The 41820-nt window shown below is 61.9% G+C and carries 28 protein-coding genes (1 of these 28 cut by a window edge); 16 read left to right on the top strand and 12 right to left on the bottom strand.

Annotation, left to right across the window (positions count from 1 at the left end):
- The 6 genes in view from ACW9HX_RS00615 to ACW9HX_RS00640 are tightly spaced (at most 15 nt apart) and all read left to right on the top strand, a layout consistent with a single transcriptional unit that may run on beyond the window.
- Positions 1 to 3860 carry the 3' portion of an amino acid adenylation domain-containing protein gene (locus ACW9HX_RS00615; RefSeq protein ID WP_457379053.1) on the top strand. 5149 nt of this gene lie to the left of the window's left edge, so 3860 of the gene's 9009 nt are visible here — the last part of the coding sequence; its start codon lies off the left edge, out of view; it ends in the stop codon at positions 3858 to 3860.
- Positions 3857 to 7969 (top strand): amino acid adenylation domain-containing protein, encoded by a 4113-nt coding sequence (locus ACW9HX_RS00620; RefSeq protein ID WP_457379054.1) that lies wholly within the window; start codon positions 3857 to 3859, stop codon positions 7967 to 7969. The genes ACW9HX_RS00615 and ACW9HX_RS00620 overlap by 4 nt, the downstream gene beginning before the upstream one ends.
- Positions 7966 to 17070, top strand: a complete 9105-nt coding sequence (locus ACW9HX_RS00625) for an amino acid adenylation domain-containing protein (RefSeq protein ID WP_457379055.1) — start codon at positions 7966 to 7968, stop codon at positions 17068 to 17070. The genes ACW9HX_RS00620 and ACW9HX_RS00625 overlap by 4 nt, the downstream gene beginning before the upstream one ends.
- Before the next feature lie 14 nt (positions 17071 to 17084).
- Positions 17085 to 17750: a hypothetical protein gene (locus tag ACW9HX_RS00630; RefSeq protein ID WP_457379056.1), complete on the top strand. Its 666-nt coding sequence runs from the start codon at positions 17085 to 17087 to the stop codon at positions 17748 to 17750.
- On the top strand, positions 17747 to 17953 hold the full coding sequence (locus tag ACW9HX_RS00635) for an MbtH family protein (RefSeq protein WP_457379057.1): 207 nt from the start codon (positions 17747 to 17749) through the stop codon (positions 17951 to 17953). Before ACW9HX_RS00630 ends, ACW9HX_RS00635 begins: the two co-directional genes overlap by 4 nt.
- Positions 17954 to 17968: 15 nt before the next feature.
- On the top strand, positions 17969 to 18838 hold the full coding sequence (locus tag ACW9HX_RS00640) for a TauD/TfdA dioxygenase family protein (protein WP_457379058.1): 870 nt from the start codon (positions 17969 to 17971) through the stop codon (positions 18836 to 18838).
- A 34-nt stretch (positions 18839 to 18872) separates the two neighbouring features.
- Here the strand turns inward: ACW9HX_RS00640 and ACW9HX_RS00645 are convergent, their stop codons facing one another.
- From ACW9HX_RS00645 to ACW9HX_RS00670, 6 genes are all read right to left on the bottom strand, one after another.
- Positions 18873 to 19562 carry a hypothetical protein gene (locus ACW9HX_RS00645; protein ID WP_457379059.1) on the bottom strand — a complete coding sequence of 230 codons (690 nt, stop codon included), beginning with the start codon at positions 19560 to 19562 and terminating at the stop codon, positions 18873 to 18875.
- On the bottom strand, positions 19531 to 20517 hold the full coding sequence (locus tag ACW9HX_RS00650; protein ID WP_457379060.1) for a GSCFA domain-containing protein: 987 nt from the start codon (positions 20515 to 20517) through the stop codon (positions 19531 to 19533). Before ACW9HX_RS00650 ends, ACW9HX_RS00645 begins: the two co-directional genes overlap by 32 nt.
- Positions 20518 to 20603: 86 nt before the next feature.
- Complete coding sequence (locus tag ACW9HX_RS00655; protein WP_457379061.1) at positions 20604 to 21119, bottom strand: GNAT family N-acetyltransferase; 516 nt, start codon at positions 21117 to 21119, stop codon at positions 20604 to 20606.
- Positions 21120 to 21216: 97 nt separating this feature from the next.
- The gene (locus tag ACW9HX_RS00660) at positions 21217 to 21624 is read right to left on the bottom strand and encodes a hypothetical protein (protein WP_134827188.1); all 408 of its coding nucleotides are present in this window, start codon (positions 21622 to 21624) and stop codon (positions 21217 to 21219) included.
- Between the two features lie 118 nt (positions 21625 to 21742).
- On the bottom strand, positions 21743 to 22792 hold the full coding sequence (locus ACW9HX_RS00665; protein ID WP_085708518.1) for an NAD(P)-dependent alcohol dehydrogenase: 1050 nt from the start codon (positions 22790 to 22792) through the stop codon (positions 21743 to 21745).
- Positions 22793 to 22890: 98 nt separating this feature from the next.
- Complete coding sequence (locus ACW9HX_RS00670) at positions 22891 to 23808, bottom strand: LysR family transcriptional regulator (RefSeq protein ID WP_085708517.1); 918 nt, start codon at positions 23806 to 23808, stop codon at positions 22891 to 22893.
- A gap of 126 nt (positions 23809 to 23934) precedes the next feature.
- Between ACW9HX_RS00670 and ACW9HX_RS00675 the strand changes: the two genes are divergently transcribed.
- The 8 genes from ACW9HX_RS00675 to ACW9HX_RS00710 all read left to right on the top strand — a co-directional run bounded on the left by ACW9HX_RS00675 (position 23935) and on the right by ACW9HX_RS00710 (position 32043).
- Positions 23935 to 24693, top strand: a complete 759-nt coding sequence (locus tag ACW9HX_RS00675) for a 5-oxoprolinase subunit PxpA (protein ID WP_457379062.1) — start codon at positions 23935 to 23937, stop codon at positions 24691 to 24693.
- Positions 24694 to 24778: 85 nt separating this feature from the next.
- Complete coding sequence (locus ACW9HX_RS00680) at positions 24779 to 25024, top strand: acetyl-CoA carboxylase (protein ID WP_085708515.1); 246 nt, start codon at positions 24779 to 24781, stop codon at positions 25022 to 25024.
- 10 nt (positions 25025 to 25034) lie between these two features.
- Positions 25035 to 26408: an acetyl-CoA carboxylase biotin carboxylase subunit gene (locus tag ACW9HX_RS00685; RefSeq protein ID WP_457379063.1), complete on the top strand. Its 1374-nt coding sequence runs from the start codon at positions 25035 to 25037 to the stop codon at positions 26406 to 26408.
- Entirely contained in the window at positions 26405 to 27277 is an 873-nt protein-coding gene (locus tag ACW9HX_RS00690) for a 5-oxoprolinase subunit B family protein (RefSeq protein ID WP_134827184.1), read from the top strand. Before ACW9HX_RS00685 ends, ACW9HX_RS00690 begins: the two co-directional genes overlap by 4 nt.
- On the top strand, positions 27274 to 28248 hold the full coding sequence (locus tag ACW9HX_RS00695; RefSeq protein WP_457379064.1) for a 5-oxoprolinase subunit C family protein: 975 nt from the start codon (positions 27274 to 27276) through the stop codon (positions 28246 to 28248). The genes ACW9HX_RS00690 and ACW9HX_RS00695 overlap by 4 nt, the downstream gene beginning before the upstream one ends.
- 111 nt (positions 28249 to 28359) lie before the next feature.
- Positions 28360 to 29682 carry a purine-cytosine permease family protein gene (locus ACW9HX_RS00700; protein WP_457379065.1) on the top strand — a complete coding sequence of 441 codons (1323 nt, stop codon included), beginning with the start codon at positions 28360 to 28362 and terminating at the stop codon, positions 29680 to 29682.
- Positions 29683 to 29896: 214 nt separating this feature from the next.
- On the top strand, positions 29897 to 30070 hold the full coding sequence (locus tag ACW9HX_RS00705) for a hypothetical protein (RefSeq protein WP_457379066.1): 174 nt from the start codon (positions 29897 to 29899) through the stop codon (positions 30068 to 30070).
- Positions 30071 to 30201: 131 nt separating this feature from the next.
- Positions 30202 to 32043, top strand: a complete 1842-nt coding sequence (locus tag ACW9HX_RS00710) for a potassium transporter Kup (protein ID WP_457379067.1) — start codon at positions 30202 to 30204, stop codon at positions 32041 to 32043.
- 14 nt (positions 32044 to 32057) lie between these two features.
- Here the strand turns inward: ACW9HX_RS00710 and ACW9HX_RS00715 are convergent, their stop codons facing one another.
- The 6 genes from ACW9HX_RS00715 to ACW9HX_RS00740 all read right to left on the bottom strand — a co-directional run bounded on the left by ACW9HX_RS00715 (position 32058) and on the right by ACW9HX_RS00740 (position 38415).
- Positions 32058 to 33407: an ATP-binding protein gene (locus ACW9HX_RS00715; RefSeq protein WP_457379068.1), complete on the bottom strand. Its 1350-nt coding sequence runs from the start codon at positions 33405 to 33407 to the stop codon at positions 32058 to 32060.
- Positions 33383 to 34048, bottom strand: coding sequence for a response regulator (locus tag ACW9HX_RS00720; RefSeq protein WP_457379069.1), 666 nt, complete (start codon positions 34046 to 34048; stop codon positions 33383 to 33385). Before ACW9HX_RS00720 ends, ACW9HX_RS00715 begins: the two co-directional genes overlap by 25 nt.
- A gap of 86 nt (positions 34049 to 34134) precedes the next feature.
- Positions 34135 to 34572 carry a hypothetical protein gene (locus tag ACW9HX_RS00725; protein ID WP_457379070.1) on the bottom strand — a complete coding sequence of 146 codons (438 nt, stop codon included), beginning with the start codon at positions 34570 to 34572 and terminating at the stop codon, positions 34135 to 34137.
- Positions 34573 to 34600: 28 nt separating this feature from the next.
- Entirely contained in the window at positions 34601 to 35365 is a 765-nt protein-coding gene (locus ACW9HX_RS00730) for a COG4705 family protein (RefSeq protein WP_457379071.1), read from the bottom strand.
- 90 nt (positions 35366 to 35455) lie between these two features.
- A complete protein-coding gene (locus ACW9HX_RS00735; RefSeq protein WP_457379072.1) occupies positions 35456 to 36325 on the bottom strand; it encodes an AraC family transcriptional regulator in 870 nt (289 codons plus the stop codon).
- Between the two features lie 122 nt (positions 36326 to 36447).
- Positions 36448 to 38415: an alkyl/aryl-sulfatase gene (locus ACW9HX_RS00740; protein WP_457379073.1), complete on the bottom strand. Its 1968-nt coding sequence runs from the start codon at positions 38413 to 38415 to the stop codon at positions 36448 to 36450.
- 103 nt (positions 38416 to 38518) lie between these two features.
- Here ACW9HX_RS00740 and ACW9HX_RS00745 point away from each other — a divergent pair, with 103 nt between their 5' ends.
- Both ACW9HX_RS00745 and ACW9HX_RS00750 read left to right on the top strand, forming a co-directional pair.
- Entirely contained in the window at positions 38519 to 39430 is a 912-nt protein-coding gene (locus ACW9HX_RS00745; RefSeq protein ID WP_457379074.1) for a LysR family transcriptional regulator, read from the top strand.
- A 104-nt stretch (positions 39431 to 39534) separates the two neighbouring features.
- Positions 39535 to 41733 carry an OsmC domain/YcaO domain-containing protein gene (locus ACW9HX_RS00750; RefSeq protein ID WP_457379075.1) on the top strand — a complete coding sequence of 733 codons (2199 nt, stop codon included), beginning with the start codon at positions 39535 to 39537 and terminating at the stop codon, positions 41731 to 41733.
- The last annotated feature ends 87 nt before the right edge of the window (positions 41734 to 41820 follow it).

Consider the following 41820-nt stretch of genomic DNA (forward strand, 5'->3'; position numbering starts at 1 on the left):
GCGGCGTCAGCGCCCACGGCTATGAAGAGCTGCGCATTCCCGAGTTCGATGCCGAACGTTTCGAGCAGGCGTTGAATCGCATGATCCAGCGTCACGACATGCTGCGCGTGGTGTTCCTCAGCGACGGCACGCAGCAGGTTCTGGCGCAGGTGCCGACCTATCACATGCCGCGCAGCGATCTGCGCGGTTTGCCCGCCGACGTGGCGCAACGCACCCTTGAAGCAACCCGCGAACGTCAGTCCCATCAGGTGCTGGATGCCAGTCGCTGGCCGCTGTTCGAGTTCAGCCTGTCGTTGCTTGATGACGGCATCACTCATTTGCATATCAGCCTTGATGCGTTGATTGTCGACGCCGCGAGCACGCAGATTCTCGCTCGCGAACTGATGGCGTTCTACGTTGATCCGAACCTGGAGCTGGCAGAGCCGGGCCTGACTTTCCGCGACTATGTGCTGGCCGAACAGCAGCTGCGCAACGGCCGCCGCTACGAGCAGGCGCTGGGCTACTGGCGCGAGCGGGTGACCACTCTGGCCCCGGCGCCGGACCTGCCGCTGGTGCGTCAACCCGAAAGCATTGCCAACCCGCACTTCACCCGCCGTGATCGCGACATGTCGGCGGCGCAGTGGGCGCAGCTCAAGGCCGTGGCCAAACAGTTTGCGGTGACGCCGTCGGTGATGCTGCTGACCGCGTTCAGCGAAGTGCTGGCGCTGTGGAGCCGCACGCCGCGTTTCACCCTGAGCCTGCCGCTCTTCAACCGCATGCCGCTGCATTCGGACGTTGATGAAATCATCGGCGACTTCACCTCGCTGGTGCTGCTGGAAGTCGGCATCGACGGAACACAAACCTTTACCGACAAGGCCCGTGCCGTGCAGGCGCGGCTCTGGCAAGACATTGATCACTCAGTGGTCAGCGGTGTCCGGGTGCTGCGCGAACTGTCCCAGGCTCGCGGCGTGCAGCAGACGGCGATGCCGATCGTGTTCAACAGCACGCTGTCGGAAGCGGCGCCGGAACTGGCCGAATTTAACCTGGCCGACGCGTTGAACGCCAAGCACATGCACAGCATCACTCAGACCCCACAGGTATGGCTCGACCACACGTTGCTGGAGCTGGAAGGGCGGCTGTTGTTCAACTGGGACAGCATCGACGAACTGTTCCCGCAAGGCATGATCGAGCAGATGTTTGTCGCCTATAACACGCTGCTGGATCGCCTGTGCGAGCCGCAAGCATGGGCCGCGAACACGCCACAACTGCTGCCGCAGGCACGGTTGCCGGCACCGGTCGATATTCAGCAAACGCTGCCATTGATGCACGAACTGTTCGAACGTCAGGCCCTGGCCACACCGGATGCACTGGCAGTGATCGGCACGCGACAGCTGACGTACGCCCAGTTGCGCAGCGAGGCCCGACAACTCGGCGCCCGGCTGCAAGCGCAGGGCGTGGTGCCAAACCGGTTGGTGGCGGTGGTGATGGAGCGCGGCTGGGAACAAGTGGTCGCAACGCTGGCGATTCTGTACGCTGGCGGCGCTTACCTGCCCATCGAACCGACTCAGCCAGCGGAGCGGTTGCGGCATATTCTGGAGCGGGCCGAGGCGAGTCTGGCCCTGACCCAACCGGCGCTACTCGACAAGATCGAATGGCCGACGCAGGTCACGGCCATTGCCGTGACCGATGAAGTCTCAAACGATGGACTGCCACTGCAACCGGTGCAGGTGAACGAAAGCGATCTCGCTTACGTGATCTACACCTCCGGCTCCACCGGCCAGCCCAAAGGCGTGGTGATCAACCATCGCGGTGCGGTCAACACCTTGCTCGACATCAACCGCCGTTTTGCCGTTGGCCCGACCGACCGCGTATTGGCGATCTCGTCGCTGAGTTTCGACCTGTCGGTCTATGACTTCTTCGGCTCGCTGGCCGTGGGCGCGGCAGTGGTCATCCTCGACCCGCAACTGACCCTCGATCCGGCGCACTGGCTCGCATTGATCCAGCGTCATCAGGTCAGCCTGTGGAACTCGGTGCCGGCGCTGCTCGGCATGCTGGTCGAGTACGTGGAGGGCGAGGGCGGCGTGTTGCCCGCCAGCCTGCGGGTGGCGATGCTGTCCGGCGACTGGATTCCCCTGACCTTGCCCGAGCGGGCGTGGGCCTTGCAGCCTGAGTTACAACTGATCAGCCTCGGTGGCGCCACCGAAGCGTCGATCTGGTCGATCTACTATTCCGTGCAACAGGTCGACCCGGCCTGGCGCAGCATTCCCTACGGCAAGGCCCTCGATCACCAGCGTTTCTACGTGCTGGACGAAGCGTTGCAGGTTCGCCCGACCTGGGTCGCGGGGCAGCTGTACATCGGTGGTATCGGTCTGGCGAAAGGTTACTGGCGCGATGAAAAACTCAGCGCGGGCAGTTTCTTCAATCATCCACTGACCGGCGAACGGCTGTATCGCACTGGTGACCTTGGCCGCTTGCTGCCGGACGGCAACATCGAGTTCCTCGGTCGCGAAGACAATCAGGTCAAGGTCCAGGGCTATCGCATCGAACTGGGCGAGATCGAAGCCGCGCTCAATCGCCATCCCGGCGTGCAGAGCGCGGTGGTGCGGATTCTTGGCAGCACGCTGGGCGAGAAACGTCTGGCGGGTTATGTGCTCAAGGCCGATCCGGCGTTGCAGGCCAGTGATTTCACCGACTACCTGACGGACAAACTGCCGGCGTACATGATTCCGACGTCGTTCACCTTCGTCGAAGCGTGGCCGTTGTCGTCCAACGGCAAGGTCGACAAGAAGCGCCTGCCGGAACCGGTGCAAGCCGAAGAGCAAGGGCCGGAACTTGAAGTCGATGGCCCGCAGGAGCAACGGCTGGTGGACATCGTGCAGGGCGTGCTCAAGCGCGAATCGATTGCCGCCAACGCCAACCTGCTGAACCTCGGTGCGACCTCGATCGATATCGTCCGGATCAGCAACGCCTTGTCCGGCGCTTTGCAGTTCCGCCCGCACGTGGCGCAACTGCTGGCGCAGCCGACATTGCTGCATCTGCTTGGCATGTACCGCCAGAACCGCGCGCGGCAGGATCTGCTCGGCAACGTGCAGCAGGCCCCGGAGCCCGTGCAGGACATCATCGAAGATCCACAGCAGCGGGCGCAGTTCAAAGCCGAGCAACGTGGGCGTCGTGACTTCGCTCAAGCCTTGCCAGCAGTGGCATTGGACTTGCCGCAAGACCCGGCCTTCGCCCGGCGGTTAAGTGATTACCGCTCGGTGCGCCAGTTCGGCGAGCAGTCGATTGCCACTCAAGCCTTCGCGCACTTGTTGGCGGCACTGGCTCAGGGGCAACTCGACGGTGAGGTGAAATACCAGTTCCCGTCGGCGGGCGGGTTGTACCCGATTCAGGCGTACCTCTACGTCAAGCCGGATCGCGTGCTCGGCGTGCCTGGTGGCGCGTATTACTACGATCCCCGCCAGCATCGTTTGCTGGCACTCCAGAGTGGATTGCTCGACCCGGACACCTACGACTATTTCGTCAATCGCCCGGTGTACGAGAACGCCGCGTTCTCGCTGTTCTTCATCGCCGACATGGCCGCGATCCGCCCGCTGTATGGCGAGCGCAGCCGTGATTTCTGCCACATCGAAAGCGGCGCCATGGCCCAGTTGCTGAGCATGACTGCTGTTCAGCAGGGCCTGGGTCTCTGCGGAATAGGCTCGGTCGAGGAGCAGCAATTGACGGCGCTGTTCGATCTCGGGCCAAGCCATGAATTGATCTACTCGATGATCGGCGGGCTGCGCACGGCCGATGAACAATACCGCGCGCCGGTCGAGGCATTTGCCATCGAGCCCGTGACCGCAAGCCTGGACGACGAAGACATGGAGGAGTTCGAAGTATGAATGCCGATCAATTGCTGGCGTTGTTCGCTCACCATGGCGTGGTACTTGAGGTGGACGGTGACAGGCTGCGCTGCAAGGCGCCTCGCGGGTTTCTCAACGAAGAGCTGACCCAGGCGCTGAAGCTCCACAAGCAGGAACTGATTGTGTTGCTCGGCGGGCATGATGACGCGGCGATTCCCCGCCGTGCCGGCGCGCACGCGTCCTGGCCGTTGTCGTTCTCGCAACGGCAACTGTGGTTTCTCGATCAACTGGAACCCGGCAACCCGTTCTACAACGTGCCCACGGCCGTGACGCTCAAGGGGCAGTTGGACGTTGCACAACTGGAGCGGGCGCTGAACGAACTGGTCGCCCGCCACGAAATCCTGCGCACGACGTTTTGCAGTGTGGACAGCGAGCCGCGTCAGGTGGTGCAGCCGTCGATGCCGCTGTCGTTGTCGGTGACGGATCTGCGCCAGTTGCCTGCCGGAGAGCGTGAGCAGCAAGTCCGAATCGCCGTCGAGCAGGACGCCCGGGCGCCGTTCGATCTGGCCACCGGCCCATTGCTGCGTGCGTCGTTACTGCGCCTGGCCGACGACGAACATCTGTGGCTCTACAGCGTGCACCACATCATCGCCGACGGCTGGTCGATGGGCGTGATCCTGCATGAAGTCGCCACGCTGTATGGCGATTATCTGCGTGGCGAAACGTCGAGTCTTGTGCCGTTGCCGGTGCAATACGCCGACTATGCCTGCTGGCAGCAACAGCGCGTGGGCGGTGCGGCGCTGGATGCTCAAATTGATTACTGGCGTCGCACCCTGGACGACGCGCCGCTGTTGTCGACCATGCCCGCCGACCGGCCGCGACCGTTGGTGCAGCGCTATGTGGGCGCCACTTTCAGTTCCTCCGTCGATGGCGGCACCTTGCGCGAACTCACGGCGCTGGCCCGCCAGACTCAGGGCACGCTGTTCAACGTGCTGCTGGGCGCATTGTCAGTGTTGTTGTGGCGCCACAGCGGCCAACAGGACTTGTGCATCGGCACGCCGTTCGCCAACCGCAACCGCCCGGAAATCGAGCCGCTGATCGGTCACTTCGTCAACACGCTGGTACTGCGCCAGCGCCTGAATCCGCAGCAGACCTTCGCCGAACTGTTGCGTGAAGTCCGTGGCCAGATGCTCGACGTCCACGCCCATCAGGATGTGCCGTTCGACCGTGTGGTCGAAGCCGTCAACCCGCGCCGTGATCCCGGCCATTCGCCGTTGTTTCAGGTGATGCTGGTGTTGCAGAACACACCCGGCAGCGGCGTGCAGATGTCCGGCCTGGAGCTGGCGCCATACAGCACCAGCAGCGCGACGGCCAAGTTCGACCTGGCGTTCGAATGGGTCGAACGGGAAGGGCGGCTGGACCTGTTGGTGGAATACAACACCGACCTCTACGACGTCTCGACTATCGAACGTCTGAGCGGGCACTACCGTCATCTGCTGGAACAGATCGCCGTTGATGCCAAGCAACCGATCAATGCGCTGCCGCTGATGACCGAGGCCGAGCGTCAGCAGGTGCTGATCGACTTCAACCGCACCGCGCCGCTGTCACAACCGGCGCAATGCGTGCACCAATTGGTCGAAGCACAGGCCGCGAGCAACCCTCAGGCTTGCGCAGTGGTGTTCGAGGGCGAATCGCTGAGCTACGCCGAACTCAATGCCCGGGCCAACCGACTGGCCCGGTACTTGCGCACATTGGGTGTCGGCCCGGATGTACTCGTGGCGGTGTGCATCGAGCGTTCGCTGGAATTGCCGGTGGCGCTGCTGGCGGTGCTCAAGGCTGGCGGCGCCTATGTGCCGCTGGATCCGGATTATCCGCTGGGACGCCTGAGCCATATGCTCGGTGACAGCAGGCCAGCGGTGTTGCTGACCCTCGGCTCATCGCACGGGATTTTGCGTCAGGCCATGCAAGACTCGACCTGGGAAGCGCCGATTCTTGATCTCGAAAAGGATGCCGCGAGCTGGGCGTCGTTGCCTGCCGACAATCTCGACCCACGCAATGTCGGCGTCACCCCTGACCATCTCGCCTACGTGATCTACACCTCCGGCACCACCGGTTTGCCCAAGGGCGCGATGGTTGCCCACCGTGGCCTGAGCAATCTGCTGCTGTGGTGTTTGCAGGTCTGCGGCGAAGCGGGGGCGATGCTGCACAAGATCCCGTTCGGTTTCGATGCCTCGGCGTGGGAGACGTTCTGGCCGTTGGCAACCGGCGGAAGGCTGGTGATTGCGCGGCCCGGCGGGCATTACGAACCGGCGTATCTGGCGCGCGAGGTGCGAGAGCAGCAGGTCACGGCGTTGGTGTTCGTGCCGGCGATGTTGCAGTTGTTTCTGGACGTCGAGGAAGTCAGCCTGTGCGCGTCGCTGACCGATGTGTTCAGCGGCGGCGGTGAACTGCCGCCCGCCCTGGCCCGGCGTTTTCAGGAGCGCTTGCCCCACGCGCGCCTGCACAACGTCTACGGTCCGACCGAAACCACGGTGATCAACAGCGTCTGGACCCTGGAGCCCGGCGCCGAAGTACCGGCCCGGCAACTGCCGATCGGCCGGCCGATTTCCAACAACCGTTTTTACGTACTCGATGACCGCGACAAGCCGGTGCCGGTGGGTGTCACCGGGCAGTTGCACATCGGTGGCGTCGGCGTTGCCCGAGGGTATCTGGGGCTGGCGCAGCTCAGTGCCGAGCGCTTTATCGACAATCCGTTTGTGACAGGCGATCGCCTCTATCGCAGCGGCGATCTGGCGCGCTATCGCCCGGACGGTCAGCTGGAATTTCTCGGTCGCAACGACTTCCAGGTCAAGTTGCGCGGCGTGCGCCTGGAACTGGGCGAGATCGAAACCCGGCTCGAAGCGTTTCCCGGCATTCGCAGCGCCGTGGTGCTGATGGTCGGCGAAGCGGCGCAAGACCAGCGTTTGGTGGCCTGTTGCATGGTCGCCGAGTCGATGGATGAAGCGGCGGTGCAGGCCCATCTGGCGACGACGCTGCCACGTGCGGTGGTCCCCGCCAGTTATCTGTGGCTCGACGCGCTACCGCTGACCGCCAATGGCAAGGTCGACCGTGCTGCGCTGACGGCGTTGGCGGACGAGGAAATGGTCAATCGTCAGGTCAACCTGAGCAGCCCGCGCGATCACATCGAACTGACGCTGTACCAGATATGGAAACGCCTGTTGCTGGTGCCGCAGATCGGCATTCGCGACAACTTCTTCAGCGTCGGCGGCACCTCCATCGCCGCGATCAAGATGGCCCATGAAATCAGCCAGGTGTTCGCGGTTGAGATGCCGGTGCGCGTGGTGCTCAGCTATCCGACCATCGAGGCTCTGGGCGGCTGGTTGCGGGTCGGGGCCAACCCGGCGGTTGCGCAGGGCAACCTGATCGAGTTCCGGCGCGGCAGCGGCCAGCACAACGTGGTGTGCATTCATCCGGCGGGCGGAACGGCGTTCTGTTACCTGTCGCTGGCCAAGGTGCTGCCGGATGAAACCGGCGTCTATGGGGTGCAATCGCCGGGATTGAATCCGGGGGAGAGCACCGAGCCGACGGTCGAAGCGATGGCCGAGGCTTATTTGCGCCAGATCGAACCGCTGACGCAGCAGCCGCTGATCCTCACCGGGCTGTCGTTCGGCGGTCTGGTGGCTTATGAAATGGCGCGGCGGTTGACGGCGGCCGGGCATCGGCAGGTGACGGTGGTGCTGCTCGATACCCAGGGCAGCGACGATCCGGGTTTCCGCGAGCAGATCGGCACCGTGGACATGGCTGAATTCCGCGACAAACTGGTGCGCTTCAATGGCATGTACCCCGGCATCGAAGACGCCCAGGTCGAACGCTACTTCAACATCTACAACCACAACCGTCTGGCGATGGCCGCCTATGAGTGCGCGCCGCGTACCGGTCGCGTGGTGCTGATTCAGGCCCGGGAAGATTTCAGCCGTCATCAGTTGCATGAACTGCGCGGCTTCTGGCGTCGCCGCGCGGGCAGCGGCTATCTGGCGAAACTGGTCAGCGGCGGGCACTGGGACATTCTCGAAAGCGCGGAAATCCATCGGGTTTCGCAAATCATCCGTCGGGAGCTGCATCGCTTCGACGCGCAGGAGGCGAAATGATGAGCGCGTCCAATCACATGACACTGCTCGCACGCTTTGCCGAACAGGTGCGGCGCAATCCGCAAGCTCCGGCCGTCATCGACGGGTCGGTAACCCTGACTTACGCGGAACTGGCCAGCGCCAGCGAGCGCATCGCGAGGGGGTTGCTGGCGCGTGGCGTCAGTCCGGGCCAGTCGCTGGCGCTGTGCATGCCGCGTTGCTGGCAATGGCTGGCGGTGATTATCGGTGCGTTGAAAGTCGGCGCGGTGGTGGTGCCGCTGGATCGAGTCAGCCCACGTACACGCCGCGAATTGATGTTGGCAGATGCGGCGTGTGTCGGCCTGATTACCCTGGATGAAGAACCGCTGTGGTCGGCTTCGCTATGGCAAACCAGCGTCGAGGCCTTGCTCGATCAACCGGATGCTCCGCCGCAAGCGCTGGCCGAAGATTTTGCCGAGGTGATGTTCCTGTTCTACACCTCGGGCACCACCGGTACGCCGAAAGCGGTCGAGGTTGGCGAACGCGGCTTGCTACGGCTGGCGCACACTGACGGCTATATCGAGATTCGCCCAACGGATAGATTCGCCTGCCTGTCCAACCCGGCGTTCGATGCGTGCAGTTTCGAGCTGTGGGCGCCGCTGCTCAACGGCGGTTGCTGCGTGATGATCGCCGACGAGGACGTGCTGGATGCCCGGCGTCTGGCCGAGGTGCTGGAGCGCACGCAGGTCGACAACCTGTTCATGACGGTGTCGCTGTTCAACACCTTGATCGCCGAGTGGCCGTCATGCTTTTCCAGCGTGCGGCAGGTGCTGATCGGCGGTGAGCAGATCAGCGCCGCCGCTGTGCGTGCCTGGTATCGGGCCAATCCTGAGAGCCAGTGCCGGATTTACAACGTCTATGGCCCCACCGAATGCACCACGTTTGCCCTGTGCTGGCCGATCAGCCGCGACTTTGCCGGCGACTCGGTGCCCATTGGCCGATCGTTGCCGGATACCGGTGTGCAGGTGCTGGATGAGCAGCAACGACCGGTACCGGCGGGTGAGGTGGGCGAGCTGTATTTGAGCGGCAGCGGTGTCGCCCGTGGCTACCGCAACCGGCCCGAAGAAACGGCCCGCCAGTTTGTCCGTTTGCCCGACCTCGACGGTGGCGCACACGTCCATTACCGCACCGGCGATCTGGTGCGGCGCAATGCCGAAGGCTTGATCGAATACCTGGGGCGGGTCGACCGGCAGGTGAAGATCCGTGGTTTCCGGATCGAGCCGGGGGAGGTGGAGCAACGGATACTGGAGCATCCGGGCGTGGCGCAGGTGTATGTCTGCACCCGGCGTCAGGCGGCTGAAGATCATCAGCTGTTGGCGTTCATCGTGCCGCGCGGGGAACTGGGTTATCACGAATTCGAAACCCACCTGCGGGTGCAACTGGCGCCTTACATGCGGCCGCATCATTTGTTCCTGCTCGAGCGCCTGCCGTTGACGGCCAATGGCAAGATCGATCGCGACAGCTTGTTGGGTCAGGCGCTGAGCCCATGGCATGCAGCGTTGGCGGTTACGGAGGACGATAACGCTTCACCGGCGCTGGACTGGTTGCTGAGTCAGGCGCGTTCGCTGCTCGGTCAACCGAGCCTGAGTGCACAGGATGACTGGCTGGGCAGTGGCGGCGATTCGCTCAAGGCCATGCGTTTGCGTTCGGCGATTCGAACGCATTGGCAGCGCGAGATCACACTCGACCGGTTGCTCAACGAGCCTTTCACGGCACTGGCCGAGCAACTGACCGATGAACTGAATCGCGATTCGATCTATCCACCCGCACCGCCCATCAGCGGAGTCCGACGCTTGCCGGCCACCGCTGAACAGCGGCGCCTGTGGCTGTTGCAGCAACGTACGCCGACCTCGACCGCATACAGCGTGCCACTGATTCTGCATCTGGCGGCAGGTGTCGATCCATTGGCGCTGGCCGAGGCGGTGGGGCGTCTGGTGATGCGTCATCCCGGATTGCGCACGGCTTTCGTACCCGGCGCCGATGGCCTCGATCAGGTGATCGCGGAACAAGGGCCGGCCTGCCGCACCTTCGCCGTCGGGCATTTTACCGAGGACAACTGGCAGGCTTTTGCAGAACTGGTGTTCGGCACGCCGTTCGATCTGACCGCGCCGAACCTGTTTCAGGCCTGGCTGCTGCCGTTCGCAGATGGCAGCTGTCGGCTGTTGTTGAACCTGCATCACATCATCGTTGATGGCTGGTCGGTGAATGTACTGTTCGACGATTTGGCGCAGCTCTACACCGACGCCGTTCAGGGTTGCGAAAGCCCTGAGCCGTCAGCGCGGCTGACAACGCTGGAATTTGGCCAGTGGCAGCGGCAGTGGAGCGTCGACCCGCATTATCGCGACCAGCGTCGCGCCCTGGCCGAATTGCATCGTTGGCAGGAAGAACCGTCCCCCGCGCTGATGCCGATGCGCGACGTCACCCCGGACGCCAGACTGCACCGGGAAGCCCTGGGCACCGTGCGCAGCGCCGCGCTCGAACGGTTCTGCACGCAACATCGGCTGACCCGTTTCGAAGTGCTGTTCAGTGTCTTCGCCTGGAGTCTTTACGCCCTGACCGGGTGCGAGCGGCCACGGATCGCCAGCCCGGTGTCCAACCGGCCATTGGCGGAGTTCGAGGACAGCGTCGGCATGTTTGCCAACACGGTGCTGATTCCGACTGCCGTAGACCACGCTCTGACGTTGAGCGAGCAACTGCATCAACAGACCACCACCGTGCGTGAGGTGCTGAGCCTGCAAGACGTGGCGCTGGCGGATCTGGTGGAAGACCTGCGGCTGTCGTCGAGTACCGCGCTGTTCGACTTCATGTTCGTGCTGGAAAACACCGACTACGCCGCACTGGCCGATTCAAACCTGCGCGCCACGCTGGAATTCAACAAGCACCTGCAAGCCAAGTGTCCGCTGACCTTGTTGATGGTGGGCAGCGGTTCGCAGCTGGAATGCTGGTGGGAATATCAGTGCAGTTACTTCGATGACGAACAGATGCGCGCGGTGAACGCGCTGTTCCGCCGGGGTCTGGATCTGCTGCTGGAAACTCCGGCGGCCATGCTGGACAGTCTGATCGGTCCTTATCGCCATGGCCTGGCACCGGCCAGCGAATGTCCGAAGGGCGAGCCGCCGTTCAACTCGCTGGCGGACTGGTTCGAGCATCAGGTGTATTGCACGCCGGATGCCACGGCGCTGGTTCAAGGTCAGCGTCGTTTCACTTATAGCGAGCTGAATGCACTGGCCGACGCTCTGGCCGCTGACTTGATCGAGCGTCATCCATTGCCGGCCGGGAACGCACCGCTGCATGTCGTGCTGTTTCTCGACGCGTCGGTGGAGCACATCGTTGCGTTGCTGGCGCTGGCGAAACTCAATCTGACCGCCGTGCCGCTGGATCCTGCTTATCCGGCGGCGATCCAGCGTCAGGTCCTGGAGCAGGCGCAGCCACATTGTGTGCTGGTCAGCGACATGATGGTGGCCGCACTCGATGACTTGACCGCCGGACGATTCGCAACGCATCGGGTTGATCTGCGCGCCGATGCCGGATCGTTCGAGCGCCCACGTCATGCCGGTGAACGACCGCTTTATACGCTGTTCACCTCCGGCTCGACCGGCACGCCCAAAGGTGTGCAAGTGTCCGAGCGCACTTTGTGTAACCTGCTGCAATGGCAACGCACCGAAGGACAGTTGCCACCCAAAGCGGTGACTTTGCAGTTCTCCATGCTGTCGTTCGACGTGTCGTTCCAGGAGATTTTCAGCACCCTGTGCGGCGGCGGTTGTTATCACCTGATCACGCCGCGCTGGCGTCAGGATGCCGAGGCGTTGCTGGGTTACATGGTCGAGGCGCGGATCGAGCGGTTGTTCCTTCCGTACGTGGCTTTGCAGCATCTGGCACAAACCGCCGTGGCCCGGGGCATTTATCCGTCGGCGTTGCGTGAAGTGATCACGGCTGGCGAGCAACTGCTCTGCACGGAGGCGCTGCGCAACTGGTTCGGCGGCATGCCGCAAGCCTCGTTGTTCAATCACTACGGCCCCACTGAAACCCATGTGGTCAGCGCCTTGCGCTTGCCTGCCGAAGCCCGGAACTGGCCGTTGCGCGCACCGATCGGCCGTGCTGTCGGCAATGCCCGACTGCTATTGGTCGATGAGCACGACCGCCCGGTGCCCAACGGTTGTCGTGGCTACCTGTTGGTGGCGGGACCGATGGTTGAACGTTGTTACCTGGCTGATCCTGCTCTGAACGCCGCGCGGTTTGTCGAGCTGGCAGACGGCTGTTTGTACTACCGCACCGGCGATCTGGCGTGGGTCGATGTCCAGGGGTGTCTGCATTACCTGGGGCGTGACGACCAACAGGTCAAACTCAGCGGTCATCGTCTGGAACTGGGGCAGATCGAGGCCGCGCTGATGCAAGCGCCCGAGGTAGTCAACGCGGTGGTAGCTGTTCAGACCGATCCCCCACGGCTGACCGCGTGGCTGCAACTCGATGGCGAGCCCGCGACGTCGCAACAACTGGACCGTCAGGTGGCACAACGACTCCCCGCCCATGTGCGGATCGATGAGTATCGACGGATCGACGTCTGGCCACGCACCCCGAGCGGCAAGATCGACCGCAAGGCATTGCCGGGTCTGGGCGAGGCGCTGGAGCGGCGCAGCACGCCACAAACGGGCGTGCCGTTGAATGGACTGGAACGGCAACTCAGCGAGCTGTTCCGTGATGTGATTGGCCGTGAAATCGAACTGGAACAAACCTTCTTCGAAGCCGGCGCCACCAGCCTTGGCCTGATGCGTCTGCACGCGCGTTACACCCAGGAGTTGTCGCACAAGGTGACGATGGCCGACCTGTTCGATCACGTCACCATACGGCGTCTGGCGGCGTATCTGTCGACCGCGCCAGTAGCGGCGGTAGAGCGTGTGCGGCAAGCCGATGCGGGCCATCAACCGATGGCGATCATCGGCATGTCGGTCAATGTGGCCGGGGCGCAGAACCTGGCCGAGTTCTGGGCGATGGTGCAAGGCAACGGGTTGGGCATCGAACGCTTTACCGCTGATGAAGGCCTGATCGGTGCCCGCAGCCAACTGGCCGGCATGCTCGATTTCGATCCCGAGTACTTCGGCATCAGCCGTCAGGAAGCGCGACTGATGGACCCGCAACAGCGGCATCTGCTAATGGGGTGCGTGCAGGCCCTGCAACACGCGGCCATCGTTCCCTCCGCTGACGGGCCGCGCATCGGCCTGATCGCCAGTTGCGGCGAGACTACGTACTTCCAGCAGATGCTGCGCGAGACCGCTGAAGGTGATCTGCCGGACGGTTTCCAGATGGCGCTGCATCACGACAAGGACTTTCTGGCGACCAAAGCTGCGTATCACCTGGACCTCAACGGCCCGGCCATGAGCGTGCAGGCGGCTTGTGGCAGTTCATTGATCGCGGTGCACCTGGCCAGTTCGATGCTGCGCCAGGGCGACAGTGACGTGATGCTGGCGGCCGGTGTGCTGATCGACCCGACGTTGACCGATGGCTACCGTCATCGCTCGCAGCACATCTTTTCCGCCGATGGCCTATGCCGTCCGTTCAGCGACGACGCCAGTGGGACTATCGGCGCCAGCGGTTATGGGGTGGTGGTGCTCAAGCCGCTGGCCAGGGCGCGGGCGGATGGCGACCGGATCTATGCGTTGCTCGAAGGCTCGGCGTTGAACAACGATGGCCGAGGCAAGATGAGTTACACCGCGCCATCGGTGGCCGGGCAGAGCGCGGTCATCAGTGATGCCTTGAGTCGTGCCGGATTGACTGGTGCCGACATCGGCTACATCGAAGCCCACGGCACCGGCACCTTGTTGGGGGATCCGATCGAAGTCGCGGCGCTGACCAAGGCCTTCGGCGAAGCACCGGCCGGCAGTTGCGCGCTGGCCTCGGTGAAAAGCCAGATCGGCCATTTGGGCGCGGCGGCGGGGGTGGTCGGGCTGATTCGCGCCAGCCTCGCAGTGTTCCATGGCGTGCTGCCGCCGAACCTCGGATTTGGCCGGATCAATCCGCAGATCGATCTGGAACACTCGCCGTTCTACGTGCCGACCACATCGCGGCCGTGGCCGGAAGGACGGCGGCGACTGGCGGGTGTCAGCAGTTTCGGGATCGGCGGGACCAACGCCCATGTGATTGTCGGCGCCGCACCCAAGGCGCAGGACTTGGCCGAGGAAACGCTGCCACTGCTGATGATCTCGGCTCACAGCCGACCGGAATTGCTGCGCGATATCGCGGCGATCCGGGCGAATCTGCAAACGCATCCAGAGCAGCACACCGCGTTGCTGCGGCACTTGCAGTCGGGTCGCAGGCAATTGCGCTGGCGTTTCGCGATGGTCTGCCAACCGGGAGACGACATTCCATTGCAGCCGACATCGATCAAGGAAGTGACTGCCTCCGGGACGCAACTGATCGCTCGGAATCAATCACCACAGGAACTGCTGGAGGCCTGGTACGACGGCGCAAACATCCAGTGGCCGCAACGCTCGGCACCGCCGCCCTGGGATCTGCCGCCATCGTCGTTCGACCTTCAGACTTATCGCTTTCAACCGGCGGTGGCGGCAGAAATCGCTGCGCCCGTTTCGGCAGGCATCGAGCGGCAACCGCTGGCGCAGTGGTTCCATCAGCGGCAGTGGGTGCGCAGCCGTCGTCTGAACGCGAAGACACTGGGCACCTCACGAGAGACGGTGATCCTTTGCAGCCATGACGCGCCCGGGGCGACGTTGCTGGAGCACTTGCGCACGGTTTATCGACGTGTGATTCAAGTACGCACCGGCAATGGCTTCAAGTGCCTTGGCACTGATCGTTTCGAGCTGGATCCGCTGGACACCGAAGCCCTGAGCCGATTGCTCGGTGAAGTGACCGAAGCTTCCCTCGGCGAGCTCGACTGGCTGCACACCTTGCCTTTGGCCGTATCTGGTGCGGTGAACGAACAATCCCTGGATCTGGCGCAGTGGGCCTGTCTGGACACGGTCAGCGCGCTGATGCAGGCCTGGGGGCAAACCCAACGGACGACAAGTCTGCGGTTGTGGTTGATGTCATGGCAGGCGTGCCCGGTGGACGGTGCAGTTCAGCGTCCTGAGCTGGCGGCATTGGCCGGGATCACCGAGGTGGTGCCTCAGGAATACCCGGTGCGTTGCCACTGGCTGGACTGGCCGTTGCCGCACCTCGATACGCAGGCCGGGGCGCTGACGGTGTTGCTAGGCGACCCGACGGCATTGCCTCGGCGAATGGCGGTGCGTGACGGCTACCTGTGGCAGCCACGGCTGATATCCCAGCCATTGCCGGACCCGGGGACGACTTCCAGCCTGTTGCCGGAGGAGGGCACGTTTCTGGTGCTGGGCGGCAGCGGCGGTATCGGTAGGACCTTGTGCGAACACCTGCTGCAAGCGCCCGCGCGGCGTGTGGTGTTGCTCTCGCGTCAGGGCCTGCTGCCTGCAAATCTGTCGGCTTATGCGTCGCGGATCGACTGCATTCAGGCCGACATCGCTGACCTGTCGCGCTGGCCGCAGGTACTCGATCAACTGGCCCGACGCTACGGTCAACTGACCGGGGTGATTCATGCGGCAGGTGTCGGTGCGGGCAGTCTGATTCGCCATCGCGATGCCCGGCAGATGGCCGACGCAATGGCGGCGAAGACGCGTGGCATGCTGGCCGTCGAAAGCCTGATCGATCAGCTTTCACCGGGTTTCGTTCTGTATTGCTCGTCGATGTCGGCACTGTTCGGCGGCGCAGGGCATCTGGACTATTCGGCAGCCAGCGGTGTGCTCGACGGCTTCGCGCATTACCGTCCGGACACGGCTAATGCTTGCCTGCGCCTGGGGATCAACTGGGATATCTGGCGCGACATCGGCATGGCCACGACCAGCAATGGCGGGGACGCTGCGCATCAGGAGCATCTGACGGTCGGCTTGTCGGCCGAAGAGGGGTGTCGGGTGTTTGATCTTGCGATGGCAGCGCAGTTGCCGCAGCTGCTGGTCTCCACCACAGGCATCGACACGGCGCGGCGTTTCTATCCGGTTCGCCATAGTGTCGTGGGTTCGCATGTGAAAGAGCCGAAGGGCGTGGATCTTTCCGTACGCCTGCGTGAATGCCTGTGCAAATGGCTCGGCGTGAGTGAGCTGGAGGACGACGATTCGCTGTACGACCTGGGCGCGGATTCGCTGACATTGCTGGACCTGATCGACGAGTTGCAAGCGGCCACCGGTGAGGTGTTCCAGCTGTCGCAGTTCAGTCACAAGGTCAGCCTGAGCGAGGTGTTGGGGCTGGTGGCGGCATGCTCGGTCGAGTCGCCAACCGCCATTCAGGGCAGTTGGAACGGCGCGGTGCGGATCGATCAGTGGCATGCCGGTTCCGGTCGCGAGCGGCTGTACCTGATCCATCCGGTGGGCGGCGATGTTCAGGCTTATCGGGAACTGGTGTCGGCGTTGCCTGTGGATCTTGGGGTGTGCGTGATTGCCGACCCTGCGTTGCGTCTGCCGACGCTGCCGAACATCAGCATTGTCGAGCGAGCCCGTTTTTATCTGGAGGCGATCAAGGCCCATATACCGGACGATTGTGCGTGGCGCCTGGCGGGTTGGTCGTTCGGTGCCTGGGTGGCGCAGGCGCTGTGTCAGCAAGCCCTGGCTGATGGCTTCAGGCAACCGCTGCTGTACCTGATCGACCCACCCGCGCCCGATGCCGGTGCGGAACTGGCCGGTATCGACGAGCAGACCATCGAGCAGGTGTTCCAGCGTGAATTCGCCCAGCGTTGGCCCGACGTCGAAGGGCAGGCGCTGTCCGAGGAACGTCAGGCTTACCTGCAACGGCTGACGGTGTGCTGCCGCAATAACATGGTCAGCATGGTCGACTTCCAGCCCCCCGCGTTGGTCGCTACACCGGTATGGATGTTCATCGCCGGGCACGCCAACCCTTATGGGCTGGGCAACGCCTGGAGCATGGATGACCTGCAACGCAACTGGCAGGCCTTGCTGCCGCAGTTGCAGAGCTGGCAGCGGCTGGACACCGATCACTACGGCATCGTCGCGGGGCACTGGGCGCGGATGCTGGCCGAGGTCATTGGCACGGAGGGACCGTCGATATGAATGAGCCGATCTCAATGCCTCGGTGGTTTTCGACCTTGGCGCAGGTGTTGTGCGAAGACCCGTCCAACGTCTTGCGTCAGTGGGTGCACAGCATCGACGAAACACAGTCGCTTCGGCTGGTTCATCGTTGGCAAGCCGATGTCGTAGCGCCGATCTTGTGTGAGGCATTGCCGAAACATCGGCCAGCGCTGCTCGCATTGCAACGCTTGCATCAACGGGCGTCGCTCGGCCTGTCCGCACGTCAGGGTGAATGGCGGGCCACGCTCAAGCCGGTGTTACTGGCGCTGTATCGACGGGCTTATGCCTACGATGCGGCGTATGCCCAGGCCCATGCCAGTGCGATGACTTACGGTCTCGCGCCGAGCAACACCGCGATGATTGCCGAGCACTTCGGCGATGCCGAGGCGTTTGCGGTGTATTACGCGCAACTGAATACCGAAGCCAGCGCCACTGCGTTCGCTCAGGCCCATGCCACCGCCAATGTTGAAATCTCGTCCCGGGCTTTCGCGACTGACGACGCGCAGGCGTATGCGCAGGTTTGCGCAGCGTCGGCGCGGGTTTACGTCTGGGCCTGTGCCCAGACTGATGAACAACGGCGTGTGCTGTTCAACCATCTTGCAGAAGGGTTGGTCCGGCACCAGGCACCCCTGCAATCCCGTTCGACAGGAGAAACGACATGAATGACGCACAGCAGCAATTCGATGTGGTGATCAACACTCAGGGTCAGTATTCCCTGTGGCCGGCGGGCAAGCCGATGGCCAGCGGCTGGAATACGGCCGGGATGCGTGGCGAACGTCAGGTCTGTCTGGATTACATCAATGAGCACTGGATCGACATGCGCCCGCGTTCTCTGCGCGAGCAGTCATCGGCGTCGTTCCAATAAAAAAGGTGAGGGAACATGGATCAGTTGGCACTCAAGGCAATCGAGCGCATCGCCGCAGAAAAACGTGCGCCGTATCACTGCATCACGGTCGACCGGATCACGCCGATCATCGGTGCCGAAATCGGCGGCGTCGATCTTTCGCAACCGCTGGAGGACGATCAACTCGCGGAAATCCGCCGGGCCTTTCTGGAGAACCACGTGCTGGTGTTTCGCGATCAGCATCTGACGGTGGAGGAGCACAAGGCGTTTGGCCGGCTGTTCGGCGAACTGCGGGCGTTGCCGGTGGAGGACATCGACGGCGATGACCCGGAACTGGTGGTGATCCGCGCCAATGCGCAATCACGCTACGTTGCCGGGGAGACCTGGCACACCGACGGCACGGCCGATCTGGCGCCGTCCATGGGTTCGATGTTGTACGTCAAGGAAACCCCGGCCATCGGCACGGGCGGCGATACGCTGTTCGCCAACATGCACCTGGCAATCGAAATGCTTTCGCCGGCGATGCAACAGTTTCTCGGCGAGCTGACGGCAATTCACGACGGTGCGATTCCGTGGAAGGGTTATGAGGCGCCGGCCAACCTGCCAAGAACCGAACACCCGGTGGTGATTCGTCACCCGGAAACCGGGCGCAAGTCGCTGTTCGTCAATTCCGGGTTCACTTCGCACATCGTGCAGTTGTCCGGGGGCGAAAGTCAGGTGCTTTTGAACATGCTGTTCGACCTGGTGGCCCGTGAGCCGTCCCTCAGTTGCCGGGTACGCTGGGCACCGAATACGCTGGTGTTCTGGGACAACCGCTGCACCCAGCACCACGCGATCTGGGATTACTTCCCGCATTCACGTTATGGCGAGCGGGTGACGATCCTCGGGACTCAGCCCAAGGCTTGAAAACATCAGAGGGAGCAATGCGCTCCCTCTTTTTCTAGACGCCGCGCCGGACCAGCTGCTCGACGATCAACTCACCAAATGCCAGATTGCCGTGCAGCGGGTCATCCACTTCACAGAACGCTTCACGCTGAAAACCTAGCTCATCGTTCGCCGCTTCGCGCACGTCGATCAACTCGACGCCAAGCCCTTGCAGGCGTTCGATCAACAAGGACTGCGCGGCCATGAACACTCTCGGGTCGGACAACTCCGGTACCCGTTGCGGTGGCAACACGGCGAACACCTTGAGGTTCAGCGACAGCGCCTGTTCATAGAAGGCCAGGGCGGGGCGGGACAGGGTGTCGATGACCGCCTCGAACAGCGGCCCGGCGAGAAAACCGTCATCGAACTCACCTTGCGCATTCTGGTAGCAGGTCCAGTTCGGCGCGGTGGCCAGATAGTGCAGGCTCAGGCCGATGGTGCTCACCAACGGCACCTCGACCTTTGCCAGTTGCGGCACCTCGAGCGTGGCGAGGGCCTGACGGTACAGCCGATCCATTTCCGCATCCCGAAAGACCACGTCATGACGGGTCAACCGGAAGAAGTCGACGGCGAAGTCCCGACCGGTTCCCAGCGGGCCACCTCCGAAAGGCAACTCACGGGCCTGCGCCGCCTTGCCGATGACGCCGGCATGGGAGTCACCCAGCAGCAGAAACCTAGGCGTAGTAATCGAGTACGGCGTCTTCACAGACAAGATCCTCGCTGGACACGCGGGTGGAAGGGGGCGGTGCCTGTACCGACTGGACGGCTTCAAGTCCGGCAAAGAACTGCTGCATCACGAACGCCACACCCTCTGGCGTCACTTCCCGCTGGTTGGGCTGGTAGAACGCGCCCTTGAACGGCGTGCCGGTGATGATTTCGTAGGACGGGAAGTAGTCGACGTCCGGCAGGTCTTCACACAATTGCCCGGCGACGGCGCGCAGGACCGATTTGGAATAGGTCGTCGAGCTCAGCACATGTTGCCCGGTGGCGGTTGCTGTGAGCGGGACCGGAGAAACGGTGAGCAGCAGGCGCAACTGCGGGTTGATCGAACGCATCAATTCCAGCGCCCTGACCATGTCGCCATAAGTGTCCATGAAACCGAAATTGCAGAACCGGTGGAGCTGCGGATCGAAGGTGCCGCGCACGGTGCCGGGGCACACGGGATATACCAGTCCGGTCTGCCGATGTTGCCAGGCTTCGGTCAGACCGAGGGTAAACACGAACACCTTGGCCCGGCGCAGCGCTTCGCGAATGGCGTCCAGGGTGGCCTCGCGCGAATCGAACAACGCCTGCTCGCTGGCAAATCCGTCGGGCTCCACGGCAGGGCGGAACGGATCGAAGAAGCGCCCGTCATGCACCCAGGTCTCATCCGGCGGAGCGCTCACGCCCAGCGCCCATTCGAGCCATTGGCACAACATCGCCGGGGTATACAGATTGCCGGTGCGGAACGAAAACACCCCGTAGTTGTGGGCTTTCCAGTCGGCCTCCGGCAACGCGTCCGGGGCGGGTTCCGCGTCCAGCCAGTTCATGCCGCGCGCAACCAGCGCCCGGCCGATATGCTGGGCGAAACAGGAGCCGGCGGTGACGATGGCGTCTTTGTCGCCGATCTCGAATTGCGGTGTCCACAGTTCACCGATGTCCTGCGCTGACGGGTCAGCCACGGCTGTACGCCAGAAGGAACGGGGTGGCAGGCATTGATAGGGATTCACGACGAGAGGCCTCCTTGGCGAGTCGTTGAGCATAAGGCTCAGCGGATTTGATAGTGGTAGATCAGATCGTCGAACCACCGATCACCGATCTGATAGGCCTGCGGCACACGACGTGCGAACACAAAGCCGCATTTCTCCAACACCTTGCAGGACGCAATATTACCGTCGGTCACGGTCGATTCCAGCGAGTCCAGTCCGATGGCGGCGGCGTAGTCGATGATCGCTCGCCGCGACTCGGTACCAAAGCCTTTGCCCTGATGCTCCGGCAACAGCAGGCAACCCACCTCGGCGTGCCCGGGCGAGAGAATGCGAAAACCGGTCACGCCCAGCTCATGCCCGCTGGCCCTGTCGGTCACCACCAGGCACAGCCAGTGCTCCGACTGCGGTTCCCACGCCGGGAGCCGGTGCTCGAAGCCTTGGCGAACCTGATCCTCGGCAATTTCGCCGAACACGTACTGCATGGTCTGCGGTTCGGAGTGAAGCCTGAGGAACAGAGGCCAGTCGGACTCGACCATCGTGCGCAGGTCCAGTCGTTGCGTGGTGAGCTCGAGCATCCACTGCTCCTTGCAAGGATGGAAAAGGGAGAGCGCTTTTTTACTGGGTGTGGGGGGAAAGATCAATGAGCGGAACGGCTCGGTGGTCTCAAGGGTTCTACAGAACCTGGGCGTTCATTTTTTTAGCGATGATCGTGACGCCTTCGGTATAGCTGTAACCGTAGCCATAGCCATACCCCCAACCGCCGCCCTCGGCCAGGTTTCCTGAGTTGTGGGCTTCTTTGTATTTGAATTCGTAGTTGTACGCACCGGAAAGGATCGGGAGGATGGATTGAACTTCGTATCCTTCTTCGTTGAGGCGATTCACCGCTTCATTGATGTCCTCGTTCAAGCGTTGGCCATCGATCTGGGAGTCGGACCAGCCGGTCTGCCGCCATTCGATGACCTTTTCCATCTCCTCTTTTTCGCCAAAAAGCCCTTTCTTCATCCGGCCTGTCGGTACTTTGACCTCCACGTTTTCGCCGATCGGGCAAAAGAAGGCTTTTACGTAAATCGCTTTGTTCATGAAATTCCTTTCCGCAAAAAACTCGGGTCTGCAAGACCTTCGAAGATGATTGATATCCTTTTGATATCAAAAAGGCTACTTCAATCGAGGTGATCTTGGAAAGGAATACCTGTCAGGTTCAGCCTGCCAACGTCGCGTTATCAATCACAAACCGATACTTCACATCGCCCTTGAGCATCCGCTCATAGGACTCGTTGATCTGATCTGCGCGAATCAGTTCGATGTCGGACACGATGCCGTGCTCGGCGCAGAAATCCAGCATCTCCTGGGTCTCTGGAATGCCGCCGATCATCGAGCCGGCAATGGTGCGGCGCTTCATGATCAGGTTGAACACGTTCGGCGATGGATGCGGCGAGGCGGGGGCGCCGACCAGTGTCAGTGCGCCGTCGCGCTTGAGCAGCACGAGAAACGCATCGAGATCGTGAGGGGCGGCGACGGTGTTGAGGATGAAGTCGAAGCTCTTGGTGTGCGCGGCCATTTCTTCGGGATTGCGCGACACCACCACTTCATCGGCGCCCAGTGCTTTTGCGGCTTCACGCTTGGACTCGGACGTGGTGAACGCCACGACGTGCGCGCCCATCGCGTGGGCCAGCTTGATGCCCATGTGGCCTAGGCCGCCGATGCCGACCACGCCGATCTTTTTACCCGGCCCGGCGTTCCACTGACGCAATGGCGAGTACGTGGTGATGCCTGCGCACAGCAGCGGTGCGACAGCGGCCAGTTGCGCTTCGGGATGGCGGATGCGCAGCACGTAACGTTCATGCACCACGATGTTTTGCGAGTAGCCGCCGAGCGTCCAGCCGGGGGCGTCCGGCGTCGGGAAGTTGTAGGTGCCGATCATGCCGTCGCAGTAGTTTTCCAGGCCGGTTTCGCAGTCTTCACAGTGTTTGCAGCTGTCGACGATGCAACCGACGCCGACCAGATCGCCGACCTTGTATTCGGAAACATGGGCACCGACCGCCGAAACCCGGCCGACGATTTCGTGTCCCGGTACGCAAGGGAATTGGGTGCCAGCCCACTCGGAGCGCACCTGGTGCAAGTCGGAATGGCAGATGCCGCAGAAGGCGATGTCGATCTGGACGTCATGGGCCGCAGGGGCGCGGCGATTGATCTGGATAGGCTCAAGAGGTTTGTCGCCCGCGTGGGCACCGTAGGCTTGTACAAGCATGGGAACGTCCTCGATGGATCTGTCGGACTGTCATCTTCCCGCTCTGCGCCAACGCTTTGTTAGTGCATTTCTATCGAATGCTTGCCTGATCCTGTGCGTCAGCGCCGTGCAGAAAGTTGCTGCGGGGCCAGAAACGCATCGTGGAAGTAATTGCGCAAGGCCTGCATCGCCGGGCTGAATTCGCGCTCGCGGTGCCAGGCCAGGCCGACACTCATCGGGGTCACTTTGTCGGTGATGGTCAGGGTCTCGATGCGCTTGCCTTCCAGCGACCAGGGACGGTGCACCAGGTCCGAGAGAATCGCCACGCCGCTACCATTGGCGACCATGCTGCGCACGGCCTCTACAGAACTGGTACGCACCCGCACGTTGGGTTGCTGGCGGGCGTTTTCCCAATAGCGCATGGCACTTTGTTCAGCTTCATCCACGGTCAGCAGGATGTAGGGTTCCAGCGCGACATCCGCGAGGCTGACGGCCGAGCGCTCACAGAGCGGATGGTGGCTGGGCAGCCACAGACGGCGTTCGGAGTTGAACAGGGTTTCTGAAACGATGTCGGGGTGCGTGAGGTTCGCGGTAAGCACCACTGCCATATCGAATTTGCCTTCCAGCAATCCCTGTTCGATGGCCTGTCGTTCCTGCTCGTGGACTTCGATGGCGACGTCCGGGTGCCAGTGTTCGAGCCGTTGCAGATGATGCGGCAGAAAATACCCGATCACCGTGTAGCTCGCGGCCAGGCGAATCAGGCCGCTGGCGCGTATGTCGGGTAGCGGGCTGTTCAGCGCGTCGTCAACGCTGCGCAAAATCACGTAGGCGCGGTTCAGGAAGTGCCGGCCGGCATCCGTCAGGCTCATGCCTTGGGCCGAGCGCTGGAACAGCAGCGTGCCGAGCATGCCTTCCAGTTCCTTGATCGCCGTGGTCACCGCCGACTGGGAAATATTCAAATGAATCGCTGCCTGGGATATCTGCCCGATCTCTGCGGTGGCAACAAAATAGCGAACCTGACGCAAGGTCAACGACATGAGGTATTCCTGAATTTCAGGTATCTGTTTTTCAGAAGATACCCTATCTGTTAATAGATCTTCCCAAGGGGTTGGCGGGAATTTAACGTGGCCTGCATGAAGTCACAAGCGTCGGGAGCAAGCGTTATGCAGGCAGTAGATTTCAACTCGGACATGGGCGAAGGCTTCGGCCCGTGGACCATCGGCGATGGCGTTGACAGCGAACTGATGGCGTTCATCAGTTCCGCCAACATCGCTACCGGTTTCCATGCTGGCGACCCCGGCACCATGCGTCGCACCGTCGAGCAGGCCAAGCGCCTGAAGGTAGGCATCGGTGCTCATCCGGGGTTTCGCGATCTGGTGGGGTTCGGTCGCCGGCACATCAATGCACCGGCTCAGGAGCTGGTCGACGACATCCTTTATCAACTCGGTGCACTGCGCGAACTGGCGCGGGTGCAGGGCGTGGCGCTGCAACACATCAAGCCCCACGGCGCGCTGTACATGCACTTGGCGCGGGACGAAGAGGCCGCGCGTCTGCTGGTGGAAAACCTGCAACGGCTGGAGCCCGATCTGTTGCTGTATTGCATGCCCGATTCGGTCATCTGGCGTGTCGCCAAAGAGCTCGGCCAACCGGTGGTTCGCGAATTCTATGCAGACCGCGAATACGACTTGAGTGGCTCCATCGTCTTCACCCGCAATGTTCGCGCCTACGATCCCGGCTTTGTCGCCGCCCGTGTGCTGCGCGCTTGCCAGGAGGGCGTGGTGCGTACCGTCGAGGGTGAGGATTTGTCGATCGAGTTCGACTCCATCTGTCTGCACAGCGATACGCCGGGCGCTTTGGCGCTGGTCGAGGCCACCCGCAATGCACTCGATGCCGCCGGGATCGAGGTGCGCCGACCTCGCTGAATAAAAACGAAACACCCGGCACACAGACGCCGGGGTTCAAACATTTTTTGCCTGCCTTTCTACAACTATTCCAAGAGGAACAGACATGGCCGAACACTCTGTCATCACCCCGTTACCCGGGACTTTCTACCGAAAGGCCACGCCGGATTCGGCGAATTACGTCGAGGTCGGCGACCCTGTCAGCGCCGACACGGTGATTGGCCTGATCGAAGTCATGAAGCAGTTTTCCGAACTGACCGCCGGGACGGCGGGGCGCCTCAGTGCCTTTCAGGTTGAAGACGGTGATCCGGTGGAGCCGGGTCAGGTCGTCGCTACGCTTGATAGCGAGTGAGGGCGTGAACATGACTCAACCCATTCGTAAATTGCTGGTCGCCAACCGTGGCGAGATCGCCGTGCGGATTATCCGTGCGGCCAAGGCCTTGGGCATTCCCACCGTTGCCGCGTGCAGCGAGGCGGATATCGACTCTCAGGCCGCGCGCCTGGCTGATGAGGTGCATCTACTGGGGTCGGCCCGCGCTGATAAAAGCTACCTGAACATCGAGGCGTTGCTGGGTGCCTTGCAAGCGACGGGCGCCAATGCGGTTCACCCTGGATATGGTTTCCTTTCTGAAAACGCCGGGTTTGCCGAAGCCGTGATTGCCAGCGGCGCGATTTTCGTCGGGCCGGACCCGGACACGATCCGGCGCATGGGTGACAAGGCCGAGGCGCGGCGTACTGCCCAGGCGGCAGGTGTTCCAGTGGTGCCGGGTTCGCCGGGCGAGCTGTTTGATGTCGAGTCGGCGCTTCGGGCGGCGGAATCGGTCGGTTACCCGTTGCTGATCAAAGCCTCGGCCGGTGGCGGCGGGCGGGGTATTCGTCTGGCAGAAAATGCCGCGCAACTGCGTGAAGAGTTTACCCGCTCGCAACGCGAGGCACAGACCGCTTTCGGTAATGCTGCGGTGTATCTGGAGCGCTTTATCGGCAAGGCCCGGCACATCGAAGTACAGGTTCTGGGCGACGGGAAAAACGCCGTGCACCTGTTCGAGCGTGAGTGTTCGCTACAGCGCCGGCGTCAGAAGATTTTTGAAGAAGCACCGTCGCCTGTACTCGACGCGCAGCAACGGGAGGCACTCTGCGCCAGCGCCGTACGCTTGACCGAATCCCTCGGCTACAAGGGGGCCGGCACGCTGGAGTACCTGTATGACGACGTCACCGGCGAGTTCTTCTTTATCGAGATGAACACCCGAATCCAGGTGGAACACCCGGTCACCGAGCTGGTTACCGGTATCGATCTGGTGCAGGCAATGCTGCGAATTGCCGGCGGCGAACCATTGGGCCTGAAGCAGAGTGACATCCGTCTGAATGGCGCGGCCCTGCAAATGCGCTTGAATGCCGAAGACCCGGCCCGGGATTTTTTCCCCAGCCCCGGACTGGTCGAGTCGTTGGTCTGGCCGCAAGGCGAAGGTGTTCGTGTGGACACCCATCTGTATGAAGGCTATCGGGTGCCACCGTACTATGACTCGCTGCTGGCCAAGCTCATTGTGCATGGGCCGGATCGCTCCACAGCCCTGGCGCGTGCCAGGACAGCGGTGGCGCAAACTGTGCTGACCGGCATGGCCAGCACCTTGTCGCTGCACGCTGAACTGCTGCAACAACCGTGGTTGCAAACCGCCGACTTTCATACCGGGACGCTGGAGAACTGGCTGTCCGCACGCCGCAGCGGAGGTGAAGCATGAGTCGTCCGATCCGCTACAGCTTTGGTGCCGATGAACATCTGTTTGCCGAAGTCAGTGAAAGCATGTCCCTCGAGGCGTTTTTCAAGGGCATGGCGGTCACCCGCGCCGTGGAGCGGTTGAAACTCGATGGCGTACTCGATGTGTGTCTGGCCAACGCATCCTTCCAGATCCGCTTCGATCCGGATCGTATTGCGCCGCAGGCCCTGCTCGAAGCGGTGCAGGGCGCTGAGGCAGAAGCCGTTGCCGAACGCACATTGCAGACCCGGATCATTGAGATTCCGGTGCTGTACAACGATCCCTGGACCCACGAAACGCTGATGCGTTTTCGCGACCGGCACCAGGACCCGAGCGCCACGGATCTGGAATACGCCGCGCGCATCAACGGCCTGGCGGATGTCGATGCGTTCATTGCTGCTCATAGCGGGGCGCCATGGTTTGTTTCGATGGTGGGGTTCGTCGCCGGATTGCCCTTCATGTTCCAGATGGTCGAACGCGAACGTCAGTTGCAGGTGCCCAAATATCTGCGTCCACGCACCGACACGCCGAAACTGACACTGGGTCACGGTGGTTGCTTCGGTTGTATCTACTCGGTGCGTGGCGCCGGGGGCTATCAGATGTTTGGTGTCACACCGGCCCCCATCTACGACCCGCAGCAATCGCTGGCGTACCTGAAGGACCACATGGTGTTTTTCCGTCCGGGCGACATTGTGCAGTTCAAGCCAATGGATCGTGCAGCGTATGACCAGGCCGTTGCAGAGGTGGAGGCCGGGCATTTCGATTTACGGATCCGGCCGGTGGAGTTTTCACTGGATGCGTTTCTCGCCGACCCGGTCGGCTATCCCGTGTCGCTGCAGGAGGTGTTGGCATGATCAAGGTACTCAAACCCGGTCTCGCCACGTCGGTTCAGGATCTGGGCCGCGAAGGTTACTACCACCTCGGCATTCCGCCGTCCGGCGCGCTCGATCAATATGCGCTGAGAGCGGCCAATCATCTGGTCGGCAACGCGGCGGATTGCGCCGCGCTGGAATGTACGTTGCTGGGCCCTGAGCTGGCGTTTCAGCAAGACGCACTGGTCGCGGTGTGTGGTGCGAACATGGCGCCTCGACTCGATGGTGTGGAAATGCATCATGCCACCGCGTTCGCAGTGAAGGCCGGCCAGGTTCTGCGCTTCGATTTTCCCAAGGCCGGTGCCCGGGCTTATCTGGCGGTGGCCGGCGGAATCGACGTGCCGCTGGTGCTGGGCAGTCGATCGACTTATGCGCTCGGGGCGTTGGGCGGTTTTGCCGGACGACGGTTGATCGCCGGAGACGAATTGCCGGTGGGCAACGCCAGCGGCAAGGGGCGTGCCGGGGCCAGTCTGCCCATGGCGCTGCGCCAGTCGCTGGGCGGGGAGATCACTCTGCGCGTGGTGCCGGGACTTTATTACGATCGCCTGACCGACGCGGCAGCGAAGCGCTTTTTCGCCGAGCCGTGGACAGTCGGATCGGAAGCGGACCGCATCGGTTATCGCTTCAAGGGCGGCAGCGCGCTGGACTTCCAGCCGCGAGAGCAACCGTTCGGTGCAGGCTCCGATCCGTCGAACATTGTTGACAGCTGCTACCCGATCGGCTCGATTCAGGTGCCCGCCGGCCTCGAACCCATCGTGCTGCATCGCGATGCCGTATCGGGTGGCGGTTACGCCATGATCGGCACCGTCATCAGTGCCGACCTGGATCTGATCGGCCAGATGCAGCCCAACCAGAAGGCGCGCTTTGTCGCGGTCAGCCTCGACCAGGCTCTGGACGCACGACGCTCCTACAAGAAAAAACTCAGTTGCCTGAGTAAGCTTTTCCCTTCCTGACTCTGCCCGCCGCACCGCGCGGGCCCTGCCAAACGCCAGGCCAACGCCGCACTTCGGTGCGGTGAAGGCTGCCCGCGCTTCAACCTTTGACTGGTTCTGGAGTACACGCATATGGCTGCTTTATCGCAATCGAGTCAAACCGGGCAAGATCCGGCCCATCATCCTGTTTCCGCCGATGCCCGTATGGGCCGACTGTCTCTGACCATGGCCTGGTGGGCCGTGTGCAGCGCCATGTTCTACATCGTGGTCGGCGCTTCGTTGGCCTTGTCTTTCGGCGCACGCAATGCGCTGATCGGGATGGTGCTGTCGGTGATCAGCTATGGGGTGGTCAACAGCGTTCTCAGTCGTTTCGCCATGCGCAGCGGGTGGTCGGTCGCGTTGTTTTCAAGCGTACTGTTCGGCCGGACCGGGGCCTGCCTGGCCACGTTGATTTTCTTTTCGACGGCGATTTACTACGCCGTGTTCGAAGGATCGGTGATCGCCGTGGCGCTCAATCACCTTTATCCGGAACTGGTCTATCCACTGGCTGCCCTGCTGGTGGTGCTGTACAGCGTGCCGATGATTCTGGGTAGCGTGCAACACTGGCTGGACAAGCTCAACGGTGTGCTGTTGCCGGTGTATCTGGGCGGTTTGCTGGTAGCGGTCGGGATGTCGATCAGCCGTTATGGTTACCAGCCGCAATGGCTCGATTTCGGCCCGGCAGCACCCGCCACATTCGGCTGGTGGGATTGTTTTGTGGCCTACATGGGCGTCTGGATCCTGATGCTGTTCACCTTCGACTACGCCCGCTTCGGCAAACCGCAGGATGCTCAGTACCATGGTCGCTGGAACTTTGGCATGCCGTTCTATGCCGTGACTTTTCTGCTCAACGGTGCGGCAGGCATCTATCTGGTCAGCAGTATTCCCCATGAAGGCGCGCTGAACGAAGTCTCTGTGGTAATGGCCATTCTGCAGTTGATGGGGCTGTGGGGCCTGCTGTTCGTCTGGGCTACGCAAACCCGGATCAACACCGCCAACTACTACCTGGCGACCCTCAACATGCAGGCATTCTTCGGTCGCTTCGGCATACGCGGTTCGTACCTGCTGTGGGCATTGGTGGTCGGGGTGATCGTCTACGGTTTGATGCTCGCCGACGTGTTTTCCTACTTGCTCAAGGCATTGGCGTATCAGGGCATTTTTGTGGTCGCCTGGGTCGGTGTCGCATTGGCGCAGATTGTCTATGGCAGCAATGACGAAGGTGCACTTGAACGCAGCCCTGCGTTCAATCCGGTCGGCCTGATGGCTTGGTTCGCCGCCACGGCGCTGGGGTTGTTGCTGATGTGGACGGGCGGTGTTCCCGGCAGTTTTTCTGCACCGGCGACGGTAGTGCTCGCGTTCGGCTTGCAGGCCGGGCTTGCCTATCGGCATCGGTGGGTAGGGCAGAGGGCAAGTTAAGACGATCGACGTTGGCCCGCTCGACTGCGGGCCAGTGTCGCGAGTCCACACTTATGTGATTCTGATATCAGTGCTATTCAATTAGTGCCGTTTATCAATCAATCGTCGAAGGGTAGTTAGCGCCCCTGTACCGCATTGGCGGACAGGAGGATGCAAATGATGCGAACCACGCAACGTCGACAAACCGGCCAACCGCGTCGAAGACATTCACGGCATGGCCGACTTCATCGCCAGCTATCCCGGCGTTGACAGTGTTCACCCGGAGGAGCAATCAGCCGATCTTGAAAGCACCCGCGATGGTTCGGGGCGAGTCGATTTTTTACGCATTCTTTACGGTGGCCGATTGTGTTCACATCGATACTGGCCGCGTTTTTTTGACCGCACCTGAGCCTTGTATTCCTGAAGGCCCCGGTCCGCGTATTGCCCAAGGATGGCATGCCACTTCTTCCCGCCGTTCGAGAGCCGTGACCCTTGAGTAAAACCAACGAAAATTCCCCAACCAAAACCTCGGGCGCTGCCATGCTGGTGGCCGCTGTCGGTGTGGTTTACGGGGATATCGGCACCAGCCCCCTCTACACCCTCAAAGAAGTCTTTTCCGGCCACTACGGCGTGCAGCTTAATCACGACGGTGTGCTGGGCATTCTGTCGCTGATTTTCTGGTCGTTGATCTGGGTGGTCTCGATCAAGTACGTGCTGTTTATCCTGCGGGCCAACAATCAGGGTGAGGGGGGCATCATGGCGTTGACGGCATTGGCCCGTCGTGCGTCGGCGCCTTACCCGCACCTGAGCAAGGTGCTGGTGTTGCTCGGCCTGTTCGGTGCGGCGCTGTTCTACGGCGACAGCATGATCACCCCGGCGATCTCGGTGCTTTCGGCGGTAGAAGGGCTGGAACTGGCGTTCGACGGCATCGAGCACTGGGTGGTGCCGCTGTCGGTGGTGGTGCTGGTGGCGCTGTTCCTGATACAGAAACATGGCACGGCGCGGATCGGCATCCTGTTCGGCCCGGTCATGGTGCTGTGGTTCGTGGTGTTGGGCGCGCTCGGGGTCTACGGCATTTTGCAGCGCCCCGAAGTGCTGCAAGCGCTGAACCCGATCTGGGCGGTGCGCTTCTTTACGGCCCATCCGGGCATGGGCGTGGCGATTCTGGGCGCGGTCGTTCTGTCGCTGACCGGTGCGGAAGCCTTGTACGCCGACATGGGCCATTTCGGTCGCAAACCGATTGCCCGTGCCTGGTTCATGCTGGTCCTGCCCGGCCTGGTCCTGAATTACTTTGGTCAGGGCGCGTTGATCCTCGGCAACCCGGAAGCGGTGCGCAACCCGTTCTATCTGCTGGCCCCGGAATGGGCGCTGCTGCCGATGGTCGCGCTTTCCACGCTGGCGACGATCATTGCTTCGCAAGCGGTGATTTCCGGTGCGTTCTCCCTGACGCGCCAGGCCATCCAGCTGGGCTACGTTCCGCGCATGTTCATCCAGCACACCTCAAGCCAGGAGCAGGGCCAGATCTACATCGGTACGGTCAACTGGGCGTTGATGGTCGGTGTGGTGTTGCTGGTGATCGGCTTCGAGTCTTCCAGTGCCCTGGCTGCCGCTTATGGCGTGGCGGTGACCGGAACCATGTTGATTACCACTCTCCTGTCCGCCGCCGTCGTCCTGTTGTTGTGGAAGACGCCGCGCTGGCTGGCGATCCCGATGTTGTTCGGTTTTCTGTTGGTGGACAGCCTTTACTTCGCGGCCAACGCACCGAAAATTCTGCAGGGCGGTGCGTTCCCGGTGATCGCCGGTATCGGTCTGTTCATCCTGATGACCACCTGGAAGCGCGGACGCAAGATCATCGTCGAGCGATTGGATGAAACCGCATTGCCGCTGCCGTTGTTCATCAGCAGCATTCGTGCGCAACCGCCTCATCGCGTACAGGGCACGGCGGTGTTCCTGACGGCGCGGGCCGACGCGGTTCCCCACGCGCTGCTGCATAACCTGCTGCATAACCAGGTGCTGCATGAGCAGGTGGTGCTGTTGACCGTGGTTTCTGAAGACAGCCCGCGAGTCGCGGTGGATCGTCGTTTCGAAGTCGAGTCCTATGGCGACGGCTTCTTCCGGGTCAACCTGCATTTCGGTTTTACCGAGGAACCGGATGTGCCGTTGGCGCTGAGCCTTTGTCACTTGGCCGAACTGGATTTCAGCCCGATGCGCACCACGTATTTCCTGAGTCGTGAAACGGTCATCCCGACCAACCGTATCGGCATGGCCAAGTGGCGCGAGTATCTGTTCGCGTTCCTGCTCAAGAATGCCAACAGCAACCTGAAGTACTTCAAGTTGCCGTTGAACAGAGTGATCGAGTTGGGGACGCAGGTCGAAATGTAAGGACGGGAAGCAGCTCAGGACTGCTCGATGCTGACGGTGACACACAGACCGCTGCTGTCGATGACGTCGGTAAATCCCAGATCAACCTTGAGCCCCGTGCGATCGGCAATCGCCTTGACGATGGACAGACCCAGCCCCGAGCCCGACTCATCGGTGCCCAGGCTGCGATAGAACGGGTCGAAGACGCGCGCCTGTTCTTCCACGGCAATCCCGGGGCCGGTATCGCTGACTTGCAGGATCACCTTCGCTTGCTCCCGTTTGACCGAAAGGTCGATGCGCCCGCCGGGCGGGGTGTAGCGGATGGCGTTGTCCACCAGGTTGCGGATCAGGATCAGCAGGTCGGTTTCGTTGATGCTGACCTGTACGTCTTCGCTGTTCTCGACGCCGATATCGATATTCTTGCGGTCCGCCAGCGGCAGCACGTCTTCCAGAATCCGTCGGTAAAGGTCCAGGACTGAAACGATGGTTGGCGTTGCACTTGAGCTCGACTGTGCGGCGGCCAGGCTCAGCAGTTGATCGATCAAATTCCTGCTGCGTTCTATGCCTCGGGACAATGGCAACAGGCGTTCGCGGGCGGCTGCCGGCATTTCCGTGGCGGCCAGTCGTTCGGCTTGCAGGGACAGGGCGGTCATCGGTGAGCGCAGTTCGTGAGCCGCATCGGCGACGAAACGCCGCTGGTTGTCCACGGACTGTGCGACCCGGCCGAGCAGGCGGTTGATGGCCACCACAAACGGCCGGATCTCGCTCGGTACATGGCTTTCGTCCACCGGGTGCAGGGCCTGTTCATCACGTCGATCGATGTCGGCCGAGAGCGTGGCAATGGGGCGGAACATCTTGCGTACCAGATCACCCACCACCAGCAACAGCACCGGAAACAGGATCAGAAACGGCAGCAGGCTGCGCCAGGCGCTTTCGCGGGCCTCCTTGTCGCGCACGCCGGTTTCCTGGGCGACGACGATGCGCTCGCCACGGGCGGTGGTTCTGACCAGCACCCGGAAGTCTTCACCAGTCACCTTCAAGGTCGACAGGCCATCGGGCAGGGTCGTGGGGAAGGGCAGTGGCAGCAGGACGTCGTCGTTGCCGGTCGCTTTGCTGCCGTCGGCCAGGTATTGCACGACGACCCTGGATTCTTCGTTGTCGTCATCCACGGTCTGGGCAGCGGGGTAGTGCAGGGTCATTTGCTGGCGGTCGTACAGGGCCGCGACCTGGCGCAGGGTTTCATCCTGCATTTCGTGGGCCTCGTCCAGTGCCGAGACGAACGCGAAAACCGCCGTCAGCAGCGCAACGATCAGGATGGCCAGCGACAGCGTGACCGACAGCCGCAGCTGTACCGAATCCCTCAAGCGCCTTTTGAAACCATCCATCCCATTCCCCTGACGTTCTTGATGACGTGACTGCCGAGTTTGCGTCGCAGGGCGTGAATCAGAAATTCCACCGCGTTGCTTTCCACTTCATTGCCCCAGCCATAGAGCCGGTCTTCCAGTTCACTGCGCGAGAGGATCGCACCCGGTCGGATCAACAGGGCCTGCAACAGGGCGAATTCGCGGCTGGACAATTGCACGTCCGGGCTGTCGGCGGTCGTGGCTTGCTTGGAGACCAGATCGAGGGACACCACGCCGTTGTCGAGCAAGGACAACGCAGTCCCGCCCTTGCGCCGCAGCACCGCGCGCATCCGCGCCAGCAACTCGGCCATGTCGAAAGGTTTGAGCAAGTAATCGTCGGCGCCGCCATCGAGGCCGCGCAGGCGATCGTCGAGACCGTCCCGGGCGGTGATGATCAGCAACGGCACCGGGTTGTTGCGAGCGCGAATGCTGTCGAGCACGTCCAGTCCGTCCTTGCCGGGCAGGCCGAGATCCAGCAGCACCAGGTCGTAGTGCTGGGTGTCCAGGGTGGCCAGTGCGGTGAGGCCGTTTTTCACCCAGTCGGTGGCGTAACTGGCGTCGTTCAGCGCGCCCTGGATGGCATCGCCAATCATCGGATCGTCTTCGACCAGCAATATCCGCATGACCCGCTCCCCAAAAAAATAGCGCGACGGGCAGGGCCGTCGCGCTTGTATTGAAGCATCTGTGCAAGGGTTTGTCCGGCCCCGGATCAGGCGTTGCCCTTCAGCGAGTCGAAGGCTTTGAGCAACTCGTCCATCCGCGCCTTGCAGTCTTTTTGTTGCGGGGCGCTGGCACGCAAGGTGTCGAGCGAGCGGTCGATGGCCTTGTCCAGCATGTGCCAGTCGCCGGCGGCACGGGGTTTGATGCCGGCCTCGGCCGAGTCCCAGGCGGTTTCCAGATCCTTGATGCGGGCCTTGGCGCCGGGCAGATCGTTTTTATCGACCAGGGCAGCTACGTCGGCCGCGATGTTGCGGAACTCGGACAGATCACCCAGTTTTGAAGCCGCCTGGCCTTGTGTGCTGACGGCACCTGTCGCGGCGTTTGCAGCAGGCTTGTCTGCCGGTTTCGAGCAGCCGGCAGCGATGCTCAGCAGGCAGATGGACGAGACGATGGCGACGTGACGAATGAGGTTTTGAATCTGGCGCATGACGATTCCTTGATGAACAGTTGAAGGTTTATTCAGTGATTGCTTTGCGATTGCCGGTGCTGATCTGCGCGACCGTGACCAGCAGGACGATGACGCAGAGGAAGATCGCGCTGGTCCAGGTGGCGCCCATGCCGAGGCCGCCGTAGGTTTTGGCCTGGGTCAGCAAGTCGCCGAGGGACGCGCCGAAGGGGCGGGTCAGGATGTAGGCGATCCAGAACGTCAGCACCGTATTGCCGCCCAATCGCCAGGCGATGAAAGTGGCGGCGATCAGTGCGCCGAAGATCACCGCACCAACGGTGAAGCCCAGGCCCAGCGCTTCGGTCGCCAGGTCGCCGGCAGCGGTGCCGAGGGCGAAGGTGCAAAGCACCGTGGCCCAATAGAACAGTTCTCGACGCGGGGTGACGATTTCGCGGATCGACAGGCTGCGTTCGGTCCGGTACCAGACCAGAAAATTCACCACCAGCAAGGCAGAGAACACGGCGGTGCTGGTGTAGAGGCTGACGTCCAGCATGTCGGTCAGGATGTCGGTGATCTGCGTACCGACGATACTCACCAGCACCACGGTCAGCCAGTAGATCCAAGGCGTACAGGCCTTGGTGCGCAATTGACCGAACAGCGCAATGGCCAGCAGCGCGGCCATGCCGAGGCTGGTCGGGCCCGCGCCGAAACCGGCATCGACGGCCAGGAAGTCGGCACCGGTTTCACCTACGGTCGTGGACAGGATCTTGATCACCCAGAAGGACAGCGTCACTTCGGGCACTTTGTTGAGCCAGTCGGCTATGGCGGGTTTCATGGGTGAGATGCCTCTCCTGAGCAGCGCTGAATGTGCGCAGGGGAGAAGGTATCCAGTGAAACTTAGCTGAGCCTGAGGGGCAGGCGATTGTCAGCGCAGCGGCACGTAAATATCCGTTTGCCACTGCTCCTGCGGGGTCTCGGGACTGATGCTCAAGTACTCGAAAAACAGCGGGTGATCGCGCAACTCTTCGCCGCTGGCGGGCAGCCAGTCGCGGTAGACCGGGTAGATGGTTTCACCGATGTGATCGGTTGAACCTGTGTGACGCACCACCGCGCAGCGGCCGGCAGGAATGTTCAGCTCGCGGACGTTGAATTCATTCGGTGCCACCGGTTCACGGATTTCGCCGCAGATCGCGAAATGAAAGTCCTCCGGCGGCGTCGTGTCAGGGTTGCCGTAAGGAATCCCGAAGGTGCGGCTCGATACCACCGGCGACTGCCCGCTCTGTTGGCGCCACTGGATGAAGCGTTGCACGCTTTGATTGACGAGGCCTGGCGGCCCACGGTGATCGAGCGCAGCGACCTGGATTCCCGGGAAGTCGACGATTCGTACCTGCATGGTAATGCTCCTTGAAAAGTGAGGAATGGCGAAGACCGTGTGCCAGACGCTCCAGTCCGGAGCCTTGCGAAATGCCCCCGGCGAAGTGCCGAAGGCTCGCTTGAATGCCCTGGAAAACGCTTCGGGACTTTCGAACCCCGCGTCGAGCGTGGCTTCCATCACCGAATGGTCGGGCAGGGTGCTCAAACGGTGCGCGGCACGGCGCAGGCGCATCAGTTGCACGTAGCGCGAGACAGGCACGCCGACGTATCCCGTGAACTGCCGGTGAAAGTGGAACTCGGAAAAGTTCGCCACCTGGCTCAGCGCTTTCACCGACAGGTCGCCCTCAAGATTGGCGTCGATGTAGGCGAGTACGACGGTGAAGCGCTTCGCGTAGGCAGTTTGCGTCAGGGGTTCGGGCACGGAGTGAAGCTCCTGGAGTGACGGTCGGCCCTAGAATCGTCGAAAGCGGCGTACAGATACCTAGCCGGACTTGCTCAGGGTTTGACCTCTTCAGGCATTACATCCGAACGACCCTGCACGAATCAATCGCGCGCCTGAGCGACGATCGCAAAGTTGCCCGGGGCTTTCTCCAGCAATCCAAGGAATCTCACCAGGTCCACCGTGCTGCCATCGACCTTCAGGTCTTTGGAGGTGAGGGCATCCTTGAATCCCGCCGTGCCGCCCAGCAGTTGCACGAAAAGATCTTTGGTGACGCTCAACGTGGCGTTGGCATTGCTGGCCGGTGCGCCCCTGCGGTAGTGCAACACGGCGTTCTCGATCCACAGCACGAACGATTCCTTCGTATCGGTCAGTTGCAGGTTGAAGGTCCAGTTCTTGCCATCCGCCGCCGGCCCGTCGAGGCTCGCGGCCATGGCTTCGAGGAAGCGTTCGGTGGGCGTCTGCTTCATCAGCTCGATCAGGTCCGAACGTCTGACGCCTTTGGCCGGCGGCCCGTTGCGCAGTTCCTGAGCGGCGGTCAGGTAGCTGTTGCGCCAGGTTGCCGATTCCGACTGATAGCCCAATTGTTCATAGGTTTGCGCCAGCAGTTCCTTGGCAGCCTTGTCGCCTGGCTGGTTGAGGACGGCCTGATCCAGCAGCTCGGCCACCCAGCGGTATTCGCCTTTGTCATAGGCCATGCGGGCGGCCTCGACCACTTTGGCGTTGCCGCCCATCAATTCGACGTAGCGCCTGGCTGACTCTTTGGGCACCAGTGGATTCAAGTGTGCCGGGTTGCCGTCGTAGGCGCCCAGGTACATCTGATAGATCGCTTTGACGTTGTGCCGCACATCGCCGTAATAGCCTCGGGTGCCGAAGTACGACGCCAGTGAGTCGGGCAACTGGATTTTGTCGGCGATCTCGTTGGGCGTGTAGCCCGCGTTCATCAACCGTACGGTCTGATCGTGCATGTACTTGTAGACGTCGCGATGTTTGGTGATGAACTCGCGGATCCGCTCGTTGCCCCAGATCGGCCAGTTGTGTTGGCCGAAATAGACTTCGGTGTCGCCGAGTTCGTCGAGGGCGACCTGGGCATAGTCGGACCAGAGCAATGCGTCACGGACCTTGGCGCCACGGATCGGCAGCAGATTGTGCATGGTCTGCGCCAGCAGCTCGGCGCCGCCGTAGGCCTTGCGTTCAGGGATCGAAAAGGTCAGCTCGGCCGGGGCCTCCGCGCCCGGAATGTTGTGGAACACGAAGGTCACGCCGTCTATCACAAGCTCCTGCGTCGGCTGATCGATGATCTGCGTGGGCGCCAGAATGCCGATGCTGCCGTAGGCAACGTTTTTGCCAAGTCCCGTGTCCACCATGCCGGTTGCACCCGGTGCCAGGTTCTTGCCGAACTGATACATCGAACGGCGCGACATCGCAGGTCCCGCCAACACGTTTTCGCTGGTGGCTTCCTCCATGAAACCGACAGGGGCCACCACGGGAATCTTGCGCTCGGCCACTTCCGCGACCGAGGTAATGCCCAATACGCCGCCGAAGTGGTCAGCGTGGTCATGGGTAAAGATGATGGCGGTCACTGGCTTGTCGCCCAGTTGTGCGCGGGCGAATGCCAAGGCAGCGGCGGCGGTTTCCTTCGAAGTCAGCGGGTCGACCACGATCCACCCGGACTGCCCCTCGATCAGCGTCATGTTGGCGATGTCGAAACCGCGCAATTGGTAGATGCCGTCGGTGACTTTAAATAGGCCGATCTGGGCATTGAGCATTGCGTGGCGCCAAAGGCTCGGATTGACGGTCGCGGGCGCCTTGCCTTCGACGAATCTGAACGCATCGAAATCGATCAGCACAGAGCCGTCGGAGCCGAGGATCTGACCCGTTGGCCGGGCGATGAGACCGCGCTGGGCGTCTTCCATGTCCCGAGTGTCGTTGAGGTCCAGGCCCTTGATTGAGGCTTCTATCACCGCCGCAGTGGCGGGCGTCGCTTCGCCGCTGGCAACGCTGGGCGGTTTGTCGCAGCCGGCGAGGGAAACCAGCGTCAGGGCGATCAGTGTGTGAAAGGTCGGTCTCATTTTTGTTGTTCTCCGATGATCAATCAGCAGAGAGTAGGGAGAGGAAGGTGATGTATCCAATGCATTGTTTACATTCGGACAATGCGTGGCTAGCATCGGTCAAATGGACCTCAAACGACTGACACATCTTCTGGCGCTGGCCGATGAACGCCATTTCGGCCGCGCCGCCGAACGCGTGCACCTGAGCCAGCCGGCCCTGAGCCGCAGCATCCAGGCGCTGGAAAGCGAAACTGGTCAGCGCCTGTTCGACCGGGATAGCGGCGACGTGCGCCCGACGCCGGCCGGGGAGTTTCTGATCGAGCGGGCGCGACGGTTGTTGTTCGATGCCCGCTCGTTGGAGCGGGACCTGGCGCTTTACGGCGATGGCCGGCTCGGCAACCTTGCGTTCGGCGTCGGGCCGTTTCCGGCGGCGATGTTGATGCATCAGGTGGTGCCTCGGTTGCGCCGGGAATATCCGCAAGTCACCCTGCGGGTAGAGATCAACAACTGGCAGATTCTTGAAGCCCGGTTGCGGGACGAAGCGATCGAATTCTTCGTCGCGGACATTCGCAATTTTTCGGCCGACACCGATCTGCTGATCCACTCGCTGGGTCAGGCCTCGGCAGGGTTCTTCGTCCGGCCACAACACCCGCTGGCCGGCCGCGCGGTGACGATGAGAGACCTGGAAAAGTACGGCATCGCCACGACGCGCCTGCCGGCCGTGGTGAAGGAAGAGACTGCGCATACCCTGGGCATTTCCACTCGTCAGGCATTACCTCTGGCGCTGGAATGCGACGATGTGGCGTTGCTCAGGACGGTGGCCTGCTCGACCGATACCATCCTCGGCGTGATCCACGGCGCCGTGGCTGAAGACCTGCGCAGCGGCAACCTGATCGAATTGCAGGTCGTGGACCGGCCCGGATTGCATTCCGAAATCGGTGTCGTCAGCCTGCCCAACAGAAGCCTGTCACCGACCGCCCGCTGCGTGATCGACGCCATCGTCGACGAGATGGTGCAGCGCAACGTCTCGACCTGACCGGCGCTCCGGTCGGCGGCCAAAACGCCAAAGCACAAGACTTCCCGCTCAAAAACCGGATAATGGCGGCCATTCTGTTCAGCTCGCTATTCTGGTAGTCCCCCATGGAAATCAAGGTCAACTTTCTCGACAACCTTCGACTTGAAGCCAAGTTCGACGACTTCACGGTGGTGGCCGACCAACCGATCCGCTACAAGGGCGATGGCTCGGCACCGGGTCCGTTCGACTACTTCCTGGCCTCGTCGGCGTTGTGCGCGGCTTACTTCGTGAAGCTGTATTGCGAAACCCGCAATATCCCGACCGATAACATCCGCCTGTCGCAGAACAACATCGTTGACCCGGAGAACCGCTACAACCAGATCTTCAAGATTCAGGTCGAGCTACCGGCAGACATCTCCGACAAGGACCGCCAGGGCATCCTGCGTTCCATCGACCGTTGCACCGTGAAGAAGGTGGTGCAGGCCGGCCCCGAGTTCGTCATTGAAGAAGTGGAAAATCTCGACGCCGACGCCCAGGCACTGCTGATGCCGGGCGCGAACTCCAGCGCGAGCACCTACATTCCGGGCAAGGATCTGCCGCTGGAGCAGACCATCGCCAACATGTCGGGCATCCTCGCCGACCTCGGGATGAAGATCGAAATCGCCTCGTGGCGCAACATCGTGCCAAACGTCTGGTCGCTGCATATCCGCGATGCGCACTCGCCAATGTGCTTCACCAACGGCAAGGGCTCGACCAAGGAGGGCGCACTGGCGTCGGCCCTGGGCGAGTTCATCGAGCGCCTGAATTGCAACTTCTTCTACAACGATCAGTTCTGGGGCCTGGACCTGGCCAATGCGCCGTTCGTGCACTACCCGGACGAGCGCTGGTTCAAGCCGGGCAGCAATGACGAACTGCCGAGCGAGATCCTCGACCCGTACTGCCTGAAGATCTACAACCGCGATGGCGAACTTCGTGGCTCGCACCTGATCGACACCAACTCCGGCAATGAAGAGCGCGGCATCGTTTCGCTGCCGTTCGTTCGCCAGTCGGACGGCGAGGTGGTGTACTTCCCGTCGAACCTGATCGAAAACCTGTACCTGAGCAACGGCATGAGCGCCGGCAACACCCTGGCCGAAGCACAGGTGCAGTGCCTGTCGGAAATCTTCGAGCGTGCGGTGAAGCGCGAAATCATCGAAGGCGAATTCGCACTGCCGGATGTGCCGCAAGAAGTGCTGGCGAAGTACCCGGCGATCATGGCCGGTATTCAAGGCCTGGAAGCCCAGGGCTTCCCGGTACTGGTGAAGGACGCGTCGCTGGGCGGCGAATTCCCGGTGATGTGCGTCACCCTGATGAACCCGCGTACCGGCGGTGTGTTCGCCTCGTTCGGCGCGCACCCAAGCTTCGAAGTGGCGCTGGAGCGCAGCCTGACCGAACTGCTGCAGGGCCGCAGTTTCGAAGGTCTGAACGATCTGCCGCAGCCGACCTTCGAAGGTCACGCGGTCACCGAACCGAACAACTTCGTCGAGCACTTCATCGACTCCAGCGGTGTGGTGTCGTGGCGCTTCTTCAGCGCTAAGGCGGAATACGAATTTGTCGAGTGGGACTTCACCGGTCAGGGTGAAAACTCCAACGTCGAAGAGGCCGAAACCCTGTTCGGCATTCTCAAGGGCATGGGCAAGGAGTCGTACATGGCGGTGTACGAGCACATCGGCGCAACCGCTTGCCGCATCCTGGTGCCGGACTACTCGGAAATCTACCCGGTGGACGACCTGATCTGGGACAACACCAACAAGGCGCTATTCTTCCGTGAAGACATCCTGAACCTGCATCGCTTGAACGACGAAGAACTCCAGTCGCTGGTCGAGCGTCTGGTCGAGAGCGAGCTGGATGATTACACCGACATCACCACGCTGATCGGCATCGAGTTCGACGACAACACCGTGTGGGGTCAACTGACGATCCTGGAACTGAAACTGCTGATCTGGCTCGCCCTGGGACAAATCGAGGAGGCTAAGGAAGCAGTGGAAATGTTCCTCCAGTACAACGACAACACCGTCGAGCGCGGTCTGTTCTATCAGGCCGTCAACGGGGTGCTGGAGATGCAACTGGACGAAGACCTGGAGCTGGCCGACTACGAAGCCAACTTCCGCCGCATGTTCGGCAACGAGCGAATGGACGCGGCGATCGGCTCGGTGGACGGCAGCGTACGCTTCTACGGCTTGACGCCGACCAGCATGAAGCTCGAAGGCCTCGACCGTCACCTGCGACTGATTGACAGCTACAAGAAGCTGCACGCGGCCCGGGCCAGCGTGAAGACTTCGTAGTACTGGCTGCGGCGACAAAAAAAGCACCTTCGCAGACTGTGTGAAAACGCACTGAAGGCCAGCCCAACAAACGCCCCGACTTGTTCG

The organism is Pseudomonas sp. SDO52101_S400, from assembly GCF_054071635.1.

Excerpts from the sequence above, each read along its gene's own strand:
- ACW9HX_RS00620 (WP_457379054.1), top strand. The coding sequence starts at position 3,857 with ATGAATGCCGATCAATTGCTGGCGTTGTTCGCTCACCATGGCGTGGTA.
- ACW9HX_RS00625 (WP_457379055.1), top strand. The coding sequence starts at position 7,966 with ATGATGAGCGCGTCCAATCACATGACACTGCTCGCACGCTTTGCCGAA.
- ACW9HX_RS00630 (WP_457379056.1), top strand. The coding sequence starts at position 17,085 with ATGCCTCGGTGGTTTTCGACCTTGGCGCAGGTGTTGTGCGAAGACCCG.
- ACW9HX_RS00635 (WP_457379057.1), top strand. The coding sequence starts at position 17,747 with ATGAATGACGCACAGCAGCAATTCGATGTGGTGATCAACACTCAGGGT.
- ACW9HX_RS00640 (WP_457379058.1), top strand. The coding sequence starts at position 17,969 with ATGGATCAGTTGGCACTCAAGGCAATCGAGCGCATCGCCGCAGAAAAA.
- ACW9HX_RS00655 (WP_457379061.1), bottom strand. The coding sequence starts at position 21,119 with ATGCTCGAGCTCACCACGCAACGACTGGACCTGCGCACGATGGTCGAG.
- ACW9HX_RS00660 (WP_134827188.1), bottom strand. The coding sequence starts at position 21,624 with ATGAACAAAGCGATTTACGTAAAAGCCTTCTTTTGCCCGATCGGCGAA.
- ACW9HX_RS00665 (WP_085708518.1), bottom strand. The coding sequence starts at position 22,792 with ATGCTTGTACAAGCCTACGGTGCCCACGCGGGCGACAAACCTCTTGAG.
- ACW9HX_RS00670 (WP_085708517.1), bottom strand. The coding sequence starts at position 23,808 with ATGTCGTTGACCTTGCGTCAGGTTCGCTATTTTGTTGCCACCGCAGAG.
- ACW9HX_RS00675 (WP_457379062.1), top strand. The coding sequence starts at position 23,935 with ATGCAGGCAGTAGATTTCAACTCGGACATGGGCGAAGGCTTCGGCCCG.
- ACW9HX_RS00680 (WP_085708515.1), top strand. The coding sequence starts at position 24,779 with ATGGCCGAACACTCTGTCATCACCCCGTTACCCGGGACTTTCTACCGA.
- ACW9HX_RS00685 (WP_457379063.1), top strand. The coding sequence starts at position 25,035 with ATGACTCAACCCATTCGTAAATTGCTGGTCGCCAACCGTGGCGAGATC.
- ACW9HX_RS00690 (WP_134827184.1), top strand. The coding sequence starts at position 26,405 with ATGAGTCGTCCGATCCGCTACAGCTTTGGTGCCGATGAACATCTGTTT.
- ACW9HX_RS00695 (WP_457379064.1), top strand. The coding sequence starts at position 27,274 with ATGATCAAGGTACTCAAACCCGGTCTCGCCACGTCGGTTCAGGATCTG.
- ACW9HX_RS00700 (WP_457379065.1), top strand. The coding sequence starts at position 28,360 with ATGGCTGCTTTATCGCAATCGAGTCAAACCGGGCAAGATCCGGCCCAT.
- ACW9HX_RS00705 (WP_457379066.1), top strand. The coding sequence starts at position 29,897 with ATGGCCGACTTCATCGCCAGCTATCCCGGCGTTGACAGTGTTCACCCG.
- ACW9HX_RS00710 (WP_457379067.1), top strand. The coding sequence starts at position 30,202 with ATGCTGGTGGCCGCTGTCGGTGTGGTTTACGGGGATATCGGCACCAGC.
- ACW9HX_RS00715 (WP_457379068.1), bottom strand. The coding sequence starts at position 33,407 with ATGGATGGTTTCAAAAGGCGCTTGAGGGATTCGGTACAGCTGCGGCTG.
- ACW9HX_RS00720 (WP_457379069.1), bottom strand. The coding sequence starts at position 34,048 with ATGCGGATATTGCTGGTCGAAGACGATCCGATGATTGGCGATGCCATC.
- ACW9HX_RS00725 (WP_457379070.1), bottom strand. The coding sequence starts at position 34,572 with ATGCGCCAGATTCAAAACCTCATTCGTCACGTCGCCATCGTCTCGTCC.
- ACW9HX_RS00730 (WP_457379071.1), bottom strand. The coding sequence starts at position 35,365 with ATGAAACCCGCCATAGCCGACTGGCTCAACAAAGTGCCCGAAGTGACG.
- ACW9HX_RS00740 (WP_457379073.1), bottom strand. The coding sequence starts at position 38,415 with ATGAGACCGACCTTTCACACACTGATCGCCCTGACGCTGGTTTCCCTC.
- ACW9HX_RS00745 (WP_457379074.1), top strand. The coding sequence starts at position 38,519 with ATGGACCTCAAACGACTGACACATCTTCTGGCGCTGGCCGATGAACGC.
- ACW9HX_RS00750 (WP_457379075.1), top strand. The coding sequence starts at position 39,535 with ATGGAAATCAAGGTCAACTTTCTCGACAACCTTCGACTTGAAGCCAAG.